Genomic DNA, 57,671 nt, shown 5'->3' with positions numbered 1-57,671 from the left:
GACGGGTTATTCATCAAAAAAACCCGATGCTGAGGCGAGGATGTCACATCAAACAGCATTTGAGTTTGATCCGGCGTATTCCAGTAACGCAATGCACTAATATTGATCTGTTCCGCATAACCGGGTACAGCCAATAACTGTAATCCAATAATAAACAAGACCTTCCAGTAACTTTCCATCGCCATAACTCACTAAAGTGATAATCCGGTTTAGATTATAGCAGTATGTGTTTGTTTTTCCAGACCAGTTACATATATTTTTTAATCCTAAGTAGTCTTACCTAGTTCTATCGACCTGCCCAATCCGTCCACAACCAAGCTAATAACCCTATCCGGTTCGGGTAAAAAACCTTTACCCATATCGGGCCACTCAATAAAACAGATGCAATCCTGATCGAAATAGTCTCTTATGCCTATCCATTCCAGCTCTTCGGGATCGGCAACCCGGTACAAATCAAAATGAAATATCTTGCGACCGCCTACCGTATATTCTTCGACCAGCGTATAGGTCGGGCTTTTGACAGCGCCGGTATATCCTGCCGCCCTGAGAAAACCCCTGACCAACGTTGTTTTTCCTGCGCCCAGATCACCATGCAGAAATATTAGGCATTTTGACGGTAATTCCGCCCAAAGCTTAGCGCCAAACTGCTCTGTCGCTTCAGTGTCTTTTAAATAGGTCTTCATTACAGTAACTTCTCATTAGTTAGGGGAATAGGTATAGGCAAAAGGCGAAGGGCAAAAAACGTCGCCTTTTTTATCCGTTTAAATCCGTCCAATCAGTGTCCTCCGTGTTCCATTATTTGCTGACATCATCAATTTATCAATTGCCTGAGATAAGGCATTAAATCACTGGCCAGCAAACCTCTTTCCCCGTCTTTTTCAGCCGCCAAATCCGCCGCGAGCCCGTGATTATAAACCCCTTGCTGCGCCGCATCCTGCAAAGATAAACCCTGAGCCAGCAAACCGGCAATCACACCAGCCAGTACATCGCCCATGCCGCCGGATGCCATGCCGGGATTTCCGGTATTGGAAACGGCGAGTTGATGTTCGAATGCAATCAATGTCCCCGCGCCTTTAAGAATGGCAACACCACCGTAGCCAGCCTGAAGGGATAATGCAGCCGCAAACCGGTCTTTTTGAATGTCGGCAGTAGAGCAGTTTAAAAGCCGGGCCGCTTCGCCGGGATGCGGCGTTAAAATCCAATCCGGCTTTGTTGTCGGTGAGGCAGCTAAAAGATTCAAAGCGTCTGCATCGATTACCATCGGTTTTCCGGAGCTTATCGCGGCATTAAATAACGCTTTTGCCCAATCGCTTTGCCCTAATCCCGGCCCGACAACGACGACATCGGCTTTTTCCAGCAACGCCGCTAGCTGTACGGCAGTTTCGACGCCGTGACACATCAACTCCGGCCTGTTCAAATTCATCAGCCCGGCATGCTCGGCCCGTGTCGCTATGCTGACCAAACCGGAACCCACACGTAAAGCCGCCTCGCCAGCCATTCTGGCGGCACCGGAATAGCCCAGCTCACCGCCTACGATCAGTACATGTCCGCAGTTACCTTTATGCGCACAACGGCTGCGACGCGGCAACTGCGTTTTGACGACACGCGTCGCCGTGGCTTTAAGCCCGGCAAACACATCATCAGGTACTCCCAGTTGCGCATAGCCAATCTCTCCGCAATACTCGGCCGCCTGCCCGGTAAACAAGCCCTGCTTCAGTCCGATAAAAGTAACCGTACAAACGGCTTTTACCGCATAGCCCATCACGTTGCCGGTATCGGCGTTTAAACCCGACGGAATATCCACGGCAATGACGGGGGACGAATGGGCATTGATGGTCTGTATCGCTTCAGCATAAAGCCCGGTTACCGGTCTATCTAGCCCTGTACCCAGCAGCGCATCAACCAGCACATCGGCATCAATGGCCTGTCCGGCCTGAAACGGCATAACCGTACCGTTGACCGCACGGTATTTCCGGTAGGCGGTCAACGCGTCGCCGTTGAGTTTCTCAGGGTCTGAAACCGCATGAACGTAAACGTTCAAGCCCGCTGCCAATGCCAGTCCGGCAATGATATAGCCGTCGCCCGCATTATTGCCGGAACCGCAAAAAACGCCGATAGACCGGGCATCCGGCCATTGTTTTTTGATGCACTGGAAAACCTCATCCCCCGCCCTGCTCATTAATTCAAAACCGGGAATGCCGCGTTCCTGTATGGCGATTCGATCCAGTTCCCTGACCTGTGCCGCACGATAGAGTTTTATTGGTAAATTTTGCATGGTATTTAACGACTCAGCTTTTAACGCAGATGACGCGGATTTAACGGATCAACACTGATAAAATGGAATGATAGGCGCAAGACGAAAGGCAAAGGGCGAAAGATATTTTTCGCCTTTCGCCCTTTGCCTTTCGTCTTTTTTATCCTTCACAATCACATTATATCCTTGTCATCAGCTATGGACACAAGCAGTCAAAAAATGGCCGATCTTGCCCTGCAAATTAAACAATGGGGGCTGGAACTGGGCTTTCAACAAGTGGGCATCACCGACACCGATTTACCGGAAGCGGAAGCGCATCTGAAAAACTGGCTGGACAATAACTTCCACGGCGAAATGGACTATATGCAGCGCCACGGCCTTAAACGCAGCAGACCCGAGTTATTGCATCCGGGGACTCTACGCATTATCTCGGTGCGCATGGATTACCAAACCGAATCCGCCATTACCATGAATCAAGCGCTGGCCGATCCCGCTTCGGCCTATATTTCCCGCTATGCGCTGGGCCGCGATTATCACAAACTGATGCGCAACCGCCTGCAAAAACTGGCCGACAAGATTCAAGCGGAAATCGGCTCCCAGCTCCCAGGCCCCATGCGGGCTTTTGTCGACAGCGCCCCGGTTCTGGAAAAAGCCTTGGCCGAAAAAGCAGGACTGGGCTGGATAGGCAAGCATTCCAATGTCATTAACCGCAAAGCCGGATCATGGTTTTTTCTGGGCGAGCTGTTCACCAACCTGCCGCTACCTGTCGACAGCCCAGCTACAGCGCATTGCGGCGAATGCCGCGCCTGTCTGGATATTTGCCCGACCCAGGCGATTATTGCACCCTATCAGGTCGATGCCAGACGTTGCGTGTCCTATCTGACCATAGAACTGCACGGCTCAATACCGGAAGACTTAAGACCGTTGATCGGCAACCGTATCTATGGCTGCGACGACTGTCAGATCATCTGCCCGTGGAATCGTTTTGCCAAACCAACCGGCGAACAGGATTTCAACCCCCGGCATCGACTCAATACCCAACAATTGCTTGAGGTATTCGCCTGGAGCGAAGTGGAGTTTCTGGCAAAAACCGAAGGCTCGGCGATACGACGAATCGGTCATGAACGCTGGCTCAGGAATATCGCCGTGGCTTTGGGCAATGCGCCTTCATCACCACTTATTATTGACGCCTTAAAACCTATGCTCGCCCATGAGTCCGAGATGGTCAAGGAACATGTAACATGGGCCTTGGCGCAACAAGCGGCTAACGATTCAGCAGAATAAACAAGAGGCGTCCCCCTTCGCCCTTCGCCATAATGACAAATTTAAATGACGACCATCCTGATTATTTGTATCATCCCAATAACGCCTATCGATCCGGGTATTCAATTATGAAAAAAGTATTTTTTATTTTATTGAGCCTACTCTCTTCATTAGCCCACACTGAAGTTTTTAAATGTCAGCTGAAATCGGGCAAAATGGTTTATCAATCTACGCCATGCGAATCTGCCGTAAAACAGGAAACGATAGAGATTCAGAAAATTGATCCGCGTAAAGTCGCCGAAGAAGAAGCCAAACTAAAGGCCTGGAAAGAGGATTTCGCAAGGCGTGAAGAAGCCAGAATCAAGGCCGAAAAAGAACTTCAAGCCGAACAGGACAGAAAAGCCTCTGTTGAAGCGTTGAAAAAAAGTGCTGAATATCAACAGCAGCAAGCTTATAAGGCAAAGCGGCAGGCGGACGCACTGGAGCGGCAAAATATGCAGATCCCATACCAGCAGCCATTTTACCCCTATTATCCGTCTCGTATCCCACTCCCGCCTTACCCGCCTCATCTACCTTACCAACATAATATTAAGGAAAAAACCTTCACAGACCATCAACGCTCGGAGCAACCAGGAATAAAACACGACAAAGATAACGACAATGACGGTACAAAATTTCTTTTTAAATGGAAATAGATGGCCGGAAAGCATCGTCCTGATGCCGAAATCATTAAGACAGCGTCACATCCGTAGATTGTTCAAAATAAACTACAATAGGCGCAACATAAACCATCCAACAGTAACCGGGACCTATGGAAGCTAATATAAAAACAATAAAATCTTTGGCGGTGTTGTGCAGCGGCGGCGACAGTCCGGGCATGAATTCGGCGGTACGTTCGGTAGTCAGGACCGCTATCGGCATGGGCATTGACGTTTACGGCATCTATAAAGGTTATTCCGGTTTGCTGGAGGGCAATATCCAAAAGCTCAACCTGTCCTCGGTCGGCAATATCATCCAGCGCGGCGGCACCATTCTCGACACCTCACGCTGCCTGGAGTTTCACACCCCTGAAATCAGGCAGGAAGCCGCGCACATTTTAGCCAGAAAACATATTGACGCGCTGATTGTGATCGGCGGCAACGGTTCGTTTGCCGGTGCGATGACCTTGCATCAGGAGCATGACATTCCGGTGATCGGCATTCCCGGCACCATTGATAACGACATATCCGGCACCGAATACACGATCGGTTTCAACACCGCAGTACAAACCGCCGTCAATGCCGTAGACAACATCAGGGATACCGCCTCGGCGCATGCCCGAACCTTCCTGGTCGAGGTAATGGGTCGCAAGTCATCCTTCATTGCCTTGCAAGTCGGCATATGTACCGGGGCCGAGCATGTTGTCCTGTCAAATCAGGCGGTCGATTACGAGAAGATTGTCAGCGGCATTAACAAAGGCACGGAACGGGGTAAAACATCATCCATTATCATCGTAGCCGAAGGCGAAAAAGCCGGTTTATCCTACGAAATAAAAGACACGCTAATGACGCAGTACAACCTTAGCGTCCACGCCTGCATTTTGGGACATATCCAACGCGGCGGAAGCCCTACCGCACTGGATCGCCTGATTGCCTCCAAAATGGGTTATGCCGCGGTACAGAGTCTTAACCAGGGATTGCGCTGCCATGTTACGGCTTTTAATAAAGGCGAAATTGAAATGGTGCCCTTATCGGCATGCATGACAGGAAAAAACGAGTCTACCGAGTCGCAGCTTGAATTAATCCGCGCCCTGGCCATTTAAGCGAGCCGACGATGAAAGCGCAAATAGGCCAAAAAACCCCGCTATTATCCGTTTCCACCTGGGTTCAGGGAACTGAAACGAATTTTGACCGACTATTAGGCCAAGTCGTACTGGTCGAGGTATTTCAGGTCAATTGTCCCGGCTGTTTTTTATACGCATTGCCACAGGCGGTAGACTTGCACCGGAAGTACTCGGAACACGGTTTAACGATATTGGGCGTCGCCACCGCGTTTGAGGATTTTGATAAAAACAATATGGAAAATCTAATCCGCCTGATTGAAAACGGCGAGGTGGTCGGAGAAACGCTGCGAATATTAAGCCAACAAGACAAGCTAAGCGCAGGCCTTCTGCCCTATCGCATTCCGTTCCCGGTAGCGATGGACCGTTTGAACAAACGTCAAGGCGAAGTGAGCAATAACGTCATCACAAACTTTATCAAGGACCGCGTCCCAAATTTCGAACAGCGGCCCGAAGCGGACCAACAAAAAATCAGGCAGCAAGTGCGGAATTATTTCCAGTCTCTTGATTACCATGCTGAAACGTTTGAACGTTTCGACTTAAAAGGCACACCCTCGCATATTCTGGTGGATAAACAAGGCATACTCAGGGATTGCGCATTTGGCGATTATCCCGAGTTGGAAATGCGGATACTGGGGTTATTGCAGGAATAAAATACGCGGCTTAAACCGTGTAGCAGTCTAATAAAAACACTCAACAAGGACAGATAAAAAATGCCCATCCACGTCAACATCCCCCATCTATCCAGTCGTAAGACAAAAATCATTGCCACGCTAGGCCCGGCTTCGGATACGCCGGAAGTTATTTACAATCTTATCAAGGCCGGCGTCAATGTTTTCAGGTTGAACATGTCTCATGGCGAACATGAAAGCCACCGCAAGCTGTATACGATAATCAGGGAATCGGCTGAAGCCTTGCATCAGCACATTACCATTTTTGCCGATCTTTGCGGCCCCAAGATCAGAACCGGGAAATTCAAAAACGGCTGTATTGTTATTAAAACCGGCGACCGCGTTGTAGTAACGACCCGGGATATTGTTGGCGAGAAAAATCTTATTCCCTGCCAGTACCCCGGATTGGCTGATGATGTAATGGCGGGAGATCGCATACTGCTGGACGATGGTAAATTCGAACTCAAGGTTATTGAAAAAACAGCCCAGGGCATTAGCTGCGAAGTCATTTACGGCGGCGAGTTAAAAAACAACAAGGGTATCAATCTGCCCGGCGTTAATGTGTCTTGTCCGTCATTAACCGACAAGGACCGAGCGGACGCATTGTTTGCCTTGGATTTGGGCGTTGATTACCTGGCGCTGTCGTTCGTCAGAAAGGCCGAAGACATTACCGACCTGCGTCAGTTGATTATCTCCAGCGGCTACGACACGCACATCATCGCCAAAATTGAAAAACCGGAAGCCTTGATTAACGGCCAGGAAATCATTAACGCCTCCGATGCCATCATGATTGCCAGAGGCGATCTAGGCGTAGAATTGAACCCGGAAGACGTGCCGATTGCCCAGCACCAGCTCATTAAAAGCGCGAGGGCATTGAACAAACCGGTCATCGTCGCCACCCAAATGCTGGAATCCATGATAGAAAACTCCAGACCCACTCGCGCCGAAGTGACCGATGTTTCCAATGCGGTTTATTGCTCTACCGATGCGGTGATGCTGTCCGGAGAAACGGCGGCGGGACACTTTCCGATTGAAGCGGTTGAAATGATGTCCAAAGTCATCTATCAAACCGAAGCGTTCATGAGGGAACAGGATGTTTTCGGTAAATTGGCGCACCGGGATAACGAACAAAAACCGCTACCCTTCGGCGATGCGGTAGCCGACGCGACCGCCCAGCTCTGCTTTGACCTGCATGCAAAAGCCATTGTCAGCATTACCAGCGGCGGCATGTCGGTGGTGACATTGAGCTCAGCAAGGCCTGCTGCACCGCTGATAGCCATCAGCGCCAACAAATGGGTGTGCCAGCGGATGAATCTATACTGGGGGGTTATACCGATACACGCGGAGGATGCAGGCCACACCCATCCCAATAAACTGGCGCGTCATCATGCCCTTGCAACAAAGCTGGCAAACGAAGGCGATAACGTAATTGTCGTTCGCGGTTTTCACCTGGACAGCCAGTTGAGCTCACCGACCATCACCATGCTGACGCTTTGATGTTTTTGGGCACGCCAGAGTTTCTGTAGGGTGTGCCGTGCGCGCCACAAAATCCCTGTAGGCCGGAATAAGCCTGTTTGAGCGGCAGCGAGAACTGGCGTTTCCGGCAAACACCTCCCGAATCCGCCGGAAAAGCTTCCGCTCCTCGGCAACTGCTCCTGCGTTGCTCTACCTCCTGCATCCATGCAGTCGTGCTCACGCTCCTTACCTACATCCATGTAGGCAACGCCACCTCGCGCTACGCGCCTGGATGGCCTTATTCCGGCCTACGCCTAGGTAAGGGAAGCTCCAGCTTACTGTTTCACGAAACTAGAGTTTCCCGACGTCATCAATCTGGATATTGGAGACCAACAATTGCCTAAACCCTGTGCCCCCGCCATCCGTAATAAGCGATGTAGCAATAACAAAGTACCGGGATAAAAAACGCCTGTTGAATGCCGATCCGGTCGGCAAATAATCCTTGCACGACAGGAAGGATAGCGCCGCCGACGATGGCGGCGCACAAAATCCCCGATCCCTGCCCGGTGTGCTTTCCCAAGCCGCTAACCGCCAATGAAAAGATGGTGGGAAACATGATCGAGTTAAACAGCCCGACCGCAAGAAGCGTCCACATCGCAACCTGACCGCTGCCGAACATGGTCATTAAAACCAACAGCGCCGCCGTTACCGCGTTAAAGGTAAGCGCTTTGCCGGGCTGGATTTTTTGCATGACTGCCGCCCCGATAAATCGCCCGACCATGGCGCCGCCCCAATAAAACGACACATACTTTCCGGCCTCTTGTTCCGCCAATCCGGCAATGGCAGGCTCGCCCAGAAAATTGATCAAAAAACTGCCGATGGACACTTCTCCGCCGACATAAACAAAAATGCCGATTGCGCCCAAGACCAAATGCTTGTAACCCCAGGCGCTATCATGAACATCATCTGCACCGCCTGAAACCTGCTCTTCGGTAGCTTCAATTTTGGGTAATTTGATCAGCACAAAAACGATCGCAATCAAAAATAAAACCGCAGCAAGCAACAAGTAAGGGATTTGCACAGCGGCCGCTTGCGCCGCCTGGTAAGTCGATAATTCATCGGTATTCAGCAGTTGGATTTCATCTGCCGTTTTAACGGCAGTGGCAAGGATAAATAACGCGCCGAAATAAGGGGCGATAGTCGTACCCAGCGAATTAAACGCCTGAGTCATGGTCAATCGGCTGGAAGCGGTTTCCGGTTTGCCTAATATGGTGACGTACGGATTTGCGGCAACCTGTAACAAGGTAATGCCGGAGGCCAATACAAAAAACGCCGCCAGAAATAACGGATAGGAGTGCGAACTTGCGGCCGGGTAAAACAGCAAACAGCCGATGCCCGCTATGGATAACCCGGCAATGATGCCGCCCTTGTAATCGATTTTTTCGACTAAATAGCCGCTGGGAACGGATACGACAAAATAGGCGGTAAAGAAGCAAAATTGAACCAACATTGCTTCCGTATAATTCAGGGTGAACACTGCTTTCAAATGAGGGATCAAAATATCATTCAAGCAGGTGATAAAACCCCAGATAAAAAACAGCGAAGTTAATACCGTTAACGAGCCTAAATAAGGATTTTTGTCGGAACTATTTGTCGAGTCGGTTGTATTGATCATAAATTTACCGGCATGTTCGTTTAAAAAACTAAAAAGATTATCACCACGAAGGCACGAAGAAATAAATCTTCGTGTCTTCGTGGTGAAAAAGGCTTTCAATCGCCTATTTATGTTGTTATTTCGTCACCGTAAAGCCAACCATTTCATTGCCGACCATCACCTTAAAATCTCCCGGTTCCACAATCCGCTTCAAATCAACGCCAATAAACGACAAATCACGCGGCGTTAAGGTAAAACTTAAACTCTCGGATTGCCCCGGATTCAATTCGACTTTTTTAAACGCTTTAAGTTGTTTGTTAGGCCGGGTCACCGAAGCCGCCACATCATTGATGTAAACCAACACGGTTTCCTTGCCTTTTAACGAACCGGTGTTTTTGACATTAACGGTGACATTGATATTTTCGCCGATGTTGATTTTTTCTTTTTCCACCTTCAAATCGCTGGTTTCAAAAGTGGTATAGCTTAAGCCATGCCCGAATGGATAAAGCGGGTTATAAATATTCGACTCAAACGACTCAATGGGCTTATAGTCATACGGAGTAATACCGTTGGTGTTTCTAGGATAGGAAATGGGCAGCTTGCCGTTGGGGTTGTAGTCGCCGTACAAAATATCGGCAATGGCCTCGCCGCCCTCCATGCCCGGCAAAAAGCCCAGAATAACGCCGGAAGCCCGTTCTGCAATCGACGTAATAATACGCGGACGACCGCCCAGGGTCAGCAAAACCACCGGCTTTCCGGTTGCAATCGCGGCATTGGCAAGATCGACTTGCGCCTGATCGAGATTTAACGTCTCAATATTGCCCGGCGTTTCGGTATAAGGATGCTCGCCCAGACTAAGCAGAATAACGTCGTGATCTTTAGCCTCATCAATCACCTTTTGAACATCGATTGGCGCATCAAAGGCATCGCCACCAACGTAAGTCACTTTGCCGGTAGCTTTTTCCTGTATGGCTTCCAAGACCGTCAGTTTCTCCTGAGGATATAACTCTTCAGTTGCGCCCTGCCAGGAAACCGTCCAGCCGCCATTCATCGCACTGAGCAAATTGGCGGTTGGGCCTGTCACCAGAATATTGGCGTCTTTTTTCAGCGGCAGGATGTTGTGCTCGTTTTTGGCAAGCACAATCGATTCGCGCGCCGCCTGACGATTGGTTTCTATAGCCTCAGCCGTGGCAAAGTTACCTTCAATCGGCAACAGCGGTTTAGGCTCGAATAATCCGGCTTGATACTTGACCGTCAGTATCCTGGACACGGCTTCATCAATACGGGACATCGGCACTTCGCCGGATTTGACCAAATCAACCAGCAAATCATAAAAAGAAAAATCGAACGGCACCATGCTCATGTCGATACCGGCCATCACCGCAATTTTTACCGCTTCTTTGGGTGACGCCGCCATCTTGTCACGAGTATAAAGACGCTCGATGTCCGCCCAGTCGGACACGGTAAAGCCTTTAAAGCCCAGTTCGCCGCGTAAAATCGTGGTCAGGTAATGATGATTGGCGTGTCCGGGGATGCCGTCAACTTCCGCCGAATTGACCATCACCGTCGGCGCTCCCGCTTTCACGCCCGCTTCAAAGGTCGGCAGAAAATATTCGCGCAGCATTCTTTCGCCTATCCAGGCAGGCGTCCGGTCTTTGCCGTTAAGGGGATAGCTGTAACCGACATAATGTTTCAGGCAAGTCGGCAATTTATCGGCAGCGGAAAAATCATCGCCTTGATGGCCTTTAATATAAGCCGTACCCATCACCGTCGCCAAATGCACATCTTCGCCGAAGGTTTCCCACAAGCGCGGCCAAAGCGGTTGGCGACCAATATCCATCACCGTGGAAAAATTCCATTGCTGGCCGGAGGCGCGCACTTCCCTGGCGGTGATTTCGCCTTCCTTGAAAGCCAGATCCGAATTGAACGTCGCCGCCATGTTAATGGCTTGCGGAAACAATACCGAGTTTTGCGTGTAAGTCGCGCCATGAATCGCATCAATTCCGTAAATAACCGGAATTTTCAGGCGCGTTCTTGCCGCCGCATCCTGCACGGTGCGCATCATTTTTCGCCATATATCAATTGATTGCGCCTTGTTGTCGGGCGTAAAGGGCGTGTTAAGAATGGAACCCACATGATGTTTTAACACCGCATCTTCCAGCTTGGCCGGATCGATTTGATCCTCAGCGTTTTGTTCTTTAGGAACGCCGATCACCGTAAAATCAACCTGCGTCATCTGCCCTACTTTTTCTTCAAGCGTCATTTGGGACAGCAGGTTTTTGACTTTACTTTCTATTGCTTTGTTTGTTTCTTGTGCATTCACAGAATGCCCCGTCATGACCGAAAAGAGGATAATTAAAATGATATGTAAGGTTTGCAACTTAATATTCTTCGCGTGTTGGTTGTTTAAGATTCATGGGTTCGACAAGGCCTTTAGTCCTGAGCGCAGCCGAAGAGTTACCACGAACGGCAATGGAGTTAAATCTATTGGCATTTTAAGCTGCGCCACGGCTTTTCTACAAAAAACATTATCGATCAGGCTTGGCGGACTTCCAAGCTCCAATTCGTCCTTGTCTGAAAGAATTAATCATTTGACATGCAGACTTTTGCAGCGTAGCTTTTTAGGTAGAGAGTGGGATTGAAAATTGTCACTCGCTTATAAGACCTTTGAGGAGGAAATGTGAATTTTACAAAATCAATCTTATTAACAGTAACTTATAGCGTGGTTTTGCTGGCCCCTGCAATGGCGGTTGCAGATGATCCTGATTCGGCGACATTTCAGGCAGATAAGGATCGCCAAATAGCCAATGTTCTGGAAAAGGTGCAAATTGCTCAAAAAAACCTGAGCTGTGTGCAAGCCGCTCAAGACCATGCGGCTTTAAAGGTTTGTGAGGATACCTTTAAACAAGATTATGATGTTTCAGAGACGAAAGTAAAAGCACAGACCACCGATAAAAAAGCCCCACAAGGTGCGAAAAACAAGGAAAAGCAGTAACAACTAAAGTTCCGGTTACTCCCGTTACATCTAAATCACATGGAACACCAGTCGTTCACGCGGCTGGTGTTTTTTAGTTTTATCGTTAGACCGTGTACATGGGCTTACCGTCATTAAGCCGCAACCAGCCTTTGACTATGCGGTAAATGATCCAGATGCCATCAGCGACAAGCACAAACCACCCGATAATGAACACCATCGTGATTGTCCCCAGCACACCCCAAAGCACTCCGAACCAAAAAGTCCTGATTTGCCAACGAAAGTGACTCTCCAGAAATGTTCCGACCACGTCATCCTTTTTGACATAGTTCATCACGATTGCAATGATGGCTGTGATACCGACAAAATAAGACGCGGCGTAGAGTGCGTAAATAACCGTGGTAAGGGTTATTGCTGATTTTTCGTTTTCTGTGGTGGCTATGTTTTTCATCGATGTTTTCACTTTTGTAAATTTGTTACTTTGCATCGTTCACGCTCGGTATGGGAACGGCATATTACGCTGATTTACGCTGGTCGCTGGTTCCCAAGCTCCAGCTTGGGAACCCAGAAGGCGAAGCTCTAGCTTCGCGAAACGGGAAGCTAGAGCTTCCAAAACGAATTTCCAAGCTTGAGCTTGGGAACTAGCGAATATGAGTTATCTCGTTGATTCGACTTTCCGCGCCAAGCCAAAAACTACAAAAACAGCTCCACACAATCCTCCAACTATTTGAGGAACCAAGCTTTCTTGTCCATTTTGAGATAATGCTGATAATCCACCGGCAACGTAAACGATCATAACGATAACGAAAGTAATTGGTACCTCACCTTTTCGTGTATTGACGAATGATGCAGCAAGCATAAGCATGTACACAACACAACTTGCCCCAATAACTCCGCCATCAAATAAAAATGACTGAACAAGTCCAGAAATAAAAGCTGTGAGTAGGATCATTACTATTAGCTGGAGTGAGCCATATCTTTCTTCCGTAATAGGCCCAATTAGAAGTATTAACGTTAGATTACTAGCGACCTCATTCCAGCTTCGATGTCCAAGCACAAAAGATATTGTTCTTAAATAATGATTAATATTTGTAAATAAAAATTCACGTGGAACGGAGAAAAACTCCATTATTTGGTAAGAGTAGCGCGTCTGATATGATAAGTGAACAATAAGGATCAATGCAGAAAATACAAGAATTACTGGAGAGTTCAATTTTAATTTCCATCCTTGGTGTCTGTGTATGTTTATCGTCAGATCGTTATTGATAGTGTTTCCCTGAACTATGTTATCCCGAACATTGAATAAATTTTCGATTATATTTCGAAATAAGAACTGCTCTGACATCTAGATACCTTGAGGTTATGTGATAAAAAATTTGCAACCGATTATATCCGTTAATAAATCTATATCAAGCAATACCCTACCAACCTTGTTGGAAGAGATGCGCCAAATTATGTGCTTAAAAAGCATAAACCAACGTTGTTATGGTTTTTTAAATTGGGTATGTTATTTTGTTGTCATTCCAATACATTCAAACCATAAAAAACCCATGCAAACAAATTACCGGCAGTTCAGTTTATTACTGTTACTGCTCATTTCAATAGGCTGTAGCGAGACCATCACTTCGGCTCCGGATGTGACCTTCACCACCATCACCGGCCAAAAAATCGCCCTAAAAGATTTGCGCGGCAAACCGGTTATCGTCACTTTCTGGGCGACAGATTGCCCTTCGTGTATCAAGGAAATTCCCGATCTAATCGATCTGTATACCCAATACCACGCATCGGGTCTTGAGATGATCGCCGTTGCGATGTATTACGACCCGCCGAATCACGTCGTCGATATGACTAAAGCCAAGCAGCTGCCCTACAATGTGGCGCTGGATTTGAATTCGGAACACGCCCGGGCTTTCGGCGGCGTCATGTTTACACCCAGCACCTTTTTGATTGCCCCGGACGGTTCGGTTGTTAAAAAAGAAATCGGTCTTTTCGACCTGGCAAAAATGAAAACAAATATCGAATCACTACTTAAAGGCTAGCCCATGCTCTGGTTAAAAGCGTTACACCTGATTTTTATGGTCACCTGGTTCGCCGGTCTGTTTTACCTGCCGCGCCTGTATGTTTATCACGCGATGAGCTCTGACGAGATCAGCAATGAGCGCTTTAAGGTGATGGAGCGCAAACTGTTCTTCGGCATTATGACGCCGGGCATGATTGCAACCTTGCTGTTCGGTATCTGGATGTTGGTTGCTTACGACTGGGCTGTTTATGCTAATGCCGGTTGGCTGCACGCAAAACTGGCGCTGCTGGCGCTGACGCTGGTTTACCACTATTTTTGCTATCAGTGGCTGCTTGATTTTAAACATGACCGTAACCGGCGTAGCCATGTGTTTTATCGCTGGATGAATGAGGTGCCGGTTCTGTTTTTGGTCGGTATCGTAATCCTGGCGGTTGTTAAGCCTTTTTGATGAGATAAATCATTTATAATGTAGCATCCGTATTTTAGAAAAAAATACTATTTCCAACAGTTGCTGAAAATCATTTTACCAATGGAGTTTAAGCCATGATGACATTAGAACTCGACGATGAAACAGCTCACTTGCTCGATCAGTTGACTCAGCGAGAACATTTAGACCCAGCACAATTGGTCAAGCAAGCCCTCGCCGATTATCTTGGTACCCTGCAAATCACTCATGCAGGAAAGAATGAACTTATGTCCGACATCATCGCTACACTCCCCAGTTTGCCCACGTTTACAGGCGACCCGTTAGCCATCCAAAAGGCATTACGCGATGAATGGGATTAGCTATTTACTCGATACCAATATCATTATTGGTATGTACCAAAAAAGCGCAGAGGTCATAGCACTTATGCAAGCTAAGAAAATTAACATTAGCCAATGCGCGTTTAGCGGCATCACTCGCATGGAACTGCTCAGTTTTCCGGGCATAACCGAAAACGAAGAACAAGCGATTGAAAGTCTATTGGATAGAATGACTCATTTGAGCGTTTCCCCTATCATTGAAGATCTGACTATTCAATTTAGACGTCAGCATCAAACAAAACTGCCCGAGCGATTATTGCTTCAACAGCAAAAACCCATGCCATTGAGTTGCTAACGCTCGACAAGAAATTATCTTCAAAGCTATAAACCTCGCATAAAGCAGGTTTAGCAAAAGACTTTGAAAAACTAAAAACACTCATTTTTTAAAGTACTCAATATTTTAGAGAAATATGAATCTATCTGACTTTACCCACTGCGCCTATATTGCCGGTCTCTTAGGCGGCTTATTGATCGGCATAGCCGCTGCCCTGTTTGTGTTATTGAATGGCCGAATTGCAGGTATCAGCGGAATTTTAGCCGGCCTTCTTCAAGCCGACAAAGGAGACAAAACCTGGCGCGTACTGTTCCTGCTCGGCATGGCAGTTGCGCCTTTCGTTTATCAAATTGCCTCCGATCTCCCCCCTGTGATAATCGAAGCGGGAACCGCGCAATTGATCATTGCCGGTCTGCTGGTAGGCTTGGGCACCAGCTATGCGTCAGGCTGCACCAGCGGCCATGGCGTCTGCGGCATTTCTCGAGGATCGATACGATCCATTGCCGCTACGCTGACTTTCATGATGGCGGGTATTATCACCGTTTATCTGACTCGCCACTTGATAGGGCTCTAACTATGCTGAATATTAATGCTTTTGTCGTTGGACTGTTGTTTGGCCTGGGCCTGATCATCTCCGGCATGACCGATCCATCGAAGGTCATTAGCTTTCTGGATTTGGCCGGTGCGTGGGACCCGTCTCTCGCGTTCGTCATGGGCGGTGCCATTTTGGTTGGTGCCGGAGCCTTTACTCTCGCTAAAAAACGTCAGCGTAGTTTGCTTGGAGCACCTATGCAGTTGTCCTCTGCAACCGAGTTGGATAAAGGTTTGCTAATTGGCAGCCTGGTTTTTGGGATCGGCTGGGGACTTTCAGGTTTTTGCCCCGGACCGGCTGTAGTAAGTGCGGCCGCAGGACAACCCAAAGCATGGATATTTGTTGCGTCGATGCTTGCTGGAATGGCTTTGTACGTCATGATTGAGCGGCGCGGGAAGTAATATTCCGATTATTGCCGGTTTTTTGAATCTCCTCTCCCTAACCCTCTCCAACAGGAGAGGGAATTAAATTTTCAACTCTTCGTGCCTTCGTGGTGAAAAATCACGCTTCTTTATTAATCAAAAAATAAACCACCGGAATCACCAGCAGCGAAAACAAGGTCGAGGCAAAAATTCCAAAGATAAAGCTCCATGCCAGCCCTGAAAAGATCGGATCGAAAATAATCACAAACGCACCGAACATGGCCGCACCGGCAGTCAGAAATATCGGCCGCAAGCGTATCGCACCGGCTTCAATCAGGGCTTCTGCCAGCGTCACATCGCCGCGGGCGCGAATGCGCTCGATAAAATCGATCAGGATAATCGAGTTGCGCACCACGATACCGGCCAACGCAATCATGCCGATCATCGCGGTGGCGGTGAAATAAATCGGGTTGGGATAACCTGCGATAGGCGCGGCAAATAGATTAAGTACCCAGAAGCCCGGCATGATGCCGATCACGGTCAGCGGGATCGCTATCATCATCACCAGCGGCACACTCAACGATCCGGTTTGCCCGACCAGCAAGATATAGATCATCACCAGCGCGGCCGCAAAGGCCAAGCCAAGATCACGAAACACATCGACGGTGATTTTCCATTCACCCTCACCTGCCAGTTCGGCGGTATAACCTTCCGGCAACGGGCGTTCATCCAGCACGTCATTCAAATCGAAAACCGCTTCCACCGGGCTGCGTCCGGCCATTCCGGCAATCACGTAATTCACCCGTTGCAGGTTCTTGTGGAAAATAGGCTGGTCTTCGCTTTCGATATTGGCGCTGCCTATTTCGCTTAACGGGATCAGATCGCCCTGCCCGGTTTTAACCCGCAATGCCAATAAATCGGCAACAGACGAGCGGAGCGCGCGAGGTAGTTGCAAGGTGATTTCAAGCGGCTGGCGCTCGCTGTCTACATGAACGATACCGACAGCCTGGCCTGCGGCAGCGATGCGCAGCGTTTCGGCAACTTGCGCAACGCTGACGCCGGACAATGCCGCTTTCTCCCGGTTCAAGTGAAAATGGACTTTGTCATGTTGCGCTTCGGAATAATCATCGACATCGACTACGCCTTCGGTTTTTTCCATATCGGCCCTGACGCGCTTGGATACGGCGACCAAGCTGTCAATACTGGCTTCAGGCGGACCGTAGACTTCGGCGACCAGATCGGAAAGCACCGGCGGCCCCGGTGGGATTTCCGTGATTTTAAGGTTTGCGCCGTATTGTTTACCGAGCCGTTCTATTTCAGGGCGAATGCGTAAGGCGATTTCGTGCGATTGCTGCTCCCGCCGGTCTTTAGCTAATAAATTGATCCTGACTTCGCCGACATAACCGCCGCTGCGTAAGTAATAATGGCGAACCATGCCGTTAAAGTCCATCGGCGCGGCAAGGCCGGTGTAGGTTTGATAATCGGTGACTTCGTTGACGGTGGCAAGATAGCTGCCGAGGGCGCGCGCGACTTCGTCGGTTTGCTCAAGCGTCGAGCCGCGCGGCATATCGATCATGATTTGCAGCTCGTTTTTATTGTCGAACGGCAATAACTTGAGCGGAACGGCGCGGGTGATGGCCAGCAGCGTTGAGCCGATAAAGGCTATCAGCACAATCAGCAAGAACAACTTTGCGCGTTTTGAGGTCTCCAGCAGTGGGCCGAGTGCTGCGCGATAAGTCCGGTAGATGAAGGTTTGCTTGAGCTCCAACGGCGCTTCATCGCTATGCTTGTGATATTCGCTTTGCAGCAGTTTGAAACTCGCCCACGGCGTCACGGTAAAAGCGACGATCAACGAAACAATCATCGCTATCGGCACGTTAAACGCCATCGGCGCCATATACGGCCCCATCATGCCGGTGATGAAAAACATTGGCAGGAATGACACGATCACGGTAAAAGTCGCCAGAATGGTCGGCGGCCTGACTTCATCGACCGCCGTCAACAGCGCTTGTAGCGGCGATTCTTTGCGTAACTTATAGTGGCGGTGGATGTTTTCGACATCGACGATCGGGTCGTCGACCAGCAGGCCAAGCGACAGGATCAACGCAAACAAGGTGACGCGGTTGATCGTGTAACCGGAGATATAATCCAGCAACAAGGTCAGCGCCAAGGTCATCGGCACGGCGATCGAAACGATGAACGACTCTTTCAGTCCCAACGAGAAGGCCAGCAATACCACAATAATTACGATAGCGAAACTCAAATGCTTAACCAGTTCGTTGACCTTGTGGTTGGCCGTTTCGCCGTAATCGCGGCTAATGCTCAGCAAAATATCTTCCGGGATCAACGTGCCGTGCAGTTTTTCCGCCGTGGCGATCACGGCTTCGGCGACGTTGACCGCATTGCTGCCCTTACGCTTGGCAACGGCAATGGTGACCATCTGACGCTCTTGCCCGACTTGCGGCTTGTTGCCGGTGGCGTGGCCTATCGTCGGCATCCCGTCAACCGCAGGGCCAAAACCGATGCGGGTGTAGTGATCGACATCGGCCGGGCCGTCTTCAATGCGCGCCACATCGCGCAGGTAAACCGGGCGGCCTGCAACGCTCTTAATGACGGTCGCGCCGACTTCGTCCGATGACTCAAAATGAGGCCCCGCTTCCAACAGAATTTCACGGTTGCCGCGTTCGATGTTGCCGACTTGCAGGTTAACGTTAGCATTAGCCAGCGCTTGGGTAATCTCAAGCAACGTAACGCCATGCGCCACCAGTGCGGCAGGATTGGCATAAATCGATACCCGCCGCTGTTCGCCGCCGACAACCCAACTTTTGCCTACATCGCCGACGCTTCTCAAGGAAATGATCAGCTCATCGGCGATACGACGCAAGGCCATCGAGTCGTAATTATCATTCTGCGCGGAAAGCGTCAGCAGAACGATCGGCACGTTATCGATTTCGACCGGCGACACTTTCCAGTGGGTGACGCCTGGAGGAATCAGGTTCTGGTTGGACATCAGCCTATCCCAGGTCTTGACCAAGCTGTCTTCAAAAGACTGTCCGACAAAATAACGCACGGTAACCAAAGCCGCGCCGGGTTTAGACACGGAATAAACATATTCCACGCCTTCAACTTGTTTAAGCAGAACCTCCAACGGCGTGGACACCAATTTTTCGACTTCTTCGCTGGAAGCACCCGGAAATTCGACCAGCACATCCATAACCGGCACGACAATCTGCGGGTCTTCTTCCCGCGGCGTCAGGATCAACGCCGCCGCTCCCGCCAGCAGCGAGATGATCAGGAACAGTATGGACAGCTGCGACGTGGTGAAAATTTCGACAATCTTGGTCGTCAATCCACGCTTGGGATTTTGGTTTTGCAGGTCGTCCATTATTGCGCCTGCTGAGGATGGGTTATGACGGTTTCACCGGCATGCAAGCCGGAAATGACTTCGATTTGCTCGCCGAAAGTTTTACCGGTTCTGATATGGCGCATGAGCTCACGGCCTTCGGACCAGACCTTAACGACTTCCAGCTGGCCGATATGTTCCACTGCACTGACAGGAATCAATAAGGCTTCATGTTGGCCGCAGGCTTGTTCCAGCCAGCCGAAATATCCCGGTTGTAGGCCTTCGATAGCAGGCAGTGCGATTTTAATCAGCTGGGTGCGGGTTTGCGAGTCGACTTCGGGACTGATCTCGTCAATTTGCGCGCTGGTGGTTAGGCCCAGCGTATCAATGCGCACATTGACGTTCATGCCGATGCTGTAACGCCCGGCGCAAGTGCTTGGCACGTCGGCCTCAAGCCTTAAGCCTTGCGGCGTTTGCAAGGTCACCACGGGTACGCCGGGCAGGCCCATGTCGCCAGGTTCTTGATGGCGTTTCACAACAACGCCGTCAAATGGAGCGAGCAACAGCGTATCGGCCAGATGGGAGCGGATTTCCGTTACAGCGCTTGCCGCCTGATTTGCACCGGCTTGCGCCTCTTTGGCACTGGCGACTACGGCGTCAAAATTTTCTCGGGTCGCCGCTTCTTTGCTGTACAGGCTGCGGGTGCGCTGTTCGTCTGCTTTGGCGCGATTGGCTTGGGCATTGGCTCCGACGAGTGCGGCTAGAGCTGCATTTTCCTGGGCCTTAACATCCCGTTCATCCAGGCGGGCGATTAGATCGCCTTTTTTGACTTTGTCGCCGGCATGGACCTTGATCTCGATAATCCGGGCCGTCATTTTGGGGGCGATATTGGCTACGGTTCTCGACTTTACCGTGCCGGGCCAGGCAAGAATATCGTCAATCTGCTTTTTTTCGACAATAGCCGTATCGTTTTTCTGCGCGTTTGCATCACCGGGCAATGGGCTATTTCCTGGCGACACTTTGCTAACAAAGCTGCCTTGCATATAAAGCAGCAGCAAAATCAGGGCTAAAACGGCGACGGCAATAGTGACGATTTTGTTGATATTTTTGGGTTCGGTTTGAGACATAAGATTTCCTTTGTCTTAAAAAAATATTTGTCCACGAAAGACACGAAAAGCACGAAAAAATACTAAATAAACATTCTTATCGTTCCCACGTAGCGCACTCATCTTTATACACAACTGTCTGTGGTACACCGTCATTCCGGCAGGGATTGCCGGACCCGTTAGAGCGCGTAGCGAATCCAGAGCACAGGGATGTGAACGCTTGATTTTACAGAGCAATCCCTAGTGACACTTGTGTCTGTTCCAGTATCGCCATCCATGGCTTCTCGGCAACTGCTCCTGCGTCGCCTAAAGCGCCTACTGTTGGTGCTCTACCTCCTGCATCCATGCAGTCGTGGATCCCGGCAATCCCTGCCGGGATGACGTGTTTTTTAAATACTTGTGTACAGTGATGAGCGCTGGAGCGTAGAAATTATTCATTTATTATTTTTTCGTGCTTTTCGTGTCTTTCGTGGACAAATCGCTGTTTAGGTTTTACTTCCAATCGCCGACCGCTTTTTTCAATGCCGCTTCGGCACTCAAGGCATCATAATGCGCTGCAATCGTGTTGGAGTGGGCTTTATTCCTGGCTACTTCCGCTTCGATATAACGAGTGACCGTCACTGTTTCCGCGCGTCGTTGTTCATTAACCAGCCTCAATGCTTCGTCGGCAGCGGCCACCGAGGCTTCGGTGACGCGCATACGAGCCTGGGCTTCTTCCAACTTCAGGGAAGCAACTTTCACTTCCTGTTCGATAACCAGCTTGGTTTTTCGTTCCGTTTCACGGGCTTCGGCAGCTTTTCGCTCCGCAGCACTGACGCGGTTTTTGGTTTCTAACCCGGAAAACAAATCCATTTCGACGCTGACTCCGGCGGTGACATTATCTTTGCTGCTGGAAAAACCGGGAGACTGGCTGTTTTGGCCGTAACTCACATAAGCATCGGCTTTGGGCAAATAAGCGCCCTGCTCGCTTTTTAACTTGGCTTGCGCTATTTCTACCTGAGTGGCGGCCGCTTTAACTTCCGGGCGTTGCGTCATCGCAAGTTCGAGCAAGTTGTTAAACGATGCCGTCATCTTGGGTTCAGGTAATTTCGAAGAGGCGGACGCAACAGTAAATGCGTGATCCGTCGATAGGCCGAGCAAGGTAGCGATGCCGGTTTTGGCTAGCTCGATGCCGTTGGCGGCCCTGATTTCGGCTTCCTGCGCTTCAGCCAGTTTCACTTCCAGCGATAAAACGTCGGATTTAAGCACGGTTCCCGCCTCATACCTCAGTTTTGATTGCTTTAGCTCGCTGGTAATCGCGGCAATAGAATCCTGAGCGACTTTTTGCGCTTCCTGCGCGGCCAAATAGGCATAATATGAAGCGGTTACGGCTTCAATCAAGGCATTGCGCACGGTTGAGCGTTCAAACTCCGCCGCGTCGATACCCAGCTCCGCCGCTTTACTGTTTTGATAATCCTGGCCGCCACGAAACAGGGACAGTTTGCCTATGATTTCGGGACGAAAGTTTTGCCGATAACCGGGAGTGTTAATGTTATTGATCGAATTGGAATTAAAATCCCTTTGCGACACAATCATCGAAAAGACTTGCGCGGGATTGTTCGAATGATCGTAACCAACCTTGGCGGTTACTTGCGGATAAAATGCGGACAGCGCTACGCCTAATTGGGCCTCGGCTTGGCTGATGCGTTCCGAGGCGATTTGCAGGTCGGGATTATTGGATAACGAGTAATCAATGGCCTGATCCAGTGTAAAGGATTGGCTGGTTGATTTCTCCGGTGCGGCTTTATCAGCAGGATTTTTGAGACCTTGATCCGCTAAGGCTGACAAGGTCGATAACATGAGCATCGGTAATAGAGTTAATGCCAATTTGTTTTTTATTGTTTTAAGCATAATCTTCACGTACCTGTTAAGAAATTGGCATTTTTGATTCACCACGAAGGCACGAAGTCCACGAAGGGTTATGTTTTTCTTCGTGGTCTTCGTGCCTTCGTGGTGAAAAATATAACAGCGTTTTCGTCGAAAACTTATATAAAACTGTACTGCAAGCGGGACGGGGTTTGTAACCCCGCCCCTAACGTTTCTGAGCTATGCACACACTTAACCAACATCAAACGTTTCGGACGGGGCAACATGCCCCGCCCGGCTTGTGGTTTCGGGAAGCTAAAGCTACCTGGCGGTATTCCCAAGCTTGAGCTTGGGAATACCGCACTCTTCGTGTCTTCGTGGTAAAAAACATAACTCTACACAATCAAAATGCGCTACCCGGCTTAAAGCCCAATTTTTTAAGTATGATTGCCATCGGACAAAACCCCGTAAATGCCGATTGCAGCAAATTTGCGCCGACAAAAGCGGTAAACCATAGCCACAATTCAGAATGATAATGCGCCAATAACAGGCTAATCAAAATAAAACTGCCTGCAACGGCAAAAACTACGCGATCAATAGTCATATTAGTTTCCTTTTAACCGAACTATACCTATTAATTTGAGCATTAACCGTTCATAGAAAGGTTCGCTGATGCCTTTTCGTATTTTACGCATGAAATATTTCTCGAAACCGATTTTAGCCAGATGCACCCATTTACCTTCGGCCGACCAGGTTACATTACGCGGCGGAATTTGCGGTTTGGCCAAAAAAGCCACCCCCGAATCGCCAAAATCAGCCAGACATAACGCATTCAACGTCGCTCTGTGGGTCGGCTCTTTGCCGGCCAACTCATCGGCAATATTATGCGCGGTGGCGGTCACCATAGATTCGATCATATAGCCGGTTTTAGGCGCGCCAACCGGTACCGGCGTCGGTTCTATAGGCGGAATGGCAATGCAAACGCCGACGGAATACACGTTCTTGAAAGTTTTATTACGCTGATGCTCATCCACCAAAACAAAGCCGCGCGGATTAACCAGGCCTTCGACGCCGACATTGCGCACCGCGTCAACACCGGTAAAAGCAGGTAACATCATTGAATGCTTAAAGGGCAATTCATGTTTTTTCTTGTCCTTGCCCTCATCATCGACTTCAGTGACAAACATCATGCCGGGTTCGATTTTGTCGACCTTGGCATTGGTTATCCATTTGACGGTCTTGTCACGTAAGGCGCTTTCCAGCATACCTTTGGTATCGCCGACGCCGCCCAAGCCCAAATGACCGATATAGGGTTCCGCGGTAACAAAAGTCATCGGCACTTTGTCGCGAATTTTCTTTTTGCGTAACTCCGCTTCAAGAATCATTAAATATTCATACGCAGGGCCATAACAGGACGCTCCCTGAACCGCACCGATAACAATCGGGCCGGGATCTTCCATGAATTTATCCCAATCTTTTATAGCAACTTCAGCATGATCAACATGACAAACCGATGAGGTATAACCATCAGGCCCTAAACCGGGAACTTCATCGAAGGCAAGACGCGGTCCTGTAGCGATAACCAGGAAGTCGTAAGCAACGGCTGAGCCGTCATCCAGCAGCACTTGATTATTAACCGGGTCGACTTTTGCGGCGGCTTTTTGAATGAATTCGATGCCTTTCTTTTTAAAAACCGGGGCTAATTCAATCTTCAACTCTTCAGGCGTTCGCCATTTGGGTGGAACCCAGGGATTTGACGGAACAAAATGAAAAGTCGGGCTATCGGAAATCACGATCACATCATGATTTTTTCCGACTGTTTCCTTCATTTCGTAAGCCATTGGTACGCCGCCAATGCCTGCACCTAAAATTACAATACGAGCCATGATGTTCTCCTGATTAATAATTATTATTACGTGCCTTGTGTCTTTTAACTAGCCGATGTTAATTGAAAATCTCATTCAAATGAATGGGTATATCTACTGAGTAGCGAAAAAGAAAAATCGTCACCTATAACCGATCGGACAAAAGTACCGAAAGACTTAACAGTCAATTCGTATATTAGTGATCATTAATAAACAGTAACACAATTTTCTCTTGGCATCCAAGCCTAATTGTTAGAGTAAATCAAACTTAAAGTTTGTATTGTTTCTCTCAATGTAATTTGTTTTAATCGCAGGCTGTATTGGTTTACTTTGTGTTCAATGCCGTTCATCTCAAGTTCTGCTCTACAGAACTGCAACCCATAGGGGAAATTTATGATTTCAGAGGCCGTGGTTGATTTATCGCGCTGGCAGTTTGCAGCAACTTCTCTATACCATTTTCTGTTTGTTCCGTTGACATTGGGCTTGTCGTTTTTACTAGCGATTATGGAATCGACCTATGTTATGACCGGCAAAGAAATTTACAAGGATATGACCCAGTTCTGGGGAAAATTATTCGGCATCAATTTCGCGCTGGGCGTCACCACCGGTTTGACCATGGAATTTCAATTCGGCATGAACTGGTCGTATTTCTCGCATTATGTCGGCGATATTTTCGGCGCGCCGCTTGCTATTGAGGGCTTGATGGCGTTTTTCCTGGAATCCACCTTTGTCGGCCTGTTTTTCTTCGGCTGGGACAAGCTGGGCAAAGGACAACATTTGCTGGTGACCTGGCTGGTTGCGTTAGGAACCAACTTATCCGCGTTATGGATTCTGGTCGCCAACGGCTGGATGCAAAACCCGGTCGGCGCCGAGTTCAATTACGAAACCATGCGTATGGAAATCTCCAGCTTCGGTGACCTGTTATTCAACCCGGCCGCCCAGGTTAAATTCGTCCATACCGTTGCCGCAGGTTACACCACCGCCTCTGTTTTCGTGCTGGGCATCAGCGCTTATTACATGCTGAAAGGTCGCGATGCAGCCTTTGCGCAACGCTCTTATACCATCGCCGCAGGTTTTGGCCTGGCCGCGATCCTGTCGGTCATCGTGTTGGGCGATGAAAGCGGCTATACCGACGGCGAAGTACAAAAAGCCAAACTGGCCGCTATCGAGGCCGAATGGCACACCGTCGAACCGCCCGCAGCATTTACCGTCATCGGCATTCCCGATCAGGAAACCATGGAAACGCATTATGCAATAAAAATTCCCTGGGTATTGGGCTTGATCGGCACGCGTTCTGTCGATGAGCCGATTACCGGACTATCGGAGATCCTGGAAAAAAATCGCCAGCGCATTCGTGACGGCATGAAGGCCTATTCACTGTTACAGACGTTAAGAACCGGCAGCAAAGATCCTATTGTCCGTGCCGAGTTTAACCATTACAAACAGGATTTGGGTTACGGTCTATTGCTCAAACGCTATACGGAGAACGTGGTCGACGCGACCGACCAGCAAGTAGAACAGGCGGTGCAATATTCGATACCCAGAGTCGTGCCTTTATTCTGGACCTTCCGAATCATGGTGGCTTGCGGCTTTATTATGCTGGCGATATTTATTTTTGCGGTTATCGCCAGCTCGATTCGTAAATGCAGGCAGAACTGGTTGTTGCGTTCGAGTCTTTATATTATGCCTTTACCCTGGATTGCCTCTGAAATGGGATGGTTTGTAGCCGAATTCGGCCGTCAGCCATGGACGATTGCGGAGATTTTACCGACATTCTTAAGCACATCCTCCCTAACCGAACTGGATATATATCTAAGTCTGGCAGGCTATATCGGTTTATATACGGTATTTTTGATCATCGAAATGTTCTTGATGCTCAAATTTATCAAGTTAGGCCCCAGCAGCCTGCATAAAGGCCGTTACCATTTTGAAATCGCCACAGGAGCATCACTATGATTTTCGATTATGAAACCCTGCGCCTGATCTGGTGGGCTTTATTAGGCGCTTTATTGATCGGCTTTGCCATTACCGACGGCTTTGACCTGGGCGTGGCGGTCTTATTACCCTTTTTAGGGAAAAACGATAGCGAACGCCGCGTGATTATCAATTCCATCGGCGCAACCTGGGAAGGCAACCAAGTTTGGTTTATAACCGCGGGCGGCGCGTTGTTTGCTGCCTGGCCTATCGCCTATTCCGTGGCATTTTCGGGATTTTATTTCGCCTTATTGCTGACCTTGTTTGCGTTATTCTTAAGGCCGATAGGCTTTGATTACCGCAGTAAACTGCCCAGCCAAACATGGCGCAACAACTGGGATATTGCGTTGTTTGTCGGAGGGTTCGTACCGGCATTGATTTTCGGCGTGGCGTTCGGCAACTTGTTGCAAGGCGTACCGTTCCACTTCGATAACGATATGCGTATTTTTTATACCGGCTCGTTCTGGGCATTATTAAACCCTTTTGCATTGGCGGCGGGACTGCTCAGCTTATCGATGCTGATCATGCACGGTGCGGTTTATTTACAGCTCAAAACCGAGGGTGACATTAATCGGCGTTGTAAAAAAGTGGTCACTGTTTCTGCAATCATAACGCTGGTCATTTTTGCTGTGGCGGGCTTCTGGGTTGCCCATATTGACGGTTACCGTATCACCACAGAAATCCTCCCTAACGCACCGTCCAACCCATTGGCAAAAATGGTTTCCAAAGAACCGGGCTTATGGCTGGATAACTATGCGCATTGTCCTGTGTTATGGGTTATTCCCGCGCTGGCTTTTATTGCAGGAGTTGCAACCATCGTGCTATCGAAAATTGACCGCACTGGTCTGGCATTTATAACCAGTTCATTAGTATTAACTTCCGTTATTTTAACGGCGGGCGTATCGATGTTTCCGTTCCTGATACCGTCGAGCTCGGCGCTGAGCAGTTCCTTGACCGTATGGGACGCCAGTTCCAGCCTTACCACCTTAAAAATCATGTTCTGGGTGACGGTGATTTTTTTACCCATCGTTGTCGCTTACACAACTTGGGCGTTCCGCGTGATGCGCGGAAAAATCACGCTGGAACACATTCATCAGAACGATCATTCGGCTTATTAGGAGATTGCTATGTGGTATTTCACCTGGATACTTGGATTATTACTGGCCTGCTCACTAGGCATTATCAACGTGCTGCGGCTGGAGGCTCAGGAAACATGGGATAGGGAACATATCCCCTTAGACCCGCTAACCCAGTTAATGACCAGAGACACGATGCTGGGCCGCTTACAGGAAAAAGTCGAAAACTCCAAACGCAACGGCTTCCCGTTTTCCATTCTTTTTATCAGCTTGAAAGATTTTAAAACCCAGCATAACGACCTGCCCGACTACGAAATGGACGCGATATTACGCGGCGTGGCCGGTTGTTTTAAGAACGACATCAGGGCTGGCGTCGATATTGCGGCGAGAATGGGAGAGCAAGACTTCTTGATCGCCCTGCCGGGTTCGCCGTTGAGGAAAGCCGAGCGGCTTGCGGGGCAGATTAAAAACGGAATTTCACAGCAAGTTAAAGCGCCCGGCCTGGTTGTTGAAGCGGCTGTTGGGGTTGCTGAATACTCCGCACTCACTGAAAAATCTGCTGCTACAACGAATGAAGTGGATGAATTGATCAGAGTTGCAACGGCAAAGAGCGGCTTATAAATCCCCGCTCTTACATTGCATATATACTCAACACAAGCATGGATGCTACCGCTCTCGTTCCCACATGCTACGTCACTGCCATTAAATTAAGAAAAAACCCCCTCTCCTGCTGGAGAGGGTTGGGGTGAGGAGAATAAAAAATAAGGCAAAAAGCTTTATTTGATCCCCTCATCCTAACCTTCTCCCTGAGGGAAAAGGTACTGTCCATCCTTAATTTAATGGCAGTGACATGCTACGTAGGAACGAGAGCAAAAAACAAAAATGCGGTGCAAAATTTGCCACCCCAATTTATTCTACAAGAAGCGGCAGTTGCCATAAGTAACAAATTTGTTACAATCCCCCCATGAACTATACCATCACCTACTACAATGAGCGGGTTAAGCAGCAAGTGATGGCACTACCGGCGGGAATCTTAGCGGATTACATTCACTTGACCGATTTAATGCAAAATCACGGGGCAAATTTGCACATGCCTCATTCCCGTGCAATGGGCGGCGGTTTATTCGAACTGCGCCCCAAAGGCAAAGAAGGCATCGGGCGCGTGTTTTATTGCACACAAATTGGACAGGCGATTGTTATTTTGCATAGCCTAGTCAAGAAAACCAATACCACACCAGCGGCTGATTTACAGCTTGCCAGAAAACGACTAAAAGAGGTTAACCATGGCTAACGATACTTACCAACCCGTTCCACACGATGCCGCATTTCGCGAACAATTATTAAGTAATCCGGCGGTAAAAGCCGATTATGACGCCAACATCACAAAATACGCCATACTCGACGAAATACTCAGCGCCAGACGCGAAGCCGGATTAACCCAAGCGCAAGTCGCTGATCGCATGGGCACAAAAGCCTCGGCGGTGGCCCGCCTGGAAAGCGCCTTGGTCTCAGGCAAACATTCGCCGTCTATCGACACCTTGCGCAAATACGCCGCTGCTGTGGGTAAAAAATTGGAAGTGCATTTGGTTTAGACAGGGATAACTGCTGAACAGGACTCTCTAAAGACCATCAATAATTACACAAGTCCCTTTAGCGACAGGATGAAGGTCATGGGTTGTGTCGGCGATGCGACAAACCCATGATGCTCATAAAAAGCCTTTGCTTCAATCGAAAGCGCATGAACAAGAAGACCGCGTATGCCAAGAATGCCGCCAGCTTGCGCCGTGCGACCGACGGCATCTTGAAGCAAGGCAACCTCAACCCCTCGCCCCTGCCAGGACTTGTCAACGGCAAGACGACCAAGAATGGCGACAGGAACAGGATCAGTTAATGTAGGTCGGGCGACAGCTTTTCGTTGCCCGACATTTTAACGCCAGAAGAGGGAACGGCGGCGGTTAAGCCCGAAATTCGTCATTTTATTGAAGCTTGAGAGCGTCGGGCATAAACAGCATGCCCGACCTACGGAACTGGGCTAAGATCAGACCGGGTGCGTGATTGGGAAGGCCTGACCATGTGTTTTGTGACCTCTTTATTCTGCTTTTCCCATGAACGCTAGTACTCTGCAGCCTCGTTAAGCAATATTATTTAGCATTTCGTTCTGAAAGTAATAGTTCGTACTTTTCTTCAATTAATGAACGAACTGCTTTATTAATAGCCGTTGTAACTATTTTTTTAGCATCCGAGTTTGCGGTATTTTTGTAAGTTGTTTTTACACAATCAAAAATCAACTCGGATGAAGCAATATTTTTTTTGCTACGTTCTGAATGGCTAAATGAAAAACTAATGTGACATTCGCCAGAATTTGCTCCTTCTTTGAATGGAAACGTTATATCAATTCGTAGAATATAGTAATACTTGTAATATTGTTCATCACTAATCAGAAAAATGTCATTTAGACGTTCTCCATCAATTTTCAAACGCCTCACTGCTTGCTTCATCCATGATATTTGCGGATCATCAGGCAATGGCGGTGCATTTTTATCAAGACTTATCTCAATATCATTAACTGTTCCAAGCAAAAGATATTTAGGGAAACCAGCGGTAAGCCGCTTAAAGAACCTAACTCTTTCTTCGTTAGTAAAAGAACCAAATGTAATTTGTTGTGGTTTTGTATCAGATACTAGCTTTGAATCACTTAGTATTTTTGCAATACGAGAATTTATTTTCTTATTAACAGCTTCAATCCCTTTTGACGAATGGGTTGAAGAACGGTCTAATTTCAGTGAATTGCCTTGTTGCTCAATCGTTATTTCCCCGTTAAAAATTAGCTCTCTTTGTAAAAAATCCCGACTAAAATCTTCACGCATAATCGAATAAGATATAGTTATTTTTTTACCTTCTACAACAATTGTTGGTTCCGTAACGAACTTTTCATTTCCTTTGCTGGAAAGCATTTGAAAATCTTCTGTTAATAATAATTTCTTAAGGGGGCTAATCCAGTCCAAACCTTTCTCAGCAAGTTCTAAACTCAAAAGAGGTTTCACCTTTGGTCGCGATTCACGATTGAAGTTATTCTCGATTAATTTTAAAAATTCATCCGGTGTAAGCAATGTTGCAGATAACAAAGGGACGGTAACTTCTTTGTCATTATCACCTACAAATACCCCCTTTTCTTTAAGTACACTATCTACTTCACCGTATGAGATGTGATTGCTATTAAGTAATCTACGAAGTTCATTGCCATAAGCAATACTTGAATATATATTAAATTCCGAACTCATTTTGTTTCCTCATCAAGAAAATTCAATATAGAGCGTTCAAAAGAGAATGGTGTTATAGATTCTTCTCGACGATTGAAAACAAGGCGAGCTTGTTTTGCATCGTTTCCATGGTGTGTGGGATTATAATCAGGCATTCCTATTTTTATAACTGAAACAGATCCCGATACAAATTGTAAAGCATAGGCTATTAGCCTTTTATAAGAATCAACACTAAAAGTTTGATTGGCATAGATGACTAACTCTTGCACACTGCCTTCTGTGTTTCGAATAAAGCCAAAAATAATGTCCGCAGCAATTAATTCTAATGGAATCATTTTCCCTGTTCGGCTTTCATTAACTCCCATTGATGTTCCAATTTGAGGGTAAAAAAATTCGACATTACCTTTAACTGAACGAGTCGTTAAATCGTCAACATTATCTTTATTTGAACGACGCTTTAAATCATCAACAACTTTTAGCAGGAAAGATGCGCGAGCATTATCTATTAGGTAAACAGGTACATCATTAGATTGTTCAAGCTGGCTATTAGATAAGTCTGATTTGATGTTCTGCTCAATATTATCCTTATCATTTTGTAACCATACCAATAAACCAGAATGGTGTTTGTGTCGTTTTGCACCAAACGAATTAGTTATTTCTATTAGTTTTGGGTCATGCTTTGCACACTCAATGATTTCATGCAACTCCTTCAAATGGGCTTTAAAACTAGTTTTTAGTGCCGCGTTTTGCGGATACTGATCAATATTGTTTTTTACCGAAATATGGACAATTTCGGTATGGTCATCATGAAACGGATTGTGGTATATGAAAAACTGATCTTCTTCATGTGTTGTTCTCTGATTTCCACTTTCAGTTAAGTGCGTCGGCGTGTTGCATTTGATAGTTAGGTTGTGAATTGATGGTTTCCATCCAATCATTTCTAAAAGAGAAGAAGCTAATTGTTCACCAATTTTTCCTGACTCATTTGATTTTCCACCCATAACTAATTCCCCATAATTTCGATAGCTATTGTGGCAACAAGTCCATTCTCTGTGTTTTGAATATCTATTTTTGATATGCTGGAGTTAGCTGACGTAACCAAAGTTATTCCTTCTGCAATTCGGGTCTGTTTAGTTACGTTTTTGGTGTATTTTGCAAAAGTCGGGCTATCTAGCTGCAAATTATCGGCAAGATCAAATCCGCTTTTTCCTTGGAGATTGCTCAGTATTTCACCGAATGCATCTTCATCTACATAATCGGCTGAAATTTCTTTAATAACCCCTAGCGAAATTGTTTCAGATTCTTCTATGCTTTTAGATATTCGGTTTCCAAGTTCAAGAGCAGCATTAGGATCAGATATTTTTGATGATATTGCTTTCAATAAAGCCCCCCCGATTTTTGCACAAGCTTTAGGCGTACTTTGTGGAGTGATTTTTAAGAACGATTCCATCCAATATTTTGTTTTTTGGCTTAATGAATCTATAGCAAACACTCGATTATCAGTTGACAGAACAAGAGCTCCTTTCTGCATTTTTTCAAGTGAAATGCCCGTCCGCTCTATAAGCTGGAATGCACCTGAATCATCGTCTACATCAAGATAACTATCTTTCATTTCAATCCGATAGATTCCCAGAGCATCACACGTTACGCCATCAACAATAAGACCTGTAAAAAAAATGATGATTAGTTCCCCACTAGATATTTTTGGGTGAGTGGATGCACTATATAAGTGTTTCGCAATATTTTGAGATTGTTCGCTAAAACTTGAAGGCTCTGCAAAAACTTGGTTTGTGAAATGATAAACCGCATTCAACCCTATATCAGATTCATGATAAAAACCGTAAATATCATTACTTCTTACAAGTGGCGCAAGATAGTGACGAAGGAAAGTATCATCAATGTCTTTAGTTCTTTTTACCTCTTGATTTGAAAGCGAGTATCCCTCCTCCCTGATTCTATTTCCTACGCGGTGAACAATAATCTTCGCAATTTCTGCTGAACTTATATCAATCATATTTCCTACACTTTTGCGATAAATTTATATCGCGAATTATAACTATCTGGGTAATAAAAAATTACTGGGGTCAACGCAATAAGATGCGCCACATAGGATGTGCCGACGCCAGAAGGCGCATCATTCGGGTTACTCACCCGCATCAAAATCAAACTCACCCGAATGCCCCCAGGTCATGGGATAAACACCCATTTTTACAAACTTGAAAAAACTCGAATGCGGCCAATCTGCAACTTGGCAGACCCAACCGTGCTTGACCGGGTTCCAATGAACGTAATCGACATGACGATTGAAATCATCTTGATCCGTTATTAAATGCGTCCAAAAACGGCGTTGCCAGAGTCCGCGCTCGCGCCGTTTTTTCCTGCTTTTAGAAATGCTTTCGCCGGTATCGATGTGACTGGAAAAGCGCCCTTTGATCTGTCCCCAACGCATTGAATAATTAACATCACCCGGCGGTAAAGTCCATAGACAATGAAGATGGTCGGGCATGATAACCGCCGCTTCAATGCGAAAAGGGTGTTTCTTTTTAACATCATAAAAGGCCGTCCGCAGTACATCTATGTTTTCAACCAATAACCGATTATTTCGTCGTTTGGCAATATTCACGGTAAAAAACCATGTCGCGCCCGGCGTGTAAATGCGGCGGTAGTTGGTCAATGGACTGATTCCTTTATTTACGCTTTATGCGAATGATGCGCCTCCTGGCGTCGGCACATCCTATATTGGCGTTGCAACCGGCGAGCTGCTTAGCCTACGTATTAATACGAGGTGGCAGCAAGATAGCATTATTCCTTTAGCAAAACAAAAAATATCTAACGTCAGTCATTAAACGCCTTGGCTTCAAGCGAAAGCGCTCGAACAATTATTCTTCGGATGCCAAATGGTATCGGCGGCCTGTATAACTCTGATGCCGGCATCCCTTACCAACGCCCGCCCCAATCCTTTGCCATGCAATGACCGGTCTACTGCCAGCCTACCGAGTACCACGACGGGATAGGATTTGGCATATTGCGACTGAAGCGGCCATCTGCATCGTCAACGGTAATCGCGCTCGAAGCCCGGTAGGCCGGAATAAGCCGGTTCGAACGACAGCGAGAACTGGCGTTTCCAGCAAACACCTCCTAAATTCGCCGGAAACGCCACCTCGCGCTACGCGCTTGGATGGCCTTATTCCAGCCTACGCCATACACTTCGGCTTGCATTGTGTGTTTCTCCAAAATAAAAACTTACTCGCACACAGAAACTCCCTTTGCTTACTTCAAAAACCAGCAAACTATTATTTTAGGCTGAGTAGTTACCACATATAATGTAATCATTCTTTCAGTGTCGTGTAGTAAATCGACTACAGTTCAAACAATTTGGAAATTTGCGATGGAAATATGAGCGATCACAACAAAATACTCACGTTTCAGTCGCGCGCTACCGATGCAAAACTGGCGGTGCAGGAGTTTCATGCAGCGGTGGCACAGCAGGACATGGCGTTGGTGGTTTTCTTCTGCTCCAGCGAATACGACCTTGACGTGCTGGCTGCAGAAATGCGCCGTTTGTTTGCCGGGGTTCAAGTCATCGGCTGCACCACCGCTGGAGAAATCGGGCCGGCCGGTTATTGCCAGCATAGCCTGTCCGGCGTTAGTTTTCCTGAAGCAAGTTGCGTCGCTGTCAGCGGGCTGCTGGATCAATTAAGTGAGTTCGATATTACCAAAGGGCATGACTTCGCCCAAACCCTGTTACAGCGGCTTGAGAGTAAAGCCTCAAACCCAAGCCCGGATCATAGCTTCGCGCTGCTGCTGATTGACGGCATGTCCGGGCGCGAAGAACGAGTGGCGCATGCATTGCAATATACATTAGGCAAGATCGCGCTGTTTGGCGGATCGGCGGGGGACGACCAAAAGTTTGCCAAAACTTATGTTTATAGTAATGGTAACTTCCATACCGACAGCGCGGCACTGGTTCTGGTTAACACTGCCCTGCCCTTCAAAATATTCAAGACCCATCATTTTGTTTCGACTGACGAACGTTTCGTAGTCACGGAAGCCGATCCCGCCAAGCGCATTGTCAAGGAGATCAATGGGCTACCTGCAGCCACAGAGTATGCCCGGCTGGTTGGTGTTGCCATTAACGAATTCAATTCAAAAGACTTTGCCTTTCCCTCCGTCGTGGTAAAAATTGGCGGTACGGATTATGTACGCTCTATCCAGAAGGCAAATGCAGACGGCAGCCTGACTTTCTATTGCGCCATTGAAACGGGCCTGGTACTCAGAGTGGCGCATGGCGTGAATTTAGTGGATAACCTGGAGCAGACTTTCGATGCAATTCGGACAGAAATAGGCTCAACTCAACTGGTCTTGGGTTGCGACTGCATTTTGCGCAACCTGGAAGTTTCCAAAAACGGTTTGAAGGATCACGTCATGGAGATTTTCCAGCGCAACAACACTATAGGTTTCAGTAGCTACGGCGAACAATTCCGCGGCATACACAACAATCAGACTTTCACCGGCTGTGCCTTTGGCAGCGCTTCCGGGATAGAGACAGAGATGCGCGATGACTAATCAAGCGGGCATGAACGAGCAGGTATTGCATGCCGAAATCGCGCGCCTGAACAAGGTCGTTCAAGCATTGATAAATCGCGCCGAAAGCAGCGCGAACATCGATACGTCCGACTTCAATCTGTTTCAGTCAACAATTACGCTTGAAGATCTGGTTCGCCGCCGCACCGATGAACTGGAAGCGGCATTGCGGGATAACGAGAAAATTACCCGTGCCTTGCGTGAAAGCGAAAACCACAACCGCTTGCTGGTCGAAAACTCACCCATGTGTATCCACGAGATAGACATGGACGGCAGAATAGTTTCCATGAACACGGCGGGACTGTGCATGTTGGGGCTCAAAGAGGAATGCCAGATACAAGGATATTTATACCTGGATTCAGTCAGCGCTGCCGACCGGGAGCGCGTAGCTGCATTACTTACCCAGGCTTATGCCGGGGAAAGCAGCCACTTCGAGTTTAAGGCCGATGGACCGCTCGGGAAGATTTATCAGTCGTGTTTTGTTCCGATCAAGAACAAGAATGGCGGCGTTGAAAAATTGATGGGCATCACCGAGGACATCACCAATCGCAAGAGCCTGGAACGGCAACTGGTGGAGCGCGAAGAGTTGTTCCGCGCCATTTTCGAACAGGCGCCCAGCGCTATCGAACTGATAGACCCGAAGACATTGCGCTTTGTCGAGGCCAATCCTGCCGCATGCCGCACTTTGGGCTATACGCATGAAGAATATCTCCGACTACAGCTAGTTGACACTCAGGCTGACTTGAATGAAGAGGCGCTGGTTGCGGCAGTGCGGCAGGTGGATGAATCGGGCGGGATGTCTTTTGAGAACAGGCACTGCTGCAAGAACGGAGACATTCTGGATGTCGAGATCAATTCCCGCATGCTGGATCTCTCCGGCAAGCGTCTGCTGGTTGGCGTCTGGCGCGACATCACCGAGCATAAGCGGGCTCAGCAGGAAATAAAACTCAAGAATACGATCCTGCAAACCCAGCAGGAGGTTTCGCCCGATGCCATCCTGGTGGTCGATGAAAACGCACACATCATCTCTTACAATCAACAATTCATTGACCTATGGCAGCTGTCCCCACAGCTGATCAGTGAGCGGCTGGATGCGCCGATACTTCAAACAGTTGTTGAACAAGTCGCCGAACCGGAAGCATTTCTCGCCCGAGTCCAATATCTATACGAGCACCGAGACGACAAAAGTCATGAAGAAATACCGCTAAAAGACGGAAGAATATTCGATCGGTATTCAGCTCCTGCCACCGGAGCGGACGGCCGGTACTATGGACGCGTCTGGTATTTTCGCGACATCACCGAACGCAAGCGAGCGGAGGAAGACTTGCGCATCATTGCCGGCGTGTTCGACAACAGCCAGGAAGGCATCGTGATCACCGATGCGAACAATGTTTTCTTGAGCGTTAACCCGGCATTCACCAAAATTACAGGCTACACCCGCGAAGAAGTGATCGGCAAAGACCCCAAGATGCTGAGTTCGGGGCGACAACAGGACAAGACCTATTATGCAAAGATGTGGCAAGCTCTGAAGCAGAAAAGGGCCTGGCGCGGCGAGATTTGGAACCGGCGAAAATCCGGCGAGGTTTTTGCGGAGTTACTCTCGATTGCAGCCATCTGCGACGATGATGGTCGGGTGCGACGCTATGTCGGTGTATTTTCCGACATCAGCTACCTCAAAGCACATGAAGCCGAGCTGAGCCAAGTCGCCTATTACGATGCGTTGACCGGCATTCCTAACCGGCGTTTGCTGGCCGACCGCATGGATCAGGCCATCGCGCGAGCGCAACGTAGCGGCAGGATGCTGTTCGTCTGCTACTTGGACCTTGACGGCTTCAAGCAGGTCAACGACCGGTGCGGACACGAGGCCGGCGACCAATTACTGGTGGAAGTGTCCCATCGCCTGCAAGAAGCGTTGCGCGCGGGCGATACCTTGGCACGACTGGGCGGAGATGAATTCGTTGTGTTGTTTAATGATCTTGCCGGTGAGCGGGAGTGCTGCCAAATTCTCGACCGCATTCTGGAAATTATCGCTCTGCCGATAGTCATCGGCAGTCATGAAGTTGCGGTGTCGGCCAGCATTGGCGTATCTTTTCATACTTCTGCCAACGAGGACGGCGATACGCTATTGCGCCAAGCCGATCAGGCCATGTATGTCGTCAAGCAGACCGGGAAAAGTCGCTACCATTTATACGACGCGAAACATGACTAGATTTAAACTTTGAAAAATCACAATTTGCGCTTTTTGATCGCCCTCACCCCAGTCCTCTAGGCACTTGCTCCTACCCCTCTGCTAACGCGCGGCATCCCTGCCGCGCCCCTATCGGGCTGTTCTCGATAAAAGCTCCGGTGCTCGGCGCAGCAAACGGGAGAAATACCATCCTCCGTGCGTAACACCAGTTTGTAATGAAGCTGCGGAATGTCGAATCTAGGCATCGTACTGATCGACTGGCAATGTAATTGTGAAAGTTGAGCCTATGCCAACGGTACTGTTCACTTCAATGGTGCCGTGATGTTTAGCAATAATGCCCCAAGTAATCGAAAGACCAAGACCGGTACCTTGTCCCACCGGTTTTGTTGTAAAGAAAGGATCGAAAATCCGCTTGAGATTTTCCGGCGGGATACCGGCACCGGTGTCAGTAATCAAAACCTGGACCGCCGTGTTGTCGCTTGGGCATACGCGCGTAGTAATGGTAATTTCCCCTTTCTTTTCAATGGCGTGCCCTGCATTAACCAGCAAATTCATAAAAACCTGGTTGAGTTGCGAAGCAATGCAACGGATTTGGGGCAAATCATCGCTATAGTGCTTGATCACTACGCATTTATATTTAAGTTCGTTCCAAACAATATTCAGTGTTGATTCCAGTCCTTTTTGCAGGTCGGCTGATTGCCAATCCGGTTCCCCAACTCGAGAAAAATTCTTCAAGTCCTCTACGATTTTTCTCATCCGTGTAATGCCGTCTTTTGACTCTGTTATCAGCTCGAAAATATCGGACTTCAAATATTCAAAGTTCTTTTCTGCTTGCAGCGCGATAACATTAGCGAGATCGTCATGATGGAGGCTGGTTTGGCAAGCGGCGGTTATCTCTAAAATATCCTTAACATAGCTTTCAAAAGTTCCCAGATTGGAATAAACGAAAGCAATCGGGTTGTTCAATTCGTGGGCAACGCCGGCAGCCAATTGACCAATCGTAGCCATCTTCTCCGATTGCAATAACTGGCTTTTAGCTTCGGCCAATTGAAGGAGTTTTTCTTCGTATTGCTTGCGGTCAGTAATATCCCGTACTGTGCCCAGAAGCACAAGTTTTCCATCCAACTCCATAGAACTTAATACCACCTCGGCCGGAAAATCTTTACCGTTATCGATACGCCGATGCAGCCATTCGAAGCTATGGCTTCCCTGTTCCAAGGCCTTGGCTATTGCCTCTTTAGAGCAATCCGATGAATTTCCGCCGCATGGCTGCTGAGGAGGGGAAAAGTCACTGGGTTGCTTTGTATAAAATTCCTCTTTGGTTGCGCAGCCGAATATGGCTAAGGTTGCGTCATTGCAATCAAAAAAACCGCGTTCGTCCCAAAGCATGACTGCTTCGCTTGTGGATACATAGAGTGTGCGAAACTTTATTTCGGATCTTGCAAGTGCGGATTCCGCCATTTTACGCTGGCTAATATCTCGCAATGCAGCGGCAATCAGTAATCCCTTGGAGGTATTGATAGGGCTAAAGCTAACCTCGACAGGAATTTCCCGGCCCTCTTTAGTTTTAACCCTTAGCTCTTGTTGCTTGCCCACCGGCCCGGCCTGGGCATTACCTATATAATTTTCACGCAACTTAGCAAATATATGATGCGATTCATCGGTCAATAAAATATCGATGGGTTCGCCCAATAGCTCGTTTTTACTGTATCCAAGTAAGTCTTCAGCTTGATGATTAACGATGCCGATCAAACCGTAGCTATTTAAGATCACCATGGGGTCCGGCGTCGATTCAAGTAATGCACGAAATTGTGTCTCACTCTCCCGTAGCTCGGTCTCGTCTGCTATACGCTGGCTAATGTCACTGAACAAAGCGAAAGAATAGATTCTTTCTCCGCTATCGTCGGTGATTGAATTGCTGTCAATCAAACAAGGCAATAGGCTCCCATCGGGACGGTTCAGCCGTGCTTCCATTCGATAATTGGCCTGCATCACGGAGCTGTTATCCGTACTGATTAAACCCCTGTAAAACCTGCCTACCAGTGACTGTTTGTCCGTGCCCATCAAGACCAGCATGGCTTGGTTACATTCCGTGATAATGCCGTCTCGATCCATCATCACAAAACCTTGGCTGGTTGAGGCAAGAATGGCATTGATACGGGTACGAACATGAGCGATTTTCATACCCAGGTAAGTAAACATTAAACCACTGAAGATCAGCAAGACGGCGATACAAATAACAGCGATTGCAAGAATGTTAGGGCTTGTTGCCGCAATGACGCGAGCATCGCCATTAGCATGAGCATGAGCATGAGCATGAACAAAGTACGCCGCTTCCATAGCGATATAATGCATGCTGGATATTGCCCCTCCCAGCACGATGCCTCCGATCAACGAAGAAACAAATGTACTTGTAACCCCCGGCAATCCGGACAGAAAAGTCTTGATCGACAACGCGGCAACCGATAAACAAACAGCGGCGGCAAGAGACAAAATGAACAGGTTCAGGTTATAGCGCAAGATCCCGTCCAAACGGATTGCCGCCATGCCGGAGTAGTGCATCAGACCGATACCTGAGGCCATAACGATGCCGCTCAACAGTAATTTGTTTAAAGTGACCTTTTTGCTGGTAACAATATTTAACGCCACGGCTGCTGCAAAAATGCCGGGCAATACGGATAAGCCGGTAATCCATGGATCATAAGTGACCTCGCAATCAAGCTGGAAAGCCAACATGCCGATGAAATGCATGGCCCATACGCCCCCGCCAAGAATCAATGCACCGATTGATAACCAGAGATAACGTTGATCGCCACGCGCCAGTCGATCGACCATCTCAAGCGAACAGAAGGACGCAAAAATTGCGATGAGCACTGAAACAATCACCATCGGAATGTTATAACTCCTGTTGTATGCAAGAGTCATATCGGTTAGTGAGTTTAGAAAAAATAGATCAAGCACTTGTCCTCCTTTAACGGCGTTGACGAATAGATGGGATTGCACTTCGTGGTTGAGTTCACGATATCTTTTGTTCCCGGCTTAGCTGTGTTTAGTTGCTCACATCCGATAATTATCGAGTGAATGTAAGCCTAATTAAATGAGGCTACAGTTCACACAAAACCCCATGCTCCATGCCATAGACGACATCGACCCAGCCCAACCCGGCCTCACGGTGAGTTACCATGACCACGGTTTTATCCCTGGCAAAATCCGCCAGCGCGGTGAAGACATCCCGCTCCGTATCGCCGTCCAAGCCTTCGGTCGGCTCATCCAGAATCAATACCGGCGCATTTTTAAGATAAAGCCGCGCCAAGGCGATACGCCGCGCTTCCCCTCCCGACACTTTGACGCCGCTTTCGCCTACCCAGGTTTCAAGGCCTTCCGGCAAATAACCGATAAAGTTTTCCAGTCCGGCGGCTTTAACGGCAGCATTGAGTTCTGTTGCGGTGGCGTCCGGTTTGGCAAGCAACAGGTTTTCTTTGATAGTGGCGGCAAACAACTGGCTGCGCTGGGACAATACGCCGAAACAGCTCATTAATTCGTCGGCATCGAATTGCCTGATGTTTTGTCCGGCCAATAACACACTGCCTTGTTCAGGATCGTAATAACGCATTATCAGCTGCAACAAGGTGGTCTTGCCCGAACCGCTGGGGCCGACGATGGCGACTTTAGCGCCTTGCGGAATAGCCAGGCTGATATTGTTCAGCACCCTGCCCTGTTGATCCGAATAGCGAAAGCTCACCTCGTTTAACTGTAAATCATAACGGCCCGGCAATGGCCTTTGAAAGCCCTCACCCCAACCCTCTCCCGAAGGGAGAGGGGGACAAAAGCCCGTGCTGGGTGTAATCGCCGGGGACATTTCCGTAACCTGCCTGATACGCCGGGCGGCTTTTTGGGTTTTCGCCAGCATTTGCATGGCTTGCGGCAAGGGTGTCACCAACTCGAAAGCCGCAATCACGCAAAAAACGACCAAGGCTGAATCCGCTCCCGATAACAAGCCGTCTTTAAATGAAATCGCCGCAAGCGTCAGTGCCATTAACAATGTCAGCTGCGACAACAATAAGGTGAATGCCGATGAAATCGCCGACAAGCGGTTGTTCCGGCGCTGGATGTTAATCATCAAATCGGAAAACTGCCCGAGCTTATCGCTAAACCGCCCGTAGGCCCGGTTGGCGATTAAATCCGCCAAACCTTGAATCATATCGAGTTGCCGAATCCTGAAATTTGCCGCCAATACCACGATTTCTTCCGCACCGGCACGTCCCAGACGGTTAAAAATCCACGGCACCCACACCGCGGCGATCATCAACATAAGACCGGTAGCCAAACTGATGACCGGTGCATAAAAAGCCAAAAAGACGGTAACTCCGATTACGCCAATCGCCGCCACAACAGCAGGAGCCAGCAGTCGCAAATACAGCGCGTCCAACGCGTCAATATCCGCCGTCATGCGTGACAGTAAATCGCCGCTGCGCATAGCCGACAAACGCCCCGGAACCAACGGAATAAGCTGCTGGAAAAACCAGCTGCGTATGCCCGCCAATACCCGAAAAGTCGCTTCATGGGTCACTACCCGCTCGCCGTAACGACCCAACGTGCGGCTGATCGCCAAAGCGCGTATTTGCGCGGCGGGCAGCATAAAATTGAAGACCAGCGTATTGCCGTCAATAGCGACCAATCCGGCTATCGCCGAAGCGCTGATAAACCAGCCGGACAGTGTCAGTAACGCGATAGAGGCAAATGCAGTCAGTAAAGCCAGGAGAATTCCACCGGCTAACCAGGCGCTATGCGGTTTGAATAATTTCAGGAAAAACCATAAATCTTTCATGACACCAGCCGTCCTTGCTGCAATTCTATCCGCCTGTCCATTCGCTGAATCACGTCCGGGTCATGGCTGGCGATAATCAGGGTTTTATCGGCAAACAATCGATCGATGACATCCAACAGCAGCGTTTTGTTGGCGGCATCGAGATTGGCGGTCGGTTCATCCAGCAGGATAATATCGGCATTTTTTAAAAACGCCCTGGCCAGCGCGATTCTTTGCACCTGCCCGCCTGACAGGCCATAGCCCCGCTCGCCAATCGGAGTCAGCAAGTCACCCGGCAATTGCGCGCTGAATTCGGTTACGCCGGCCGCCTGAGCCGCATCAATAATGCTTTGTTTTAATGCATCCGGGTCGGCCAGCGCGATATTGTCTTTGATAGTGCCGTGGAAGATATAGGCGCTTTGTCCCACCCAGGCAATGGCTTTGGCGGCGCATTCGCGGTTAACCGTTTGTCCATTGAGCAACACTTGGCCTTCTGTTGGAGCCTCAAAACCTAACAACAGGTTTAAAAGCGTCGTTTTCCCGGCGCCCGACTCGCCGACCAGAGCAACTTTTTCACCGGCGGCAATGTTCAGGCTGATGTCCGCTAAAACCTGACGTTGACCATACCATTTACTGATATTGTTAAATTCGATGAGATTCGCTAGTTCCCAAGCTCCAGCTTGGGAACTAGGTGAGGGAAGCTCCAGCTTCCCGTCTCGCGAAGCTGCGACTTGCATGGATGCAGGAGGTAGAGCAACGCAGGAGCGGTTGCCGAGAGCTTCGCCCTCTGGGTTCCCAAGCAGGAGCTTGGGAACCAGCGTTCCCACATCGGCATCTTGCTCCAGTATCGTCAGGATAGCGTCAGCCGCACCCAATGCCGCAGCCCGGTCATGATAATTGATCGCCAATTGCCTGAGCGGCATAAAAAAATCGGGGGCCAGCAACAGCACGAACAGCGCTTCACTTAAGCTGATATGCTCGGCCGGGCCGAAATGAGCCAATCCCAATAAGCCCAGACCGACATACACGGCCACCAAGGCAACCGCAATCGCGCTGAAAAACTCCAGGACTGCCGACGACAAGAACGCAATGCGCAATACCGCCATGGTTTTTTCCCGAAAACCGTCGGCAATCTTGTTGATGTTGACTAACTCCTGGGTAGCCTGGCCGAACAATTTAAGTGTGGTCAGTCCTTGCAAGCGATCCAGAAAATAGCCGCTCATTCTCGACATCGCCAAAAACTGGCTGCGATTGGCGGAGGCCGCGCCCATCCCGACTAAGGCCATAAAAACCGGCACCAGCGGCCCGGTCACTAAAAAGATCAAGCCGACCACCCAGTTGATCGGCATGACCGCGATAATCATGATGATCGGCAATACACCGACTATCATTTGTTGCGGCAGATAACGCGAAAAATAATTTTCCAATGCATCGACCTGTTCCAAGGTAACGGCCGCCAACTCACCGCTTTGCCGTTGTTTGATCGCGGCAGGCCCCAGCGTTAAGAACTTGTCGAGTAACTGCTGTCTTACCGACGCCCTGACTTGCGCTCCGGCCTCAAATCCCGCTGTCTGGTGCCAATAAACGCACACGCTACGCAATATGAAAACGGCTGCCAGCACCATGAATGGCGCAATCATCGACGCCCACGGCAGCTTGTCGATAATGACGGCTTGCAGGATATAAGCCAGAGCTGCCGATTGTACAATCACCCCCAAGCCGTTGGTAATGCCTGCAATTGCGGCAAAGAGAATGGGCTTGCGAACGGCCTTGCTTTGCTGTTTTAACCAGACGGCACAGGTTTTCTCTCGGGCTTTATTTTTATCGAAATAGGCTTGATTGTCTGTTTCTGTTAATCGCACTGATTTTTTCGCCACTTGTTGTATTAATGAACAAGCATAACACACCGGCTTTGCATCGTTCCGACGCTCCAAAGGGTCAATGCCATTAAGTTAAATAATTTAGGATATGGCCGACAATAACTTCCCGAAACATAAACTCATCGTTCCCACGCTCTGCGTGGGAATACAGCTTGAACCGCTCTGCGGTTCGGGACGCCGGAGCGTCCCTGACTGGGTTACCACGCAGAACGTGGGAACCATAAGCGGAAGTTATTATTGATGAAGTCCTTAGCATTATTGTGGGCGCGAATTTATTCGCGCTTTTAAATCCACCTGTAGCGCGAATAAATTCGCGCCCACGACATTCATCTATAACTATTTTCGGTTTAACTTAATGGCAATGATGTTCCAAGAGGGAAAACGATAAATGTCGCAATGTGTAGGCAAAATCGACGAAATTGTTCAGCTTTAATTTATTAAGCGCGTTATATAATGCCAATATCGCCTCTAAAACCAAGAGCGCTTGAACCGGCTTCACTAGAAGTCTCACACAAATCAACCCAAGGATATTCCGATGAAAAAGAAATTATTGACGATAGCTATAAGCTCAATCCTGTTGACGGCTTGTGTCACTGACCCTTATACCGGGCAATCCAGTCTCGGTAAGGCGGCCATGGGCGGCGGTCTGGGTGCGGCGGTCGGCGCAGGCGCGGGAACGCTGTTTGGCGGCAACGATCTTAAAAATGCCGGGCTGGGCGCTTTAGCTGGCGGTGTCGTTGGTGCGGCAGTGGGCGCATATATGGATCACCAACAAGAAGAAATGCAGCAGTCGTTGCAAGGTACCGGTATCGAAGTGCAAAGAACAGCGGAAAACACCCTTAACCTGACCATGCCGAGCAACGTTACTTTTGCGTTCGATTCGGCCACTTTAACGCCGCAAGCCCAAGGCGCTCTTGATTCGGTAGCGAAGGTATTGAATCAATATCCCGACTCTACAATCAATGTCACCGGACATACCGATGATGTCGGCTCGGATAGTTATAACCAAGTATTATCCGAACGGCGCGCGGCCAGCGTTTCGAGTTATTTGGCTCAACATGGCGTAACTCCTTCCCGTCTCACCCAGCAAGGCATGGGCGAGAAAATGCCGAAAGTGCCTAATGTGAACGAGGCGAATCGCGGACAGAATCGCCGGGTGGAATTGGCTATTGTCGCCAATAAAAATGCGGGAGCTGCACAACAACAACAACAACAACAACAAGGTTACCCACAACAGCAAGGCTATCCTCAACAACAGGGCTACCCGCAGCAACAAGGTTATCCTCAACAACAGGGCTTTCCGCAGCAACAAGGTTATCCTCAACAGCAGGGCTATCCGCAGCAACAGGGTTACCCTCAGCAGCAAACCTATCCGCAACAACAATATAATTACCCTCAATAACCATCATGAGCTTAAATCGCCCCGTTGTGCTTTCATTTTCCGGTCATGACCCCAGCGGAGGCGCCGGGGTTCAGGCCGATATTGAGGCCTTGGTCAGCCATCGCTGCCATGCCGCCAGCGTCATCACCGCCTTAACCGAACAGGACACCTGGAATGTAAAAAAACTCATTCCGCAAAGCCCGGAAAATATTATCAGTCAGGCCAACACCTTGTTGGACGACCTGCCGGTCAAGGCGTTTAAAATCGGTTTAATCGGCCATCATGAAACCGCAGCCGCCATCCATGCGATATTAAAACAGCACCCGCACATTCCAGTGATATTGGACCCGGTACTAGCGGCGGGCGGCGGCGCTGAATTGTCAAACGATCGGCTCATAGCAACCGTCATCGACTTACTGCTGCCCTGCACTACCCTGTTAACGCCGAACAGCGAAGAAGCGCGAAAACTGGCCGGATTGGAAGACCTTAACGACTGCGGTTTGGCATTGCTGGAGAAAGGCTGCAACTATGTACTGATTACCGGTAGCCATGAAGACACACCGTCGGTCAGCAATCAGCTGTTCCATGACCGGCGCAGTTGGGAAACCTACACCTGGGACAGATTGCCGTTCAGCTATCACGGCTCCGGCTGCACGCTGGCTTCCAGTATTGCGGCATTGATCGCGCACGGCCTGGAGCCCTTGCAAGCGGTCATCGAAGCCCAGGAATACACCTGGAATTCATTAAATGACGCTTACCAACCGGGCAAAGGCCAGCACATTCCCAATCGATTTTTCTGGATGGATGAAGAGTGATTAAATTCCCTGCAAGCGGGCTGTACGCGATTACCCAGACCGAGAACAAATCCGGCGACACCATTATTAACGAAGTTGCAGCGGCCATTAAAGGCGGTGCGGTCATCGTGCAATACCGGGACAAAAACCCGGCTGACGCACCCTTTCTTGCCCGTGAACTGGTTAAAATCTGCCATCAGCATGGCGTGCCGTTGCTGATCAATGACGACATCGAACTTGCGGCTCTGGTCGGCGCTGACGGTGTCCACTTAGGCCGTGAAGACGGGGCTGTCACTCAGGCAAGAAAGCAGTTGGGCAGCGACGCCATTATCGGGGTTTCCTGCTATAACTTTGTCGAACAGGCCATCGCCGCCCAAGCGCAGGGAGCGACTTATGCGGCGTTCGGGCGTTTTTTCCCGTCCTCGTCGAAACCGCTGGCGGCGCCTGCCCAGATCGAAACGCTACGGCAAGCCAAACATGCGCTGACTATCCCCATTGTTGCGATAGGCGGCATTCTGCCGGACAATGGCGCTCAGTTACTTGCGGCGGGAGCCGATTTGTTGGCAGTCATCGGCGGGGTATTCGACCATCAGCCGGAACAATCGGCTCGGGCTTATCAGGCCTTGTTCAGCCGCTAAGGATTTGGTTGAAAATAACTTCCCGAAACCACTATTTTCGATCGTCGAACCGTTCGTGCTGAGCTTGTCGAAGCATGATCGGCTTGACGCGGTAGGCCGAAATTTTCCCGCTCACCCTTCGACAAGCTCAGGGCGAACGGAAAAATTTCACTCAATCCATATCGGGAAGTTATTACTGACCATATCCTAAACGCTTTAAACCAAGCCGGGAAAACATAAGCATGACCGACGATCGTAGAGCATTTATCAAGAAGTCTGTTGCTATCGGCGGTTATTCGATGATTGCGACCGGCGGACTGCTAACCTCCCCCGAAGCAAACGCAGAATGGCTAGCCGAGACCACATCAACCGACATACTGCAGCAAACCATAAAGCGCTTATTCAAAGACCAGGAAATCATCGAATCCGATAAAATCGACATCCAGATTCCCAAAACGGCGGAAAATGGCGCGGCCGTCCCGATTACGGTGACCAGTAGCCTGAACCATGTTGAAAGCATCGCCATTCTGGTCGAAAAAAACCCCATCCCCTTGGCGGCTAAATTTGAATTGTCTCCGGATCTGGAGCCTGTTGTTTCGGCCCGTTTGAAAATAGCCGAATCATCCGCTGTGGCCGTAATCGTAGAGACTAACGAAGGTTTTTTCACCGCCAGCGAGAAAGTCATCGTCACCCCAGGCGGCTGCGAGATTTAACATGTCGAGTATCAAAATACGCACCAAACGCATCGACGGCAAGACGCAAATCAGGATGCTGATAGCCCACCCGATGGAACACGGCCGTAATCGCGACAGCAAAACCAACGCACTCATCCCGGCGCATTTTATTCAGGAACTAACGGTAGAACATAACAAAAACGTGATTATTACCGGCAACACAGGCGCCAATATTTCCAAAGACCCCTACTTTGCTTTTACGCTGAAAGGTGGCAATCCCGGCGATAAAATCACCATCAGCTGGGTGGATAATCTGGGCAATGAAGATGCTCAGGAGCACATTATTAACTGAAGTTACCCACTGTCCACGAAAGACACGAAAGGCACGAAAAAAATAAGGCAGGGGAACACTGGCATTGATACCAGCATCCGGTCAGGTGCCGGCCCTGAGCGTAATCAATGTGAATAACTTGGCATTACACAGTAAGTCTGGAGATAACGACTCTGCGTTTTTTCGTGCCTTTCGTGCCTTTCGTGCTTTTCGTGGACAACGCTTTTCTAATTTATACGTGCAGCTGTTTTAAACGCCATGATAATACCCGCCCTTAGAACCATGACCTGTCGGTACCGATACCGGCAACGCTTTTTGAGGCAATCTTTGATAAAGCGCCACTGGATTCCCATCTAAAACTGTAAGAGCCTGTTTTAATACTCCCCGGTCAAACTCGGGCATATTTTGACTATCGGCTTTTTGAATAAGCTTCAACGCAACATCCAATTTCTGCTCCAGCGTTGTTTCCTCACCCTCCAAATCGGGATGCGCTTCGATGTAAAGCGTATTGTCCAACCATCCCACTTTGATGGGTTGTTTGACCATATACACCGGCGTTCCTACCGGGACCGAGTTATACAAGGCCTCAATATCTTCAGGATACATCCGCACGCAACCATGGGTTATCTGCATACCGATGCCGTAGATCTTGTCAATATCGGTGCCGTGTATCAGATAGCCGCCGGGAACGGCCAGATGCAGCATATAGGCTCCCAGCGGATTATGGGGACCCGGTTGAACCACAGCCGGCAGCGGATCGCCATTCGCCGCATGTTCGCGCCTGATTGATTCCGGCGGATGCCATGCAGGGTCTTTGACTTTCTGCACAATGCTGGTTTTACCCAAAGGCGTTTTCCAATCTTGCCTCCCTATGCCATGCGCGTAAGACATGACCTGCGGCGCAACCCCTTTTTGAGTCGGCGGATAATAATACATCCGGTATTCGGCGATATTCAGGGTAATCCCTTCGTGGGGCGTATCCGGTAAAATACGTCTGTTGGATAAACGCACAATCTCGTCTTTTTTGACTTGCCAACGATCAACGTCGGGATTCAAGCGCACTATTTCCGTTTGTCCCAGAAGAAATCGCCTCGCCACATCCGGCAAAGTCTCGTTTTGTTCCACACGCGTTAAAGGCACATCGTCATGGAATTGAGTGATTACGCTATCATTGCTGTTTTCCGGCAAGGTATAGGTCGTGGCATTGGCAATACCGCCGATAGCGGACAATAAAATCGAACAAGCAAATAGAGAGCGAACTTTCATTACGGTAATTTTCTCGGGTTTATTAACAGGAATTTAGTGGTGGGTAATCTTTAAGCGATTAACAGGGCAACTCCCCACGCAACAAAAGCGGCGCCTACCGCTTTGCAAATGAGCTGTGACTGAAGAGGTATGGACTTCTCCGCTATAACCAACAAGGTTATCAAAGCCATTCCCAGCAGGTTCATCACGCCCACGACAAACATGATCAGCATTTGTGCCCAGCAACAGCCTACGCAGTATGCACCATGTTTCAGACCCATATTAAATGCGCCTGCGCCGCCATCCTGCCATTCGTTTAATAAAAAGCCCATCGGGGTTTTACAATGAGTCAAACAGGCATTTTTTATCGGCATAAACTGGTAAAAACCTGCCAAAAACAAAATACCGGCAGCCGATATTGAATTTTGATTATCCATCATCGGCGACAACCAGGCCAAGCCATACATTTGCCATTGCAGCAGCGTTAACGCGCCACTGAATAACAGCCATATTCCCAGATAGGCCGAAGTAAACAGGTAAGTCAATTTATAAGTCGCTTTATTTTGTTGCCGACAGACACGAACAAACGCCAAAATCATGGGGATGGCGGAAGGCAGCATCATTGCCGCCATCATCACCGCCCACATAAAATAAACCAAAGCGAAGTCGATAAAGCGCCAAGCCAATGGTTCGGAAGGAGGCATCCACATACTCGACATCGGTTGGGATATCATTTGATTATGTTGATAAAACAGATAACCCCAGGCAGTAAAAACCCATGCCAGCACAATGGCCAAAATTGACGTCTGCGTTTTAAACCAGCCCATTACGGCTGATAAACAAATGCGGAGAAATAACCGTTGCGCTCAGAAAACTGCCAGTTTTTATCGTAATCCTGGTACTGGTAATTTTTTGATTTGGCAACCACCGTGGGATGACTTGTTACCACACACAACGGCGGATTGTTAAGGGTTGCTTGTCCGCCTGTTATGCCCTGAATACTTTCAATATCGGCTTGGGCTATGCCGGGAATAATCACACACCGACTGTCGCCCTGCTCCTGATAGTCGATTTTTACTTTTTTCACGCCCAAAACTTCACTGACAAAGCTCATCAAAATGGCCGGGTGGCCGCCTTGTTGACCGCTAAAGAGCTGCACGATCGCATCGAATTGATTGTCATCGGCGCGCTCGTCAACATATAAAGCCGCTTGCCAATTACCGTCTTTCATGTGTCCCGGTGCGTAACAGGCCATCGCAACATTCAAACCGTCCAGCGATTGATCATCCAAATGCCCCTGTTCAATATGCCACGCCACCAACAGTTTACAATCGCCATGCGTCGGCGGTTGCAGCCATACGCAAGGACAGGCGGTTTCGCAGTTACAGGTTTCAAAGTAACTGCCCTGCAAAATCCAGTTTTTGGTTTTCGACATGCTGCCTCCTAAAACGGTTCTTTAAACGGCCTCAAATCCAGCTCATGAGTCCATGCGCTGGGATGTTGTTTGTGGACGGCCCAATAGGTTTCGGCGATGGCATCCAGCTGTAACAAGCCATCCTTTCCTTTAGCCTTAACATAGTCCGGGAACTGGCTTCTTGCCCGTTCGCCGTCGATTACTCCGTCAATAACGGTATGCACCACATGGATGCCTTGCGGCGAAAACTCCCTGGCCATGCCTTGCGCCAACGCCCTTAATCCGGCTTTAGCCGCTGCAAATGCAGTGAACGGCGGCTTTGCCCTTAATGACGCGGTCGCCCCGGTAAAAAACAGCGTTCCCTTTTGCTTATTCTTCATTGCATTAACCGCTTCCTTGCCGAACAAAAAGGCCCCCAGGCAATTCTGCTTCCAAAGCGCAGTAAAGGTTTCCGCGTCCGTTTCCAATAAAGGTGACGGGATATTGCTGTCTACATTATAGGCTGCAATATCAATACTATAACCATCCAGCTGCGCTATTTTGAATAAATGCGACACATCGCGCTCAATAGTTGCATCGGCAATCACTATGCTGACTGAACCGCCCTTTTGCCGGATTTTTACCGCGACCTGTTGAAGCTTGTCTTCACTTCGACCGGCTATGTAAACGTGCAAACCCTTTGCTGCAAAATATTTGGCAAGCGTAGCACCCAGGCCTTGCTCCGGGCCAACGCCGATGATAACGGCTGAACATTTTTGCTCCATGATTCGCTCCCTAAATTGAACATCGTTGAGAAGGGCTAAAGGCTAAAGGCTAAAGGCTAAAGGCTAAAGGCTAAAGGCTAAAAAATTGAAATTCACCTCAACGTAAACGCAAGCTTTTTTCGCCCTTCGCCCTTCGCCCTTCGTCTGTTTTTAATCCTTTCTACCAAATATCAGCGAGAAATTATTGGCAGGCATATTGATCTGCTCTTTTAATTCCAAACCATGGTTTGCCGCCGCCTTTTTCAGGTCTGCGACATCTTTTAAGCCCCATTCCGAAACCCCGGCAGAACTCAATGTCTGATGAAACTCTTTATTGGAATCGGTGGTGAATGTCCCTTCCACCTGGAACGGACCGTAAATCAGCAAAAAACCATCATTATCCAGTAAATGCGAAGCGCATTTCATCATGCCGTCGGCAATTGAAATAGGCGCTACCTGGAAAATATTGATACAGAAAATGGCCGCAAATGAATGCGGCTTGCCTGCATTAAACCAGGTTTCCGGATTGGTTAAATCCAGATGAACGGGGTCGGCAATATTATCGTTCTTGTGATCGATTGACAGTTTCTTGATGTTATCAAAAACTTCTTGATCCTTATCGGAAGGATGAAAATGCAAATGCTCGAAGTGCGGCGCAAAATAGTTGATATGCATGCCGCTGCCGCTGGCGAGTTCCAACACATTTGCCGGATCTTTAGGCAGCTTTTCTTTTAAAACGCCTAACAGCGGTTCGCGGTTGCGGTTTCCGGCCCAAGCTACATATTCGCTTAATGGATGCGGATCTAAAGGGGGTTTATCTTGACTCATCATTGACTCCTCATTGTTAGTTACACTTCAATAATAGCAAGTGTTGTGCCAGCAATTATCAACAATCTTTCTATTAAATTACAAGGACTTGATTTTTAACGTTGCCAGATAAATGAAGCTGTGCTTCAATTAGAGAAAATTTACTTCACAAAACATCATGAACAATAACTCCCTTTCCGGTTTAACACCTGTTTTTTTTCTGCAAACCTTCATCCTTGAGCTGATGCATGCCAGCGAACAACAAGGACAAAAGCACTGCGAGCAATTGATTGAACACATCGCCAAAACTGCCGGATGCTTTTTTGAAGAAACCTATCGGGAAGAAACCCACAAAAGCGAACTGCTCGATAAAGAAAGCTATACCGAACTGATCCTCGGCCTTAAAAACAACATCGGCGGTAAATTTTCACTGGTCTCCAGCAACCCCGATTGCATTACCGTTACCAACAGCTGCTGCCCCTTTGGCGACCGGGTCACCAATTTTCCCGAATTATGCAGAATGACGTCCAGCGTCTTTGGCGGTATTGCAGCCAGAAATTTCGGTTACGCCAAAGTGGAAATCAAGCAAAGCATCGCCCGCCACGACGGCAAGTGCGAAGTTTGCGTCTACACCAACCCGAACGCGGCAAAAGACCGTCCGGGCATGGAATACACCGACACCACACCCGTTAAGGAAATGCAGGATATTAACGAGCTGCACTCGCGCATTGAACAGAGCATGCAACAAATCTGGCGCAAACAAAGCAAACAGCCTGCAAAAAAACACCAGCCTCCGGCGATTATTGCCAAATCGCCGACCATGCAGAAAATATTGCAAGCCATCGAAGTGATAGCGCCGACATTGGCAACAGTGCTGATTCAGGGGCAAACCGGCGTCGGCAAGGAATTGATCGCCCGCGCTATACATGCGATGAGCGACCGCTGCAACAAACCCTTTATCCCGATCAACTGCGGCGCAATTCCCGAAAGCCTGATCGAGAGTGCGTTGTTCGGGCATGAAAAAGGTGCGTTTACCGGCGCCATCGAAGTGCATCAAGGTTATTTTGAGCGGGCCGAAGGCGGAACCTTGTTTCTGGATGAAGTCGACACACTGTCCCCCGCAGCGCAAACCCGGTTGCTTCGAGTACTACAGGAAGGCGAACTGGAAAGAGTCGGCGGCAAACAAACCTTGTCGGTTGACCTGAGAATAATCTCCGCAACCAACAACAACCTTGAAGAGCTGGTTAAGCAAGGCCTGTTTCGCAATGACCTGTATTACCGCATCAACGTGGTTCGGTTAAGCATCCCGCCACTGGCCGAACGCCCGGAAGACATGCCCTATCTGGTGCAATTGATTGTGCAGCGCCTGAGCAAGAAATATAACAAAGCGGTTGAATCGGTCAGCCGTGAAGTCATGCAGAAAATCCGCGCTTATCCATGGCCGGGCAACGTTCGTGAATTGGAAAACATCCTTGAACGCAGCATTTTATTTGCCACCGGCAACGAAATGACCGAGTTGGATTTGCCGCTTCCAGTCAAAGCACTTAACCTCGAGCAATGGAAAGACATTAAAGAACAGGCGCTTGGCAAGGCTGAGCAGGCGTTTCTTGAAAGCGCTCTAAAACAGCATCAGGGTGATGTAAAAAAGACAGCCGAAGATATGGGCATTACTTCGCGGGCTGTCTATACCAAGTTGAAAAAGTATGGGGTTAATTTGGCGGAGTATCGTAAAACCTAACTGACTGGGGCGTTTTAAACCGAGTCCTTGCGCGTAACCAAAGCCGAAACTTGCCGAGGGCTTACCTGCCTCGTTCTGCGATAGTGTATATTGCTGTGATGCACTTTTTACTCAACACATACTTTACAAAATATCAATGCAACTAATCCGCTGCACCAAAAAACTCCAAAAAGAAATAGGGCTTAAAAACGATGCTTTAGTCCAGCCAGACCCCACACCCTCATTATTAGGCTCATGGCATGCCAACCTGATAATCATCGGCCAAAGCCGCTGCGTTTTATTTGTCAACGATAAAACCCTGTTCAACTTCCTGATACCGGATGTCCCAAAAGAGCAATTCTGCCAGCTCGATAGGTTATTCAGAGATTTTTTGCAATGCATACTGGCGGAAGAAGGTTTTGATACAACAACCACCGATAAAATCCTGCAAGAATACGCAGAAATCGGCTTTGCCAATACCAACAGCAAAAGCGTGTTGGGCTCGATGAATGACTTAGCTCAACATTATAAATACCATATTGAGGATGCGGGCGGGGTTCATAGCTACATGATTCCGCAAATCGTCCATGATCTTAATCGTATGCCAATGAGTGCGATAGCCGCTTGCTATCCGATTGACGCTTTGCGTGAATTGTACAAGGCTTGATGCTGGAATGACTCAGGAGCAAGCCCTGTACCCTGCTTTTGGGCTATGTTTCACCCTTTTGTAGCAGCCTGTGCGCAGACCTCACTCCACAGCCGGTCGAGCAAGGTACGGAACGCTTCGTCTTCGGGTAACGGGTCGATGCGGCTGTCGGCCAGTTCGGCTTCGTAGAGTTTTTGTCCGCCTAGCGCCAGCGCCTCTTTCAGCACTTGCTCGCTTTCCGCCGTGCGCCCCAATAAAAACAGCGCATAGCCTTGGTTGCCGAGAACCATCGCGCGATTTTCCTGCACCGCATGAACAGACGCCTGTTCGAATTGAGCCAACGCGGTTTGCAACAGGCTTTTCTGTATTTCAGGGTTACCGAGAACTTTTTTGGCATTTAGCAGCAAAGCGAAGCCCTTGCCGTTCAATGCATTACTTACTAGCTCCTGTAAAATGGATTCCGACGACGCACCAAATCGCCGTAGCAGTTCGTCATAGGCGGCAATGGATTCTTCACTCCGTTGCAATTGTCCCAATGTAGCGCCTTTGTTGAGCAATGCGTTGGCGACTGCTTCTTGGAAAGCCAATGTCTGAAATTCGCCGAATCGACTCAGCAGCTCATTATAGGTTGCGATAGCTTCTTCGCTTCGTTGCAATTGCCCCAATGCAAAGCCTTTGTTGTACAGAGCCAGAGCAACTATTTGTTGTTTGGCGATTTCGACAGTATCGGCATGATACCGCAATAGTTCATCAATAGTTGTGATCGCCTTTTCCGACATACCTGTAAAACAATAAGCCAGCGTCAAATTCAGCAACAAATAAATATCCGTCGGATTTTTTGCCAAACCTTTCAAGGCAATGCCCTGTACTTGTTGCCAGTCGCCTCGCCGCATCAGCTCGGTCATTTGCTGCAAATAATAATCCGCATCAACTGCCGCGACTTCCTGGATCTTTCCCACTATACGGCGGTAGGGCACATCGGAACTAAATAAGTCGCCATCATCAACGAGTAGACGGTCATCGAAGGCTAATAGCGGATGATAAGGGATAACCAGCGGTTTCCCCGCATTATAAGCGCCGGAAAAATTCTTTTTGATGCTCTTCATTTTCTTATAAAACGGCGTACCTTCGTCCATCGGCATGACCGGGACAGGCGAAGCAACCAGAATGACGGCGGGGTGTAGCGGCGCTTTGCGGATTGAATCGAACACGAGTTTTGCGCCTTCCAGGTTTTGCCCGTTCAAATTAAACACCAGCACCACGATGTCAGCTAATTGGTGCGTGGCGATACCGCCGATTTCCGAAAGACCGGTGCGCGAATCGATGAACACATAATCCGGCTCATAGCGTTCAATGATATGACCGCGCAGATTTTCGAGGATTTTATAGCCGTCATTTTGCGTGTAAAAGTCGTTCCAGGTCATGTTATTCAGAAAAGCCAAATAGCCCGGCTCTTTGTGGCGTCCGGCGGGCATCAGCCAAGTTTTACCTTCATCCGTGCTCTTTCCTTTACATTCGTGGATATAGCCATCCAGCTCATCCGGCGGGCCGTCTTGCAAACAAGCTTCCAGATATTCGGCAAATCCCGCAGGCCTTTTCGCTCCATTTTTGGGTTTAAATACGTCGAAATGCAGCAAGCCAGGAGCTTCCAGGTCAAAATCCAGCAGCACCACTTTTTTGCCGCGCGCCGCCAATGCTCGTGCGCAATTAGCCATTGCCAAGGTGCGCCCAACGCCGCCTTTGTAGGAATAAAAGGCGACGAAGCGGGTCAGCGCAGGGAGTTTTTCTGTTTGGGCGGTCATTTTTATGCCGTCATCTTGAACAAGCTAAGTTGCGGAAGGCCGGATACCACACGTCTATTATCTATATGTTTGTAATCTCGCTTCGATTCCTGTTGAGGAACGATTTTCAACGGTGCGACTCTATCCAAAGCCTCTTTACCCAGTACTGACAAGAATAATTCTTTATTTTTTCCACGTTTGAGACAATGAATCAAACCGGCGTTTTCGAGCTTTTTTATTTCGTTGGAAATATGGCTTAACTGCTTTGGGTTTTCGAAACTTTGAGCCAATTCCGTCGGCGTGATGCCGGGGCGCTCTTTGATGTGCTTCATCATTAACCCACCGACCGAGGACGGCAATACCAAACGCAATTGTTCCAGCGGTTTGCCGCTTTCCAGCGCCAAGGTCAACACATCCCCCAGTGTGCGCCACCGGTCACCGGGTTTACCGGTGGTGTCGAGACGGTCAGCCAATGAGGACAAATTGGCGCAACAAGCCCTAATGCTACGCATATCCTTAGAATCTTGCTCCAGCAACGCCGATGTAGCAGCGGCTGTCAGACAGGCTTTTTCGTGCAGCAAGATGTTTTCGTCCTTAGTTTGCAGAGCAAATTTGTAGGCATCTAGGTGTTTGGTCAAGTTATCCATAGTTCATTTACAATAAAGGTAAAAGTGTGAATAAAGTATACCCTTTAATCATAGTTCATATCTATTTCAACTTCTACTGTGAATAAAAATAAGTTTTGTTGTTTGGATTTCAAAGCATCTTTCGCCGGACGATACGCAAATACACCCTTGTGCTTATCGTTCGGCTGAGCATTGCATACGAACGCCGCAGCACCGCGCCCACTACCCACCACCCGACAGTTATCATGGAAGCGCTTTAAATTCGGCGACATAGCGGGCACAAAAAACACATCCACCGGCATGACCTTCCATTGCGTATCACAAAGAAAATCCAGACAAATCGGCGTTGCTACGACGCCCAAGTCCGTGTGGCGCATTACTAAACTCTCCGACTGGTTCGTCGGCTCAAAAGCTGGAACCTGAATACCGAAAAGCTTGCCTGTTTCCTCAGCCATCAACAAGAACTCCTGCCGCTTTTCCTGCTCCCATTCAATATCGCCAAATGGATTAAATGCTGTACAACGGTTACTGTAAACATTGCGCTCATTGACATCGATAACGTGCCGCGTTCCGGCGACGACCAAACGAATGATCGGATCGAATGCGTTGTATTCCGCCAACCAATTACTGATCTCCGCTTGCAGAGTTTCGGTCATGACCAATTCAGGAAACAACAAAACATGCACTTGTTGCTCACGCGCCGCTAATAACACATCCTTGAGCCGAGCCAACTGCCTAACCTCATCTTTGGCACCGCAACACCAGAAAGGAATACGAGCATCAATGCCGCGCTCATCTGTTGAATCATGTTGCCAGCTCATGTCG

General features: G+C 48.6%; 55 protein-coding genes (2 of these 55 only partly in view). 26 read left to right on the top strand and 29 right to left on the bottom strand.

Going from position 1 to position 57,671, the window contains the following annotated elements:
• From METTU_RS19450 to METTU_RS19440, 3 genes are all read right to left on the bottom strand, one after another.
• Positions 1-179: the 5' portion of an N-acetylmuramoyl-L-alanine amidase gene (locus METTU_RS19450; RefSeq protein ID WP_006893689.1), read on the bottom strand. The gene continues 1,111 nt to the left of window position 1, outside the view; the window shows 179 of its 1,290 coding nt (coding positions 1-179); the start codon lies at positions 177-179; its stop codon lies beyond the left edge, outside the window.
• An 87-nt stretch (positions 180-266) separates the two neighbouring features.
• On the bottom strand, positions 267-683 hold the full coding sequence (tsaE, locus tag METTU_RS19445) for a tRNA (adenosine(37)-N6)-threonylcarbamoyltransferase complex ATPase subunit type 1 TsaE (RefSeq protein WP_006893683.1): 417 nt from the start codon (positions 681-683) through the stop codon (positions 267-269).
• Positions 684-811: 128 nt separating this feature from the next.
• The gene (locus METTU_RS19440) at positions 812-2,275 is read right to left on the bottom strand and encodes a bifunctional ADP-dependent NAD(P)H-hydrate dehydratase/NAD(P)H-hydrate epimerase (protein WP_006893681.1); all 1,464 of its coding nucleotides are present in this window, start codon (positions 2,273-2,275) and stop codon (positions 812-814) included.
• 177 nt (positions 2,276-2,452) lie between these two features.
• Here METTU_RS19440 and queG point away from each other — a divergent pair, with 177 nt between their 5' ends.
• The 5 genes from queG to pyk all read left to right on the top strand — a co-directional run bounded on the left by queG (position 2,453) and on the right by pyk (position 7,504).
• Positions 2,453-3,538: a tRNA epoxyqueuosine(34) reductase QueG gene (gene queG, locus METTU_RS19435; RefSeq protein ID WP_006893680.1), complete on the top strand. Its 1,086-nt coding sequence runs from the start codon at positions 2,453-2,455 to the stop codon at positions 3,536-3,538.
• A gap of 107 nt (positions 3,539-3,645) precedes the next feature.
• Positions 3,646-4,212, top strand: coding sequence for a DUF4124 domain-containing protein (locus METTU_RS19430; protein WP_169624992.1), 567 nt, complete (start codon positions 3,646-3,648; stop codon positions 4,210-4,212).
• 116 nt (positions 4,213-4,328) lie between these two features.
• Positions 4,329-5,318 (top strand): 6-phosphofructokinase, encoded by a 990-nt coding sequence (gene pfkA / locus METTU_RS19425; protein ID WP_006893678.1) that lies wholly within the window; start codon positions 4,329-4,331, stop codon positions 5,316-5,318.
• An 11-nt stretch (positions 5,319-5,329) separates the two neighbouring features.
• Complete coding sequence (locus METTU_RS19420; protein WP_006893677.1) at positions 5,330-5,989, top strand: peroxiredoxin family protein; 660 nt, start codon at positions 5,330-5,332, stop codon at positions 5,987-5,989.
• A 60-nt stretch (positions 5,990-6,049) separates the two neighbouring features.
• Positions 6,050-7,504, top strand: a complete 1,455-nt coding sequence (gene pyk, locus METTU_RS19415) for a pyruvate kinase (protein ID WP_006893676.1) — start codon at positions 6,050-6,052, stop codon at positions 7,502-7,504.
• Here the strand turns inward: pyk and METTU_RS23420 are convergent.
• From METTU_RS23420 to METTU_RS19405, 3 genes are all read right to left on the bottom strand, one after another.
• Positions 7,485-7,703: a hypothetical protein gene (locus METTU_RS23420; protein ID WP_150107898.1), complete on the bottom strand. Its 219-nt coding sequence runs from the start codon at positions 7,701-7,703 to the stop codon at positions 7,485-7,487. The genes pyk and METTU_RS23420 overlap by 20 nt on opposite strands.
• Before the next feature lie 159 nt (positions 7,704-7,862).
• The gene (gene fucP / locus METTU_RS19410) at positions 7,863-9,137 is read right to left on the bottom strand and encodes an L-fucose:H+ symporter permease (RefSeq protein ID WP_006893674.1); all 1,275 of its coding nucleotides are present in this window, start codon (positions 9,135-9,137) and stop codon (positions 7,863-7,865) included.
• 115 nt (positions 9,138-9,252) lie between these two features.
• On the bottom strand, positions 9,253-11,439 hold the full coding sequence (locus METTU_RS19405; protein ID WP_254258065.1) for a glycoside hydrolase family 3 N-terminal domain-containing protein: 2,187 nt from the start codon (positions 11,437-11,439) through the stop codon (positions 9,253-9,255).
• Positions 11,440-11,796: 357 nt separating this feature from the next.
• Between METTU_RS19405 and METTU_RS19400 the strand changes: the two genes are divergently transcribed.
• Positions 11,797-12,111: a hypothetical protein gene (locus METTU_RS19400; protein ID WP_006893666.1), complete on the top strand. Its 315-nt coding sequence runs from the start codon at positions 11,797-11,799 to the stop codon at positions 12,109-12,111.
• Positions 12,112-12,196: 85 nt separating this feature from the next.
• Here METTU_RS19400 and METTU_RS19395 read toward each other — a convergent pair whose 3' ends face one another.
• Together METTU_RS19395 and METTU_RS19390 are read right to left on the bottom strand one after the other, a co-directional pair.
• Positions 12,197-12,541: a DUF4870 family protein gene (locus METTU_RS19395; protein ID WP_040581572.1), complete on the bottom strand. Its 345-nt coding sequence runs from the start codon at positions 12,539-12,541 to the stop codon at positions 12,197-12,199.
• 204 nt (positions 12,542-12,745) lie between these two features.
• Positions 12,746-13,303, bottom strand: a complete 558-nt coding sequence (locus tag METTU_RS19390) for a rhomboid family intramembrane serine protease (protein WP_169624989.1) — start codon at positions 13,301-13,303, stop codon at positions 12,746-12,748.
• Between the two features lie 337 nt (positions 13,304-13,640).
• Between METTU_RS19390 and METTU_RS19385 the strand changes: the two genes are divergently transcribed.
• From METTU_RS19385 to METTU_RS19360, 6 genes are all read left to right on the top strand, one after another.
• Entirely contained in the window at positions 13,641-14,129 is a 489-nt protein-coding gene (locus tag METTU_RS19385; protein ID WP_006893661.1) for a peroxiredoxin family protein, read from the top strand.
• 3 nt (positions 14,130-14,132) lie between these two features.
• Positions 14,133-14,558: a protoporphyrinogen oxidase HemJ gene (gene hemJ, locus METTU_RS19380; protein WP_006893660.1), complete on the top strand. Its 426-nt coding sequence runs from the start codon at positions 14,133-14,135 to the stop codon at positions 14,556-14,558.
• A 95-nt stretch (positions 14,559-14,653) separates the two neighbouring features.
• Entirely contained in the window at positions 14,654-14,896 is a 243-nt protein-coding gene (locus tag METTU_RS19375; protein WP_006893658.1) for a ribbon-helix-helix domain-containing protein, read from the top strand.
• Between the two features lie 64 nt (positions 14,897-14,960).
• Positions 14,961-15,209 carry a PIN domain-containing protein gene (locus tag METTU_RS19370; RefSeq protein WP_254258063.1) on the top strand — a complete coding sequence of 83 codons (249 nt, stop codon included), beginning with the start codon at positions 14,961-14,963 and terminating at the stop codon, positions 15,207-15,209.
• Between the two features lie 115 nt (positions 15,210-15,324).
• Complete coding sequence (locus tag METTU_RS19365) at positions 15,325-15,762, top strand: YeeE/YedE family protein (RefSeq protein WP_006893655.1); 438 nt, start codon at positions 15,325-15,327, stop codon at positions 15,760-15,762.
• Between the two features lie 2 nt (positions 15,763-15,764).
• Entirely contained in the window at positions 15,765-16,181 is a 417-nt protein-coding gene (locus METTU_RS19360) for a YeeE/YedE family protein (protein WP_006893654.1), read from the top strand.
• Between the two features lie 100 nt (positions 16,182-16,281).
• On the opposite strand, the gene METTU_RS19355 is transcribed toward METTU_RS19360, so the two are convergent.
• From METTU_RS19355 to METTU_RS19335, 5 genes are all read right to left on the bottom strand, one after another.
• Positions 16,282-19,527 carry an efflux RND transporter permease subunit gene (locus tag METTU_RS19355; protein ID WP_006893653.1) on the bottom strand — a complete coding sequence of 1,082 codons (3,246 nt, stop codon included), beginning with the start codon at positions 19,525-19,527 and terminating at the stop codon, positions 16,282-16,284.
• Positions 19,527-20,612 (bottom strand): efflux RND transporter periplasmic adaptor subunit, encoded by a 1,086-nt coding sequence (locus METTU_RS19350; RefSeq protein WP_006893652.1) that lies wholly within the window; start codon positions 20,610-20,612, stop codon positions 19,527-19,529. The genes METTU_RS19355 and METTU_RS19350 overlap by 1 nt, the downstream gene beginning before the upstream one ends.
• Before the next feature lie 471 nt (positions 20,613-21,083).
• A complete protein-coding gene (locus METTU_RS19345; RefSeq protein ID WP_254258061.1) occupies positions 21,084-22,457 on the bottom strand; it encodes a TolC family protein in 1,374 nt (457 codons plus the stop codon).
• Positions 22,458-22,839: 382 nt separating this feature from the next.
• Complete coding sequence (locus tag METTU_RS19340) at positions 22,840-23,040, bottom strand: YgaP family membrane protein (RefSeq protein ID WP_006893650.1); 201 nt, start codon at positions 23,038-23,040, stop codon at positions 22,840-22,842.
• A gap of 1 nt (position 23,041) precedes the next feature.
• Positions 23,042-24,322 carry an NAD(P)/FAD-dependent oxidoreductase gene (locus METTU_RS19335; RefSeq protein ID WP_006893649.1) on the bottom strand — a complete coding sequence of 427 codons (1,281 nt, stop codon included), beginning with the start codon at positions 24,320-24,322 and terminating at the stop codon, positions 23,042-23,044.
• A gap of 372 nt (positions 24,323-24,694) precedes the next feature.
• On the opposite strand from METTU_RS19335, the gene METTU_RS19330 reads away from it, so the two are divergent.
• From METTU_RS19330 to METTU_RS19310, 5 genes are all read left to right on the top strand, one after another.
• The gene (locus tag METTU_RS19330) at positions 24,695-26,257 is read left to right on the top strand and encodes a cytochrome ubiquinol oxidase subunit I (protein WP_006893648.1); all 1,563 of its coding nucleotides are present in this window, start codon (positions 24,695-24,697) and stop codon (positions 26,255-26,257) included.
• The gene (cydB, locus tag METTU_RS19325; RefSeq protein WP_006893647.1) at positions 26,254-27,393 is read left to right on the top strand and encodes a cytochrome d ubiquinol oxidase subunit II; all 1,140 of its coding nucleotides are present in this window, start codon (positions 26,254-26,256) and stop codon (positions 27,391-27,393) included. Before METTU_RS19330 ends, cydB begins: the two co-directional genes overlap by 4 nt.
• A 9-nt stretch (positions 27,394-27,402) precedes the next feature.
• The gene (gene cydX, locus METTU_RS24695) at positions 27,403-27,972 is read left to right on the top strand and encodes a cytochrome bd-I oxidase subunit CydX (RefSeq protein WP_040581063.1); all 570 of its coding nucleotides are present in this window, start codon (positions 27,403-27,405) and stop codon (positions 27,970-27,972) included.
• 343 nt (positions 27,973-28,315) lie between these two features.
• A complete protein-coding gene (locus METTU_RS19315) occupies positions 28,316-28,642 on the top strand; it encodes a type II toxin-antitoxin system RelE/ParE family toxin (RefSeq protein ID WP_006893646.1) in 327 nt (108 codons plus the stop codon).
• Positions 28,635-28,943 carry a helix-turn-helix domain-containing protein gene (locus METTU_RS19310; RefSeq protein ID WP_006893645.1) on the top strand — a complete coding sequence of 103 codons (309 nt, stop codon included), beginning with the start codon at positions 28,635-28,637 and terminating at the stop codon, positions 28,941-28,943. Before METTU_RS19315 ends, METTU_RS19310 begins: the two co-directional genes overlap by 8 nt.
• Before the next feature lie 44 nt (positions 28,944-28,987).
• Here the strand turns inward: METTU_RS19310 and METTU_RS22785 are convergent, their stop codons facing one another.
• The 5 genes from METTU_RS22785 to METTU_RS19285 form a co-directional block, all read right to left on the bottom strand.
• Positions 28,988-29,218 (bottom strand): GNAT family N-acetyltransferase, encoded by a 231-nt coding sequence (locus METTU_RS22785; protein WP_081466952.1) that lies wholly within the window; start codon positions 29,216-29,218, stop codon positions 28,988-28,990.
• A 274-nt stretch (positions 29,219-29,492) separates the two neighbouring features.
• Positions 29,493-30,632 carry a GapS4b family protein gene (gapS4b, locus tag METTU_RS19300; RefSeq protein WP_006893644.1) on the bottom strand — a complete coding sequence of 380 codons (1,140 nt, stop codon included), beginning with the start codon at positions 30,630-30,632 and terminating at the stop codon, positions 29,493-29,495.
• Complete coding sequence (gene gapS4a / locus METTU_RS19295; protein WP_006893643.1) at positions 30,629-31,612, bottom strand: GapS4a family protein; 984 nt, start codon at positions 31,610-31,612, stop codon at positions 30,629-30,631. The genes gapS4b and gapS4a overlap by 4 nt, the downstream gene beginning before the upstream one ends.
• 2 nt (positions 31,613-31,614) lie before the next feature.
• Positions 31,615-32,625 carry a nucleoid-associated protein gene (locus METTU_RS19290; protein ID WP_006893641.1) on the bottom strand — a complete coding sequence of 337 codons (1,011 nt, stop codon included), beginning with the start codon at positions 32,623-32,625 and terminating at the stop codon, positions 31,615-31,617.
• A gap of 129 nt (positions 32,626-32,754) precedes the next feature.
• Positions 32,755-33,285: an REP-associated tyrosine transposase gene (locus METTU_RS19285; RefSeq protein WP_006893639.1), complete on the bottom strand. Its 531-nt coding sequence runs from the start codon at positions 33,283-33,285 to the stop codon at positions 32,755-32,757.
• A gap of 722 nt (positions 33,286-34,007) precedes the next feature.
• On the opposite strand from METTU_RS19285, the gene nosP reads away from it, so the two are divergent.
• The gene (gene nosP / locus METTU_RS19275) at positions 34,008-35,177 is read left to right on the top strand and encodes a nitric oxide-sensing protein NosP (RefSeq protein ID WP_006893638.1); all 1,170 of its coding nucleotides are present in this window, start codon (positions 34,008-34,010) and stop codon (positions 35,175-35,177) included.
• Complete coding sequence (locus METTU_RS21955) at positions 35,170-37,404, top strand: sensor domain-containing protein (RefSeq protein ID WP_006893637.1); 2,235 nt, start codon at positions 35,170-35,172, stop codon at positions 37,402-37,404. The genes nosP and METTU_RS21955 overlap by 8 nt, the downstream gene beginning before the upstream one ends.
• A 216-nt stretch (positions 37,405-37,620) precedes the next feature.
• Here the strand turns inward: METTU_RS21955 and METTU_RS21950 are convergent, their stop codons facing one another.
• The 3 genes from METTU_RS21950 to cydD all read right to left on the bottom strand — a co-directional run bounded on the left by METTU_RS21950 (position 37,621) and on the right by cydD (position 44,067).
• Positions 37,621-40,257, bottom strand: coding sequence for a PAS domain S-box protein (locus METTU_RS21950; protein WP_169624979.1), 2,637 nt, complete (start codon positions 40,255-40,257; stop codon positions 37,621-37,623).
• A gap of 229 nt (positions 40,258-40,486) precedes the next feature.
• The gene (cydC, locus tag METTU_RS19260; RefSeq protein WP_006893635.1) at positions 40,487-42,211 is read right to left on the bottom strand and encodes a thiol reductant ABC exporter subunit CydC; all 1,725 of its coding nucleotides are present in this window, start codon (positions 42,209-42,211) and stop codon (positions 40,487-40,489) included.
• Complete coding sequence (cydD, locus tag METTU_RS19255; RefSeq protein ID WP_217182932.1) at positions 42,208-44,067, bottom strand: thiol reductant ABC exporter subunit CydD; 1,860 nt, start codon at positions 44,065-44,067, stop codon at positions 42,208-42,210. Before cydD ends, cydC begins: the two co-directional genes overlap by 4 nt.
• Before the next feature lie 538 nt (positions 44,068-44,605).
• Here cydD and METTU_RS19250 point away from each other — a divergent pair.
• From METTU_RS19250 to soxZ, 5 genes are all read left to right on the top strand, one after another.
• Positions 44,606-45,472 carry a YiaD family glycine zipper/OmpA-like lipoprotein gene (locus METTU_RS19250; RefSeq protein WP_006893633.1) on the top strand — a complete coding sequence of 289 codons (867 nt, stop codon included), beginning with the start codon at positions 44,606-44,608 and terminating at the stop codon, positions 45,470-45,472.
• A 5-nt stretch (positions 45,473-45,477) separates the two neighbouring features.
• Complete coding sequence (thiD, locus tag METTU_RS19245; protein ID WP_006893632.1) at positions 45,478-46,266, top strand: bifunctional hydroxymethylpyrimidine kinase/phosphomethylpyrimidine kinase; 789 nt, start codon at positions 45,478-45,480, stop codon at positions 46,264-46,266.
• Entirely contained in the window at positions 46,266-46,883 is a 618-nt protein-coding gene (thiE, locus tag METTU_RS19240; RefSeq protein WP_040581557.1) for a thiamine phosphate synthase, read from the top strand. Before thiD ends, thiE begins: the two co-directional genes overlap by 1 nt.
• A 221-nt stretch (positions 46,884-47,104) precedes the next feature.
• Positions 47,105-47,575 carry a thiosulfate oxidation carrier protein SoxY gene (gene soxY, locus METTU_RS19235; protein ID WP_006893630.1) on the top strand — a complete coding sequence of 157 codons (471 nt, stop codon included), beginning with the start codon at positions 47,105-47,107 and terminating at the stop codon, positions 47,573-47,575.
• Position 47,576: 1 nt separating this feature from the next.
• Positions 47,577-47,888, top strand: a complete 312-nt coding sequence (gene soxZ / locus METTU_RS19230; protein WP_006893629.1) for a thiosulfate oxidation carrier complex protein SoxZ — start codon at positions 47,577-47,579, stop codon at positions 47,886-47,888.
• Between the two features lie 228 nt (positions 47,889-48,116).
• Here soxZ and METTU_RS19225 read toward each other — a convergent pair whose 3' ends face one another.
• The 5 genes from METTU_RS19225 to METTU_RS19205 form a co-directional block, all read right to left on the bottom strand.
• Positions 48,117-49,133 (bottom strand): L,D-transpeptidase family protein, encoded by a 1,017-nt coding sequence (locus tag METTU_RS19225; RefSeq protein WP_006893628.1) that lies wholly within the window; start codon positions 49,131-49,133, stop codon positions 48,117-48,119.
• Positions 49,134-49,183: 50 nt separating this feature from the next.
• Positions 49,184-49,846: a DUF2182 domain-containing protein gene (locus tag METTU_RS19220; RefSeq protein ID WP_254258059.1), complete on the bottom strand. Its 663-nt coding sequence runs from the start codon at positions 49,844-49,846 to the stop codon at positions 49,184-49,186.
• A 92-nt stretch (positions 49,847-49,938) separates the two neighbouring features.
• Positions 49,939-50,547 (bottom strand): DUF1326 domain-containing protein, encoded by a 609-nt coding sequence (locus tag METTU_RS19215; RefSeq protein ID WP_006893626.1) that lies wholly within the window; start codon positions 50,545-50,547, stop codon positions 49,939-49,941.
• Between the two features lie 8 nt (positions 50,548-50,555).
• Positions 50,556-51,290, bottom strand: coding sequence for an SDR family NAD(P)-dependent oxidoreductase (locus METTU_RS19210; RefSeq protein WP_006893625.1), 735 nt, complete (start codon positions 51,288-51,290; stop codon positions 50,556-50,558).
• Positions 51,291-51,440: 150 nt separating this feature from the next.
• Positions 51,441-52,097: a DUF938 domain-containing protein gene (locus METTU_RS19205; protein ID WP_006893624.1), complete on the bottom strand. Its 657-nt coding sequence runs from the start codon at positions 52,095-52,097 to the stop codon at positions 51,441-51,443.
• A gap of 157 nt (positions 52,098-52,254) precedes the next feature.
• Between METTU_RS19205 and METTU_RS19200 the strand changes: the two genes are divergently transcribed.
• Complete coding sequence (locus METTU_RS19200; protein ID WP_006893623.1) at positions 52,255-53,814, top strand: sigma 54-interacting transcriptional regulator; 1,560 nt, start codon at positions 52,255-52,257, stop codon at positions 53,812-53,814.
• A 136-nt stretch (positions 53,815-53,950) separates the two neighbouring features.
• Positions 53,951-54,460 carry a DUF6933 domain-containing protein gene (locus tag METTU_RS19195; protein ID WP_006893622.1) on the top strand — a complete coding sequence of 170 codons (510 nt, stop codon included), beginning with the start codon at positions 53,951-53,953 and terminating at the stop codon, positions 54,458-54,460.
• 50 nt (positions 54,461-54,510) lie between these two features.
• Here METTU_RS19195 and METTU_RS19190 read toward each other — a convergent pair whose 3' ends face one another.
• The 3 genes in view from METTU_RS19190 to METTU_RS19180 are tightly spaced (at most 44 nt apart) and all read right to left on the bottom strand, a layout consistent with a single transcriptional unit that may run on beyond the window.
• Positions 54,511-56,241: a KGGVGR-motif variant AAA ATPase gene (locus tag METTU_RS19190; RefSeq protein WP_006893621.1), complete on the bottom strand. Its 1,731-nt coding sequence runs from the start codon at positions 56,239-56,241 to the stop codon at positions 54,511-54,513.
• 2 nt (positions 56,242-56,243) lie between these two features.
• Positions 56,244-56,867, bottom strand: coding sequence for a MarR family winged helix-turn-helix transcriptional regulator (locus METTU_RS19185; protein WP_006893620.1), 624 nt, complete (start codon positions 56,865-56,867; stop codon positions 56,244-56,246).
• Positions 56,868-56,911: 44 nt separating this feature from the next.
• A protein-coding gene (locus METTU_RS19180) for a hypothetical protein (RefSeq protein WP_006893619.1) crosses the window boundary here: on the bottom strand, positions 56,912-57,671 show its 3' portion. Its footprint extends 536 nt past the window's final position; the window shows 760 of its 1,296 coding nt (coding positions 537-1,296); its start codon lies off the right edge, out of view; it ends in the stop codon at positions 56,912-56,914.

The organism is Methylobacter tundripaludum SV96 (genome assembly GCF_000190755.2).
Classification (GTDB): Bacteria; Pseudomonadota; Gammaproteobacteria; order Methylococcales; family Methylomonadaceae; genus Methylobacter_A; species Methylobacter_A tundripaludum.
The sequence above is the reverse complement of the archived record's forward strand: the minus strand, read 5'-3'. Positions and strand labels throughout refer to the sequence as shown.

What these genes read in the sequence shown, in the direction of transcription:
- fucP (WP_006893674.1), bottom strand. Translation starts at nt 9,137, where the DNA reads ATGATCAATACAACCGACTCGACAAATAGTTCCGACAAAAATCCTTAT.
- gapS4b (WP_006893644.1), bottom strand. Translation starts at nt 30,632, where the DNA reads ATGAGTTCGGAATTTAATATATATTCAAGTATTGCTTATGGCAATGAA.
- METTU_RS19310 (WP_006893645.1), top strand. Translation starts at nt 28,635, where the DNA reads ATGGCTAACGATACTTACCAACCCGTTCCACACGATGCCGCATTTCGC.
- METTU_RS19195 (WP_006893622.1), top strand. Translation starts at nt 53,951, where the DNA reads ATGCAACTAATCCGCTGCACCAAAAAACTCCAAAAAGAAATAGGGCTT.
- soxY (WP_006893630.1), top strand. Translation starts at nt 47,105, where the DNA reads ATGACCGACGATCGTAGAGCATTTATCAAGAAGTCTGTTGCTATCGGC.
- METTU_RS19340 (WP_006893650.1), bottom strand. Translation starts at nt 23,040, where the DNA reads ATGACTATTGATCGCGTAGTTTTTGCCGTTGCAGGCAGTTTTATTTTG.
- METTU_RS19385 (WP_006893661.1), top strand. Translation starts at nt 13,641, where the DNA reads ATGCAAACAAATTACCGGCAGTTCAGTTTATTACTGTTACTGCTCATT.
- METTU_RS19220 (WP_254258059.1), bottom strand. Translation starts at nt 49,846, where the DNA reads ATGATATCCCAACCGATGTCGAGTATGTGGATGCCTCCTTCCGAACCA.
- METTU_RS19225 (WP_006893628.1), bottom strand. Translation starts at nt 49,133, where the DNA reads ATGAAAGTTCGCTCTCTATTTGCTTGTTCGATTTTATTGTCCGCTATC.
- METTU_RS19200 (WP_006893623.1), top strand. Translation starts at nt 52,255, where the DNA reads ATGAACAATAACTCCCTTTCCGGTTTAACACCTGTTTTTTTTCTGCAA.
- METTU_RS19290 (WP_006893641.1), bottom strand. Translation starts at nt 32,625, where the DNA reads ATGATTGATATAAGTTCAGCAGAAATTGCGAAGATTATTGTTCACCGC.
- thiD (WP_006893632.1), top strand. Translation starts at nt 45,478, where the DNA reads ATGAGCTTAAATCGCCCCGTTGTGCTTTCATTTTCCGGTCATGACCCC.
- gapS4a (WP_006893643.1), bottom strand. Translation starts at nt 31,612, where the DNA reads ATGGGTGGAAAATCAAATGAGTCAGGAAAAATTGGTGAACAATTAGCT.
- METTU_RS19350 (WP_006893652.1), bottom strand. Translation starts at nt 20,612, where the DNA reads ATGTCTCAAACCGAACCCAAAAATATCAACAAAATCGTCACTATTGCC.
- pyk (WP_006893676.1), top strand. Translation starts at nt 6,050, where the DNA reads ATGCCCATCCACGTCAACATCCCCCATCTATCCAGTCGTAAGACAAAA.
- METTU_RS19370 (WP_254258063.1), top strand. Translation starts at nt 14,961, where the DNA reads ATGCAAGCTAAGAAAATTAACATTAGCCAATGCGCGTTTAGCGGCATC.
- pfkA (WP_006893678.1), top strand. Translation starts at nt 4,329, where the DNA reads ATGGAAGCTAATATAAAAACAATAAAATCTTTGGCGGTGTTGTGCAGC.
- METTU_RS19210 (WP_006893625.1), bottom strand. Translation starts at nt 51,290, where the DNA reads ATGGAGCAAAAATGTTCAGCCGTTATCATCGGCGTTGGCCCGGAGCAA.
- METTU_RS19355 (WP_006893653.1), bottom strand. Translation starts at nt 19,527, where the DNA reads ATGGACGACCTGCAAAACCAAAATCCCAAGCGTGGATTGACGACCAAG.
- cydX (WP_040581063.1), top strand. Translation starts at nt 27,403, where the DNA reads ATGTGGTATTTCACCTGGATACTTGGATTATTACTGGCCTGCTCACTA.
- tsaE (WP_006893683.1), bottom strand. Translation starts at nt 683, where the DNA reads ATGAAGACCTATTTAAAAGACACTGAAGCGACAGAGCAGTTTGGCGCT.
- cydB (WP_006893647.1), top strand. Translation starts at nt 26,254, where the DNA reads ATGATTTTCGATTATGAAACCCTGCGCCTGATCTGGTGGGCTTTATTA.
- METTU_RS19420 (WP_006893677.1), top strand. Translation starts at nt 5,330, where the DNA reads ATGAAAGCGCAAATAGGCCAAAAAACCCCGCTATTATCCGTTTCCACC.
- cydC (WP_006893635.1), bottom strand. Translation starts at nt 42,211, where the DNA reads ATGAAAGATTTATGGTTTTTCCTGAAATTATTCAAACCGCATAGCGCC.
- METTU_RS19215 (WP_006893626.1), bottom strand. Translation starts at nt 50,547, where the DNA reads ATGTCGAAAACCAAAAACTGGATTTTGCAGGGCAGTTACTTTGAAACC.
- METTU_RS19440 (WP_006893681.1), bottom strand. Translation starts at nt 2,275, where the DNA reads ATGCAAAATTTACCAATAAAACTCTATCGTGCGGCACAGGTCAGGGAA.
- METTU_RS19335 (WP_006893649.1), bottom strand. Translation starts at nt 24,322, where the DNA reads ATGGCTCGTATTGTAATTTTAGGTGCAGGCATTGGCGGCGTACCAATG.
- soxZ (WP_006893629.1), top strand. Translation starts at nt 47,577, where the DNA reads ATGTCGAGTATCAAAATACGCACCAAACGCATCGACGGCAAGACGCAA.
- METTU_RS19395 (WP_040581572.1), bottom strand. Translation starts at nt 12,541, where the DNA reads ATGAAAAACATAGCCACCACAGAAAACGAAAAATCAGCAATAACCCTT.
- METTU_RS19190 (WP_006893621.1), bottom strand. Translation starts at nt 56,241, where the DNA reads ATGACCGCCCAAACAGAAAAACTCCCTGCGCTGACCCGCTTCGTCGCC.
- METTU_RS19365 (WP_006893655.1), top strand. Translation starts at nt 15,325, where the DNA reads ATGAATCTATCTGACTTTACCCACTGCGCCTATATTGCCGGTCTCTTA.
- hemJ (WP_006893660.1), top strand. Translation starts at nt 14,133, where the DNA reads ATGCTCTGGTTAAAAGCGTTACACCTGATTTTTATGGTCACCTGGTTC.
- METTU_RS19330 (WP_006893648.1), top strand. Translation starts at nt 24,695, where the DNA reads ATGATTTCAGAGGCCGTGGTTGATTTATCGCGCTGGCAGTTTGCAGCA.
- METTU_RS19360 (WP_006893654.1), top strand. Translation starts at nt 15,765, where the DNA reads ATGCTGAATATTAATGCTTTTGTCGTTGGACTGTTGTTTGGCCTGGGC.
- METTU_RS19430 (WP_169624992.1), top strand. Translation starts at nt 3,646, where the DNA reads ATGAAAAAAGTATTTTTTATTTTATTGAGCCTACTCTCTTCATTAGCC.
- METTU_RS21955 (WP_006893637.1), top strand. Translation starts at nt 35,170, where the DNA reads ATGACTAATCAAGCGGGCATGAACGAGCAGGTATTGCATGCCGAAATC.
- METTU_RS19185 (WP_006893620.1), bottom strand. Translation starts at nt 56,867, where the DNA reads ATGGATAACTTGACCAAACACCTAGATGCCTACAAATTTGCTCTGCAA.
- METTU_RS19250 (WP_006893633.1), top strand. Translation starts at nt 44,606, where the DNA reads ATGAAAAAGAAATTATTGACGATAGCTATAAGCTCAATCCTGTTGACG.
- METTU_RS19205 (WP_006893624.1), bottom strand. Translation starts at nt 52,097, where the DNA reads ATGAGTCAAGATAAACCCCCTTTAGATCCGCATCCATTAAGCGAATAT.
- METTU_RS19375 (WP_006893658.1), top strand. Translation starts at nt 14,654, where the DNA reads ATGATGACATTAGAACTCGACGATGAAACAGCTCACTTGCTCGATCAG.
- queG (WP_006893680.1), top strand. Translation starts at nt 2,453, where the DNA reads ATGGACACAAGCAGTCAAAAAATGGCCGATCTTGCCCTGCAAATTAAA.
- METTU_RS19315 (WP_006893646.1), top strand. Translation starts at nt 28,316, where the DNA reads ATGAACTATACCATCACCTACTACAATGAGCGGGTTAAGCAGCAAGTG.
- nosP (WP_006893638.1), top strand. Translation starts at nt 34,008, where the DNA reads ATGAGCGATCACAACAAAATACTCACGTTTCAGTCGCGCGCTACCGAT.